This is a genomic window from Pseudomonas sp. GW822-FHT02E03 (assembly GCF_058802325.1).
Genome location: NZ_JBXAOA010000008.1, coordinates 112,061 through 167,889 on the forward strand (window position 1 = coordinate 112,061; position 55,829 = coordinate 167,889).

The 55,829-nt window shown below is 59.5% G+C and carries 55 protein-coding genes and 1 tRNA gene (2 of these 56 running past the window's edge); 34 read left to right on the forward strand and 22 right to left on the reverse strand.

Annotated elements, in window-relative coordinates; all coding sequences use genetic code 11:
• The 8 genes from dapA to AC1RQB_RS09055 all read left to right on the forward strand — a co-directional run.
• On the forward strand, positions 1-792 hold the 3' portion of the coding sequence (gene dapA / locus AC1RQB_RS09020) for a 4-hydroxy-tetrahydrodipicolinate synthase (RefSeq protein ID WP_007898664.1). The gene continues 87 nt to the left of window position 1, outside the view; only the last 792 of its 879 coding nucleotides appear in the window; its start codon lies beyond the left edge, outside the window; the stop codon is at positions 790-792.
• Between the two features lie 17 nt (positions 793-809).
• A complete protein-coding gene (gene bamC / locus AC1RQB_RS09025) occupies positions 810-1,925 on the forward strand; it encodes an NlpB/DapX family lipoprotein (protein WP_008074465.1) in 1,116 nt (371 codons plus the stop codon).
• Positions 1,926-1,929: 4 nt separating this feature from the next.
• Complete coding sequence (locus tag AC1RQB_RS09030) at positions 1,930-2,688, forward strand: MBL fold metallo-hydrolase (protein WP_007898669.1); 759 nt, start codon at positions 1,930-1,932, stop codon at positions 2,686-2,688.
• 28 nt (positions 2,689-2,716) lie between these two features.
• Positions 2,717-3,430 carry a phosphoribosylaminoimidazolesuccinocarboxamide synthase gene (gene purC / locus AC1RQB_RS09035; RefSeq protein WP_007898671.1) on the forward strand — a complete coding sequence of 238 codons (714 nt, stop codon included), beginning with the start codon at positions 2,717-2,719 and terminating at the stop codon, positions 3,428-3,430.
• Positions 3,431-3,513: 83 nt separating this feature from the next.
• Positions 3,514-3,603, forward strand: a tRNA-Ser gene (locus tag AC1RQB_RS09040).
• A 330-nt stretch (positions 3,604-3,933) separates the two neighbouring features.
• Complete coding sequence (locus AC1RQB_RS09045; RefSeq protein ID WP_008074435.1) at positions 3,934-4,125, forward strand: YegP family protein; 192 nt, start codon at positions 3,934-3,936, stop codon at positions 4,123-4,125.
• Between the two features lie 163 nt (positions 4,126-4,288).
• The gene (locus AC1RQB_RS09050) at positions 4,289-5,218 is read left to right on the forward strand and encodes a LysR family transcriptional regulator (RefSeq protein ID WP_063342770.1); all 930 of its coding nucleotides are present in this window, start codon (positions 4,289-4,291) and stop codon (positions 5,216-5,218) included.
• 53 nt (positions 5,219-5,271) lie between these two features.
• Positions 5,272-5,637 carry a 5-carboxymethyl-2-hydroxymuconate Delta-isomerase gene (locus AC1RQB_RS09055; protein ID WP_063342771.1) on the forward strand — a complete coding sequence of 122 codons (366 nt, stop codon included), beginning with the start codon at positions 5,272-5,274 and terminating at the stop codon, positions 5,635-5,637.
• A 3-nt stretch (positions 5,638-5,640) separates the two neighbouring features.
• On the opposite strand, the gene AC1RQB_RS09060 is transcribed toward AC1RQB_RS09055, so the two are convergent.
• The 3 genes from AC1RQB_RS09060 to AC1RQB_RS09070 form a co-directional block, all read right to left on the reverse strand.
• Positions 5,641-6,576, reverse strand: a complete 936-nt coding sequence (locus tag AC1RQB_RS09060) for a LysR family transcriptional regulator (protein WP_063342772.1) — start codon at positions 6,574-6,576, stop codon at positions 5,641-5,643.
• Positions 6,577-6,723: 147 nt separating this feature from the next.
• Positions 6,724-7,671, reverse strand: a complete 948-nt coding sequence (locus tag AC1RQB_RS09065; RefSeq protein WP_063342773.1) for a DMT family transporter — start codon at positions 7,669-7,671, stop codon at positions 6,724-6,726.
• A gap of 15 nt (positions 7,672-7,686) precedes the next feature.
• Entirely contained in the window at positions 7,687-8,871 is a 1,185-nt protein-coding gene (locus AC1RQB_RS09070; protein WP_063342774.1) for a cyanate transporter, read from the reverse strand.
• 515 nt (positions 8,872-9,386) lie between these two features.
• Here AC1RQB_RS09070 and AC1RQB_RS09075 point away from each other — a divergent pair.
• From AC1RQB_RS09075 to AC1RQB_RS09100, 6 genes are all read left to right on the forward strand, one after another.
• Positions 9,387-10,769 carry a glutamine synthetase family protein gene (locus AC1RQB_RS09075; RefSeq protein ID WP_063342775.1) on the forward strand — a complete coding sequence of 461 codons (1,383 nt, stop codon included), beginning with the start codon at positions 9,387-9,389 and terminating at the stop codon, positions 10,767-10,769.
• Positions 10,770-10,935: 166 nt separating this feature from the next.
• Positions 10,936-12,585, forward strand: coding sequence for a phosphoethanolamine transferase (locus AC1RQB_RS09080; RefSeq protein ID WP_063342776.1), 1,650 nt, complete (start codon positions 10,936-10,938; stop codon positions 12,583-12,585).
• A 73-nt stretch (positions 12,586-12,658) separates the two neighbouring features.
• Positions 12,659-13,321 carry a class I SAM-dependent methyltransferase gene (locus AC1RQB_RS09085; RefSeq protein WP_007898692.1) on the forward strand — a complete coding sequence of 221 codons (663 nt, stop codon included), beginning with the start codon at positions 12,659-12,661 and terminating at the stop codon, positions 13,319-13,321.
• A 123-nt stretch (positions 13,322-13,444) separates the two neighbouring features.
• Positions 13,445-14,578 carry a ribonuclease D gene (gene rnd, locus AC1RQB_RS09090; RefSeq protein WP_008074416.1) on the forward strand — a complete coding sequence of 378 codons (1,134 nt, stop codon included), beginning with the start codon at positions 13,445-13,447 and terminating at the stop codon, positions 14,576-14,578.
• The gene (locus AC1RQB_RS09095; RefSeq protein WP_007898694.1) at positions 14,575-14,868 is read left to right on the forward strand and encodes a YcgL domain-containing protein; all 294 of its coding nucleotides are present in this window, start codon (positions 14,575-14,577) and stop codon (positions 14,866-14,868) included. Before rnd ends, AC1RQB_RS09095 begins: the two co-directional genes overlap by 4 nt.
• Before the next feature lie 120 nt (positions 14,869-14,988).
• A complete protein-coding gene (locus tag AC1RQB_RS09100; protein WP_008074415.1) occupies positions 14,989-15,921 on the forward strand; it encodes a D-2-hydroxyacid dehydrogenase in 933 nt (310 codons plus the stop codon).
• A gap of 81 nt (positions 15,922-16,002) precedes the next feature.
• Here the strand turns inward: AC1RQB_RS09100 and AC1RQB_RS09105 are convergent, their stop codons facing one another.
• A complete protein-coding gene (locus AC1RQB_RS09105; RefSeq protein WP_063342777.1) occupies positions 16,003-16,596 on the reverse strand; it encodes a nitroreductase family protein in 594 nt (197 codons plus the stop codon).
• A 277-nt stretch (positions 16,597-16,873) separates the two neighbouring features.
• Between AC1RQB_RS09105 and AC1RQB_RS09110 the strand changes: the two genes are divergently transcribed.
• Entirely contained in the window at positions 16,874-17,323 is a 450-nt protein-coding gene (locus AC1RQB_RS09110; protein ID WP_008073139.1) for a YcgN family cysteine cluster protein, read from the forward strand.
• 136 nt (positions 17,324-17,459) lie between these two features.
• On the forward strand, positions 17,460-18,689 hold the full coding sequence (locus tag AC1RQB_RS09115; protein WP_063342778.1) for a hypothetical protein: 1,230 nt from the start codon (positions 17,460-17,462) through the stop codon (positions 18,687-18,689).
• A gap of 127 nt (positions 18,690-18,816) precedes the next feature.
• Here AC1RQB_RS09115 and AC1RQB_RS09120 read toward each other — a convergent pair whose 3' ends face one another.
• The 4 genes from AC1RQB_RS09120 to AC1RQB_RS09135 form a co-directional block, all read right to left on the reverse strand.
• Positions 18,817-19,194 carry a YgaP family membrane protein gene (locus tag AC1RQB_RS09120; protein WP_008073137.1) on the reverse strand — a complete coding sequence of 126 codons (378 nt, stop codon included), beginning with the start codon at positions 19,192-19,194 and terminating at the stop codon, positions 18,817-18,819.
• A 92-nt stretch (positions 19,195-19,286) separates the two neighbouring features.
• Positions 19,287-19,757, reverse strand: coding sequence for an RNA methyltransferase (locus AC1RQB_RS09125; protein WP_032830521.1), 471 nt, complete (start codon positions 19,755-19,757; stop codon positions 19,287-19,289).
• A gap of 231 nt (positions 19,758-19,988) precedes the next feature.
• Positions 19,989-20,360 (reverse strand): YajD family HNH nuclease, encoded by a 372-nt coding sequence (locus AC1RQB_RS09130; protein WP_007898702.1) that lies wholly within the window; start codon positions 20,358-20,360, stop codon positions 19,989-19,991.
• A 233-nt stretch (positions 20,361-20,593) separates the two neighbouring features.
• Positions 20,594-21,280 carry a spermidine synthase gene (locus AC1RQB_RS09135; protein ID WP_007898703.1) on the reverse strand — a complete coding sequence of 229 codons (687 nt, stop codon included), beginning with the start codon at positions 21,278-21,280 and terminating at the stop codon, positions 20,594-20,596.
• Between the two features lie 96 nt (positions 21,281-21,376).
• Between AC1RQB_RS09135 and AC1RQB_RS09140 the strand changes: the two genes are divergently transcribed.
• The gene (locus AC1RQB_RS09140) at positions 21,377-21,667 is read left to right on the forward strand and encodes a hypothetical protein (protein WP_063342779.1); all 291 of its coding nucleotides are present in this window, start codon (positions 21,377-21,379) and stop codon (positions 21,665-21,667) included.
• On the opposite strand, the gene AC1RQB_RS09145 is transcribed toward AC1RQB_RS09140, so the two are convergent.
• Positions 21,664-22,137, reverse strand: coding sequence for a cyclic nucleotide-binding domain-containing protein (locus tag AC1RQB_RS09145; protein WP_008067546.1), 474 nt, complete (start codon positions 22,135-22,137; stop codon positions 21,664-21,666). The two genes, AC1RQB_RS09140 and AC1RQB_RS09145, sit on opposite strands and share 4 nt — an antisense overlap.
• 216 nt (positions 22,138-22,353) lie before the next feature.
• On the reverse strand, positions 22,354-24,408 hold the full coding sequence (locus AC1RQB_RS09150; RefSeq protein WP_063342780.1) for a S9 family peptidase: 2,055 nt from the start codon (positions 24,406-24,408) through the stop codon (positions 22,354-22,356).
• Between the two features lie 302 nt (positions 24,409-24,710).
• Between AC1RQB_RS09150 and AC1RQB_RS09155 the strand changes: the two genes are divergently transcribed.
• Genes AC1RQB_RS09155 through AC1RQB_RS09165 form a run of 3 tightly spaced genes read left to right on the forward strand, consistent with a single transcriptional unit; the run spans position 24,711 to position 26,573 of the window.
• The gene (locus AC1RQB_RS09155; RefSeq protein WP_063342781.1) at positions 24,711-25,208 is read left to right on the forward strand and encodes a hypothetical protein; all 498 of its coding nucleotides are present in this window, start codon (positions 24,711-24,713) and stop codon (positions 25,206-25,208) included.
• Between the two features lie 32 nt (positions 25,209-25,240).
• Positions 25,241-26,017: a class II glutamine amidotransferase gene (locus tag AC1RQB_RS09160; RefSeq protein WP_007898710.1), complete on the forward strand. Its 777-nt coding sequence runs from the start codon at positions 25,241-25,243 to the stop codon at positions 26,015-26,017.
• Between the two features lie 13 nt (positions 26,018-26,030).
• On the forward strand, positions 26,031-26,573 hold the full coding sequence (locus tag AC1RQB_RS09165) for a DUF2937 family protein (RefSeq protein ID WP_008067554.1): 543 nt from the start codon (positions 26,031-26,033) through the stop codon (positions 26,571-26,573).
• Positions 26,574-26,698: 125 nt separating this feature from the next.
• Here AC1RQB_RS09165 and AC1RQB_RS09170 read toward each other — a convergent pair whose 3' ends face one another.
• The 4 genes from AC1RQB_RS09170 to AC1RQB_RS09185 all read right to left on the reverse strand — a co-directional run bounded on the left by AC1RQB_RS09170 (position 26,699) and on the right by AC1RQB_RS09185 (position 32,988).
• Positions 26,699-28,810, reverse strand: coding sequence for a TonB-dependent receptor (locus tag AC1RQB_RS09170; protein ID WP_063342782.1), 2,112 nt, complete (start codon positions 28,808-28,810; stop codon positions 26,699-26,701).
• A gap of 13 nt (positions 28,811-28,823) precedes the next feature.
• Entirely contained in the window at positions 28,824-30,035 is a 1,212-nt protein-coding gene (locus tag AC1RQB_RS09175; RefSeq protein ID WP_063342783.1) for an MFS transporter, read from the reverse strand.
• On the reverse strand, positions 30,025-31,947 hold the full coding sequence (locus tag AC1RQB_RS09180; protein WP_063342784.1) for an IucA/IucC family protein: 1,923 nt from the start codon (positions 31,945-31,947) through the stop codon (positions 30,025-30,027). The genes AC1RQB_RS09175 and AC1RQB_RS09180 overlap by 11 nt, the downstream gene beginning before the upstream one ends.
• A gap of 123 nt (positions 31,948-32,070) precedes the next feature.
• On the reverse strand, positions 32,071-32,988 hold the full coding sequence (locus tag AC1RQB_RS09185) for a LysR family transcriptional regulator (protein WP_008067561.1): 918 nt from the start codon (positions 32,986-32,988) through the stop codon (positions 32,071-32,073).
• 147 nt (positions 32,989-33,135) lie between these two features.
• On the opposite strand from AC1RQB_RS09185, the gene AC1RQB_RS09190 reads away from it, so the two are divergent.
• The 4 genes from AC1RQB_RS09190 (at position 33,136) to AC1RQB_RS09205 (ending at position 36,874) form a co-directional block, all read left to right on the forward strand.
• A complete protein-coding gene (locus AC1RQB_RS09190; RefSeq protein ID WP_008067563.1) occupies positions 33,136-34,419 on the forward strand; it encodes an MFS transporter in 1,284 nt (427 codons plus the stop codon).
• A gap of 78 nt (positions 34,420-34,497) precedes the next feature.
• Complete coding sequence (locus tag AC1RQB_RS09195) at positions 34,498-35,250, forward strand: 5-oxoprolinase subunit PxpA (protein WP_008067565.1); 753 nt, start codon at positions 34,498-34,500, stop codon at positions 35,248-35,250.
• On the forward strand, positions 35,247-35,951 hold the full coding sequence (pxpB, locus tag AC1RQB_RS09200) for a 5-oxoprolinase subunit PxpB (RefSeq protein ID WP_063342785.1): 705 nt from the start codon (positions 35,247-35,249) through the stop codon (positions 35,949-35,951). The genes AC1RQB_RS09195 and pxpB overlap by 4 nt, the downstream gene beginning before the upstream one ends.
• Complete coding sequence (locus AC1RQB_RS09205) at positions 35,948-36,874, forward strand: 5-oxoprolinase subunit C family protein (RefSeq protein WP_063342786.1); 927 nt, start codon at positions 35,948-35,950, stop codon at positions 36,872-36,874. Before pxpB ends, AC1RQB_RS09205 begins: the two co-directional genes overlap by 4 nt.
• A gap of 116 nt (positions 36,875-36,990) precedes the next feature.
• On the opposite strand, the gene AC1RQB_RS09210 is transcribed toward AC1RQB_RS09205, so the two are convergent.
• Both AC1RQB_RS09210 and AC1RQB_RS09215 read right to left on the reverse strand, forming a co-directional pair.
• Positions 36,991-38,169 carry a vWA domain-containing protein gene (locus AC1RQB_RS09210; protein ID WP_063342787.1) on the reverse strand — a complete coding sequence of 393 codons (1,179 nt, stop codon included), beginning with the start codon at positions 38,167-38,169 and terminating at the stop codon, positions 36,991-36,993.
• An 11-nt stretch (positions 38,170-38,180) separates the two neighbouring features.
• Positions 38,181-39,026 carry an AAA family ATPase gene (locus AC1RQB_RS09215; protein WP_007898718.1) on the reverse strand — a complete coding sequence of 282 codons (846 nt, stop codon included), beginning with the start codon at positions 39,024-39,026 and terminating at the stop codon, positions 38,181-38,183.
• 202 nt (positions 39,027-39,228) lie between these two features.
• Between AC1RQB_RS09215 and AC1RQB_RS09220 the strand changes: the two genes are divergently transcribed.
• Positions 39,229-39,459 carry a DUF4160 domain-containing protein gene (locus AC1RQB_RS09220; protein ID WP_063342788.1) on the forward strand — a complete coding sequence of 77 codons (231 nt, stop codon included), beginning with the start codon at positions 39,229-39,231 and terminating at the stop codon, positions 39,457-39,459.
• On the forward strand, positions 39,447-39,950 hold the full coding sequence (locus tag AC1RQB_RS09225) for a DUF2442 domain-containing protein (RefSeq protein WP_008067578.1): 504 nt from the start codon (positions 39,447-39,449) through the stop codon (positions 39,948-39,950). The genes AC1RQB_RS09220 and AC1RQB_RS09225 overlap by 13 nt, the downstream gene beginning before the upstream one ends.
• Here the strand turns inward: AC1RQB_RS09225 and AC1RQB_RS09230 are convergent.
• A complete protein-coding gene (locus tag AC1RQB_RS09230; RefSeq protein ID WP_063342789.1) occupies positions 39,947-41,023 on the reverse strand; it encodes a DUF748 domain-containing protein in 1,077 nt (358 codons plus the stop codon). The genes AC1RQB_RS09225 and AC1RQB_RS09230 overlap by 4 nt on opposite strands.
• A gap of 126 nt (positions 41,024-41,149) precedes the next feature.
• Here AC1RQB_RS09230 and cysK point away from each other — a divergent pair, with 126 nt between their 5' ends.
• Both cysK and AC1RQB_RS09240 read left to right on the forward strand, forming a co-directional pair.
• Entirely contained in the window at positions 41,150-42,124 is a 975-nt protein-coding gene (cysK, locus tag AC1RQB_RS09235) for a cysteine synthase A (RefSeq protein ID WP_063342790.1), read from the forward strand.
• Positions 42,125-42,428: 304 nt separating this feature from the next.
• Entirely contained in the window at positions 42,429-43,367 is a 939-nt protein-coding gene (locus AC1RQB_RS09240; RefSeq protein WP_008067590.1) for an aspartyl/asparaginyl beta-hydroxylase domain-containing protein, read from the forward strand.
• Positions 43,368-43,478: 111 nt separating this feature from the next.
• Here the strand turns inward: AC1RQB_RS09240 and AC1RQB_RS09245 are convergent, their stop codons facing one another.
• From AC1RQB_RS09245 to AC1RQB_RS09260, 4 genes are all read right to left on the reverse strand, one after another.
• The gene (locus AC1RQB_RS09245; RefSeq protein ID WP_008067592.1) at positions 43,479-44,420 is read right to left on the reverse strand and encodes a LysR family transcriptional regulator; all 942 of its coding nucleotides are present in this window, start codon (positions 44,418-44,420) and stop codon (positions 43,479-43,481) included.
• Between the two features lie 69 nt (positions 44,421-44,489).
• Positions 44,490-46,019: a tripartite tricarboxylate transporter permease gene (locus AC1RQB_RS09250; protein WP_063342791.1), complete on the reverse strand. Its 1,530-nt coding sequence runs from the start codon at positions 46,017-46,019 to the stop codon at positions 44,490-44,492.
• Entirely contained in the window at positions 46,016-46,549 is a 534-nt protein-coding gene (locus tag AC1RQB_RS09255) for a tripartite tricarboxylate transporter TctB family protein (RefSeq protein ID WP_008067597.1), read from the reverse strand. The genes AC1RQB_RS09250 and AC1RQB_RS09255 overlap by 4 nt, the downstream gene beginning before the upstream one ends.
• A gap of 52 nt (positions 46,550-46,601) precedes the next feature.
• Positions 46,602-47,615 (reverse strand): Bug family tripartite tricarboxylate transporter substrate binding protein, encoded by a 1,014-nt coding sequence (locus tag AC1RQB_RS09260; RefSeq protein ID WP_008067598.1) that lies wholly within the window; start codon positions 47,613-47,615, stop codon positions 46,602-46,604.
• A gap of 441 nt (positions 47,616-48,056) precedes the next feature.
• Between AC1RQB_RS09260 and AC1RQB_RS09265 the strand changes: the two genes are divergently transcribed.
• The 6 genes from AC1RQB_RS09265 (at position 48,057) to AC1RQB_RS09290 (ending at position 55,650) form a co-directional block, all read left to right on the forward strand.
• Entirely contained in the window at positions 48,057-49,328 is a 1,272-nt protein-coding gene (locus tag AC1RQB_RS09265) for an MFS transporter (protein ID WP_241824505.1), read from the forward strand.
• Positions 49,321-50,277, forward strand: a complete 957-nt coding sequence (locus AC1RQB_RS09270) for an amidohydrolase family protein (RefSeq protein ID WP_008067601.1) — start codon at positions 49,321-49,323, stop codon at positions 50,275-50,277. The genes AC1RQB_RS09265 and AC1RQB_RS09270 overlap by 8 nt, the downstream gene beginning before the upstream one ends.
• Positions 50,274-51,278, forward strand: a complete 1,005-nt coding sequence (locus AC1RQB_RS09275) for a 4-hydroxythreonine-4-phosphate dehydrogenase PdxA (RefSeq protein WP_063342793.1) — start codon at positions 50,274-50,276, stop codon at positions 51,276-51,278. Before AC1RQB_RS09270 ends, AC1RQB_RS09275 begins: the two co-directional genes overlap by 4 nt.
• A gap of 522 nt (positions 51,279-51,800) precedes the next feature.
• Complete coding sequence (locus AC1RQB_RS09280; RefSeq protein ID WP_008071943.1) at positions 51,801-52,976, forward strand: L-rhamnonate dehydratase; 1,176 nt, start codon at positions 51,801-51,803, stop codon at positions 52,974-52,976.
• 55 nt (positions 52,977-53,031) lie between these two features.
• Positions 53,032-54,027 carry an AraD1 family protein gene (gene araD1, locus AC1RQB_RS09285; RefSeq protein WP_063342794.1) on the forward strand — a complete coding sequence of 332 codons (996 nt, stop codon included), beginning with the start codon at positions 53,032-53,034 and terminating at the stop codon, positions 54,025-54,027.
• Positions 54,028-54,069: 42 nt separating this feature from the next.
• Positions 54,070-55,650, forward strand: coding sequence for an aldehyde dehydrogenase (NADP(+)) (locus tag AC1RQB_RS09290; protein ID WP_063342795.1), 1,581 nt, complete (start codon positions 54,070-54,072; stop codon positions 55,648-55,650).
• A gap of 133 nt (positions 55,651-55,783) precedes the next feature.
• Here AC1RQB_RS09290 and AC1RQB_RS09295 read toward each other — a convergent pair whose 3' ends face one another.
• Positions 55,784-55,829, reverse strand: the end of a protein-coding gene (locus tag AC1RQB_RS09295; protein ID WP_063342796.1) for a DMT family transporter. Its footprint extends 863 nt past the window's final position; only the last 46 of its 909 coding nucleotides appear in the window; the start codon falls outside the window, past its right edge; the stop codon is at positions 55,784-55,786.

Genomic DNA, 55,829 nt, shown 5'->3' on the forward strand with positions numbered 1-55,829 from the left:
TTCCACCTGCAAGAGGGCACCAACGCCATCGTGGCGGTCGGCACTACAGGTGAGTCGGCCACGCTTGACGTGAACGAACACATCGAAGTGATTCGTCGCGTGGTTGCCCAGGTTGCAGGGCGTATTCCGGTGATCGCCGGTACGGGCGCCAATTCGACGCGCGAAGCGATCGAACTGACCACCAACGCGAAGAACGCCGGCGCCGACGCGTGCCTGCTGGTAACCCCTTATTACAACAAGCCGACGCAAGAAGGCCTGTACCAGCACTTCAAGGCCATCGCCGAAGCCGTCGACATCCCGCAGATCCTTTACAACGTGCCGGGCCGTACCGCCTGCGACATGCAGGCCGAGACGGTAATCCGCCTGTCGACCGTGAAGAACATCATCGGCATCAAGGAAGCCACGGGCGACCTGCAGCGCGCCAAGGACATCCTGGCCGGCGTGAGCAGCGACTTCCTGGTGTATTCCGGTGACGACGCGACCGCGGTCGAGCTGATGCTGCTCGGCGGCAAGGGCAATATTTCGGTGACCGCCAACGTTGCACCGCGCGCCATGAGCGAGTTGTGTGCCGCGGCCATGGCTGGTGATGCCGTCAAAGCCCGGGCGATCCACGAAAAACTGATGCCGCTCAATAAAACCCTGTTTATCGAATCCAACCCTATCCCCGTGAAATGGGCTCTGCATGAAATGGGCTTGATGCCGGACGGTATCCGTCTGCCGCTCACCTGGCTCAGTGCTGCCTGTCACGAACCGCTGCGGCAGGCCATGCGCCAGTCCGGCGTCCTGGTTTAATTGAGGAAGTACTACGCATGAAGCGATTGGCCGGACTTTCCGCACTTGCCTTGATTATCTCCAGCACCAGTGGCTGCGGATGGATCTGGGGCCCGGAAGGTTATTTCCGTGACCGTGGTAGCGACTACCTGGAAGCGCAACAGACTGCACCGATGCAACTGCCACCGGACGTCAGCACCGCCAAGCGTCTGGATCCGCTGTTGCCGATCCCGCGCAACGTGGCTGACGACACCGCCAAGGGCGAATACATTGTGCCTCGTCCGCAGCCGCTGTCGGCCGCGGCTGATGCCAGCGACTACACCCTGCAGAAGAGCGGCGATTCGCGTTGGGTCATGGCCCAGCATCCACCGGCCGAAGTATGGCCCGTGGCCGTGCAGTTCTTCCAGGACAACGGTTTCCGTCTGGACGAGCAACGCCCACAAACTGGCGAATTCACCACCACCTGGCAGCGTTCCGATGAACTGTCCGCAGCAATGGCCAAGCGCCTGAGCGCAGCCGGTGTCGGCGCCGACAGTGAAAGCCGTGTGCGGGTGCGTATCGAACCAGGCGTGCAGCGCAACACCAGTGAAGTTTACGTGGTCAGCGCCGAGCGTCCTGCCGGCAGCACCGCCAATGTGGATTTCACCAATCGTTCGGTTAACACCGGCCTGGACGCAGCACTGGTCGACGACATGCTGGCAAGCATGAGCCGCACCTCGGAGAAGGGCGGTTCGGTCTCCATGCTGGCCTCTCGTGATTTCGATACGCCAAGTCGTGTCAGCCTGACCGAAGATGGTAGCGGCAACCCGGTGCTCAACGTCGGTTCCGATCTGGATCGTGCCTGGTCGAGTGTCGGTCGTGCGCTGGAACAGGGCGAATGGCGTGTTGAAGACATCAACCGCAGCCTGGGCCTGTACTACATCAACCTCGCCGAAAAAGCCGAGAAAAAGGACGAGAAGCCAGGTTTCTTCAGCGGTCTGTTCGGCAGCAAGCCGGACAAGGAAGAAGTTGAAGCCCGCGCCGAGCGTTATCAGGTTCGCCTGAGCAAGGTTGGCGAGAACGTGCAAGTCACCGTCGAGAAAAACATCAACACCGTGGCGCCAGCAGACGTGGCGCGCAAAGTGTTGAGCGTGATTCAGGACAACCTGGGCTGATCACATGCGTTTTGCCGTTCTCGGCAGCGGTAGCCAAGGGAACGGCACGCTGATAGCCAGCGATGACACGTATGTACTGGTGGATTGTGGTTTCTCCCTGCGGGAAACCGAAAAACGCCTGCTGCGACTGGGTGTGAACCCTTCGCAGCTGAGCGCGATACTCGTGACCCACGAACATGCCGACCACGTGCATGGCGTGGGTTTGCTGTCTCGGCGTTACAATCTGCCTGTCTACCTCAGTCGCGGGACCCTGCGCGGGATGCGCAAACCGATTGAACCCGCAGGCTTTCTGGCTGGCGGCGAGCAACTGCAAATCGGTAACCTGAGCATCGGCGTCATTGCCGTGGCCCATGATGCACAGGAGCCGACGCAGTATGTCTTCAGCGACGGTCAGCGGCGTTTCGGCCTGTTGACCGACCTGGGCTCATATTGCAACAAGGTGCTGGACGGCTACCGGGACCTCGATGCATTGATGATCGAGTCCAATCATTGCCGTGACATGCTGGCTCGCGGTCACTACCCGTACTTTCTCAAGCAACGGGTGGGCGGTGAATTGGGACATTTGAACAACCATCAGGCGGCATTCCTGGTGGCCGAGTTGGGCTGGCAAGGCCTGCAACACCTGGTCCTGGCCCATCTGAGCAGCAAGAACAACCTGCCGCAGCTGGCCCGGCAATGTTTTGTCGACACCCTCGGGTGCGACCCGGACTGGCTGCAACTGGCCGATCAAGATTCAGGGCTCGACTGGCGACACATCGCCTAGCCCACCTACTTAGCAAGCGGAGCCCATCATGGAAAAACGTGAAGAACTCTACCGCGGCAAAGCCAAATCGGTTTACAAGACCGACGACGCTGACCGCTTGATCCTGCTGTTTCGCAACGACACTTCGGCGTTCGACGGCAAGCGCATCGAGCAGCTCGACCGCAAAGGCATGGTGAACAACAAGTTCAACGCCTTCATCATGCAGAAACTCGAAGCAGCCGGCGTGCCGACTCAATTCGACAAACTGCTGGGCGACAACGAATGCCTGGTGAAGAAGCTCGACATGATCCCGGTCGAGTGCGTCGTGCGTAACTACGCCGCCGGCAGCCTGGTCAAACGCCTGGGCGTTGAAGAGGGCATGAAGCTCAACCCTTACACCTTCGAACTGTTCCTGAAGGACGACGCCAAGGGCGACCCGTTCATCAACGAATCCCACGTCGTGGCATTCGGTTGGGGCACTGCCGAGCAACTGGTTCGCATGAAAGAACTGTCGCTCAAGGTCAACGAAGTCCTGAGCAAACTGTTCGACGACGCCGGCCTGCTGCTGGTCGACTTCAAGCTTGAGTTCGGCGTTTTCTCCGACGGCTCCATCGTCCTGGGCGACGAGTTCAGCCCGGACGGCTGCCGTCTGTGGGACAAGGCCACCGGCAAGAAAATGGACAAGGACCGCTTCCGTCAGGGCCTCGGTGACGTCATCGAAGCCTACGAAGAAGTTGCCAATCGTCTGGGTGTACCGCTGTAATCGACGCAAGCATCTGATAGCACGGAAAAATTTCGCTTAGGGGGTTCGCTTCCGGCAAAAGTGTTGTTATGATGCGCGCCGTTGGAGAGATGCCAGAGTGGCCGAATGGGACGGATTCGAAATCCGTTGTACCTTCACCGGTACCTAGGGTTCGAATCCCTATCTCTCCGCCATATATAGAAAGCCCCGTAGATGAAAATCTACGGGGCTTTTTTGTTTACGCGGATTTTTCCGACTGGCCACTTTCACTGCATTTGCCTCAGGTTTTCAGCGTCGGATAAATCAGCTCAACAGCGTAAGAAAAATATGCCTGTTCCCAAGAAAAGTACCTCCACTGAGTCGCTTTAATTACCACCCCCTGTATTTGTTGATCGCTTCGTGAATCAAGAAGTTATCTTCGAAATATCCCCTCACATTGAAAGACATTGCCGCAAAAATTCCTCATCTACTCTGGTTCTGCAGGTCACTGACCTGTCGTAATCAGCAGTCGCAAGGAGCGATCAATGTATTTTGAGATTTACAGGCAAACCCGTGGTATCGCACAAACTGGCAAGGGCCAATGGCGCTGGCGTTTGCGGGCGGGGAACCATGAAACGATTGCCAGTGGGGAGGCTTACGTCAACAAGTCTGATTGCGTGCATGCCATCAGTTTGATCAAAGGGACTCATGATCAGACCCCGGTCAAGGAGATATAGACTCCTGGGCGGTGAAGCTGCTCAGTCAGAGCAGCTTCTTTTTTTTCCGAACGCTCGTATAAGTGCCCTGGATTTTTAGGGATCGGGTCATTTGCCAACCTGCATAGACGCCGATCGCAAGACCTCCCTAAACTGTCCGCCGTCTGGGATCGGGGGACAATGGATGAATCGCAACGAACTGCGCAAGGCCGACATCAATCTGATGGTGGTGTTCGAGACATTGATGCTCGAACGCAACGTCACGCGGGTGGCGGAAAAGCTGTTCCTCGGTCAGCCGACCATCAGTGCGGCGCTGAACCGCTTGCGGACGATGTTCAACGATCCGCTGTTCATTCGGGTCGGCCATCGCATGGAGCCGACGGCGCGGGCCGAGGAAATTATTCTGCACCTGTCACCGGCGTTGGACTCGCTGTCGGTGGCCTTGAGCCTGACCCATGATTTTGATCCGCTCAGCAGCACCATGACGTTTCGCATCGGGCTGTCGGACGATGTCGAGTTCGGCCTGTTACCGCCGCTGCTGCGTGCTTTGCGCCAGGAAGCGCCGAAGGTGGTGTTCGTGGTCCAGCATGTCGACTACTGGCGCATTCCCGACCTGCTGGCGTCTGGTGATATCACCGTTGGTATCAGCCAGACCCGCGGCCTGCCGGCCAACGCCAAGCGCAAATTGTTGCGGCACATCCAGCCCAGTATTTTGCGCGCAGACGCCTCGGACACACCGCTGACCCTTGATGAGTATTGCTCGCGGCCGCACGTGCTGGTGTCCCATACCGCGAATGTCAGTGGCTACGCTGATGAATGGCTGGCGGAGATCGGTCGTACACGCCAGGTAGTGCTGTCCGTTCCGCAGTACAGCTCATTGCCGGCCTTGCTTGCCGGCACCGATCTGATCGCCAGCCTGCCGGATTACACGGCCGAGGCGATGGCCGCGTCCGGCCAACTGTTCAAGGAGCCGTTTCCGTTCAAGACGCCGACACTGGACCTGTCCATGGTCTGGCTCAGTCATGTCGACAGCGATCCGGCCGAACGCTGGCTGCGCTCGCGTCTGGAGGCGTTCATGAGTGAGCGTGCGACTCTTGCGCCTCCCAGTGAGTAGGGCGGCTCTGTGTTATATGTACGACCTTTCTGCCAATCTTCAGGAGCCCCGTTATGCCCCACCTGCACATGGAATACACCGCCAACTTGCCCGAGTTGAATGCCGATCTGGCGTTGATGCGGCTCAACAACGCGTTGGTCGCGTCCGGCCAGTTTGGTGCTGAATTCGATATCAAGTCTCGTGCAGTGAAGGTCGAGACTTTCAGGGTGGGCACTGCACTGGGCGAGCGGGCGTTCGTGCATGTGAAGCTGGCGCTGTTGAGCGGTCGCTCGCCGCAGATCAAAAAGCAGTTGTCTGACAGCCTGCTGGCCGTGGTGCAGGATGTGTGTGAGTGGCCGGCAGAAGTTCAGGTCCAGCTGTGTGTTGAAATCCTCGACATCGATCGAGAGTCCTACACCAAGACCGCCATCGGCCACTGAGTTTCAGGCCATTTCCTGTTCGGCGCAGGCTTTGATCACTTGCTCGCGTAGCCAGGTGTTGGCGCTGTCCTGATCGACGCTTTGACTCCACTGCATGTCCAGGGTGAAGCCCGGCAAGCCGTTGGGCGCTTCGCAGTGATTGAAGATTGCCTCGTTGGCCAGCAATTGCTGGATGCGTCGGGGCAAGGTCAGGATGAAATCGGTGCCGGTGATCATCTTCAGCGCCGCGCTATAACTGTTGGATCGCGCGACTATCTGTCGTTTGTGGGCCTGTTGAGCAAGCCAACCGTCGACCATATTGGTGGTCGATGTCCAAGGCGTCGGGAACACATGCCGGCGTTGAGTGAATGCTTGCAGGCTCAAGCGCGGTTCCAGCGGCGTGGCGCGTTTGTCGAAGACGCACACCAGATCATCTTCCAGCAGCCTCCTGGAGTTGAAATCGGTGTGGCTGCGATGAAAGTTCGGGCCGAAACAGATCACCAGGTCGAGGCTGCCGTCGCGCAGTTCTTCGGCCGGGATGTCGGTTTCGAACTTGTGCATGTTGACCATCACTGGCAGGTCGGCGAAATCGAAGCTCTTCAACAGGCGCGGCAGGATCAACTGCTCGAAGTACTCCGGCGCGCAGATATTGAAGGTGACCGGTTGCAAGGTCGGGTCGAAGGTCGGTGTCCCGGCGTGACACAGGTTGATGCTTTCGAGGATTTTCAGCACATGGGTATGCATGGTGCTGGCTTTGTAGGTGGGGCGCATACCCATGCGGGTATTGATGAATAGCTCGTCTTCGAAACTGGTGCGCAGTTTTTTCAGGCAGTAACTCACGGTGGACTGACTGACGCAGAGCGCCTCCGACACACCGGTGACGCTGCTTTGCTCATACACGGCGACAAACACCATGAGGTCCTGCATATCGAGCTTTCTAAGCAAGTTACTGTTCAGCATCCGTTCTGTCTCGCTGTGCTCCTTGCGCTGACTGTGCGCAAACGTGTGCGAATGATCCTAACGGAACGATGGTGCCAAGAGAATGCCTTGTAGGATTTTTCATGGTCAGTTGTGGGACAGAAAATGTTGCGAACACGACCTGTGAATTCAATCTCTTGAAAGCTGGCCAGAGGCCTTTAACGCTGATGGCTGCGCGGGGATCGCGTCGCGGCTGGATATTAGCAGCGCCAACATGCCGATGCCCACCAGTAATGCGCCGATGATTTCCTGGGTTAGTGGTGACTCGTGTAGCCAGAACCAGTGGAACAGCGTGATGAACAGAGTGCTCAGGTAGATGTAGGAAATGACTGAGGAGGGGGCGATGACGCCAATGGCTCGATGCAGTAGCCAGAAGGTCGCCAGCGTGGCGAACAGTGCCAGGTACATCAACCACCAAAGATCGCTCGCGGTCAGCAACGAAGCCGATCGCCAGCCGCCGCTGAACCCACAGAACGCCAATAGAAACAGCGCACCAAACAGCATATTCCAGAAGGTCATGCCCACCGGGCCGCGACCCTTGAGGCTATTGGTCTTGAGCCGTTGACTCAGGGGCGAGTAGAGCGCCATCGCCAAACAACCGATCCCGTACACCGATAGCGCATACAGCGACGGCAGTTCGTCGGGGCCAGCACCTTTCAACACCAGCAGCACGGCACCCGCTGCGGCAGTCAGCATGGGCAATACGCGCTTTTTCAGGCTGCTGTCGGGCATCAGGAAGGCTTCGAACAGCAGCGTCAGCAACGGCACCAGAGTGAACATCGTCCCGGTGTTGATCGCCGAGGTGTAGCGCAGTGCTTCGAACAATGAGCCGAAATACAGCGCCAGCAGCATACCGAGCACAGCGTGGCTGAGCAGTCCCTGGATGTTCATGGCGGTATCGCCCTTGAACACTAGCAGGGGCAAAAATACCAGGGCGCAAAACAGCAAGCGCAAACCGGTCAGCAGAATCGGGTCGATGGCCTGGCTGACCTGGGCTGCCGCGGAAAACGAGACGGCAATCAACAGTGCCCAGAGCAGCATGCCGACGTGAGCCGCAGCAAAACCTGTGCGTTTCATGATGGGGTTTCCGGGTCAGTGAATGTGTTTGGCGTAATGCCGCGGATCGAAGCGCAGAGCCATCAGAATCATCAACGCCATGACGCCGGTCAGTGACCACCAGGCCCATTCGAAACTGCCCAGCTGATCGCGAATTATCCCGGCCATCAGCGGCGAGAGGCCGGCAATCAGATAACCGATGCCCTGCACGAAGGCAGTCAGCCCGCCTGCGCGTTGGGGATTGTCCAGATGATCCAGCGACACGATCAGGCTCATCGGGAACAGCCCGCCGATGCCCAATCCGAGCAGGCAGGGCCACAGCAGGCTCAGGTATTGCGGACTCAGAATCAGCCCGCAGAAACCGGCCATGATCAGCGTCAGTAACACCACCAGCACCAGGCGCCGGTCTCGGCTGCGGTTGGCGATGGCGGGAACCAATAGCCCCGACAACACTTCCATGGCCGTCAAAAAGCCCAGCAACAAACCGGCCTGTTGTTCGCTCCAGCCTTTTTCCACGTAGTACGGCGCCAGCCAGGCCAGCACACAGGTGTAGGACGCGGTGCCGAGGCCGAAGAAGATTGCGAGTAACCAGGCGCGGGAATGGGTGAAAAAGGATTCTTTGCCTGATGATTTGGCATCCCGCGCAGGCATTCCCGAGCGTTGAGCGCACCAGAACAGCAATGCCAACAGCGCCAGCGCCGCCCAGATCGCCAAACCCACTCGCCAACTGTCGGTGCGGGTCATCACCAGCGGCGCAAACGACGCGGCGATTGCCGCGCCGCCCATGATCGACGTCACGTAGAGGCCCATGCACACGGAAACGTTGTCGCTGAAACGGGACTTGATCAGGGTGGGCATTATCGCCTGGATCAACGCAATGCCGATGCCAGCCAACACGGCACTCAAGATGAGTTCCGCCGCAGAATCGAGGAACAGCCGCGACACCGTGGCCAAACCGATGATCAGCAGCGACAGCACCACGGTGCGTTGCTCGCCCAGCCGCTGACTGACACCGATACCGAAGAACATCGCCAGTCCCATGGCCATGACTGGCAACATTGTCAGGAGCGAGGCCAGGCTGAAACTCAGCGGGATATCACCGCGGATGGCTGATAACAGAGGACCGACAGCGGCCATGGATGGACGCAGGTTCAGGGCGACAAGAATGATGCCGAACATCAGCCAGAAGGCAGGGCGGGAGGTTGCGCGAACGTTTTCCATAATCGGACCTTCAAAAACAAGGAGCCGATTAGGCGCGCGAGCCCCGGAGGCGGCAAATCAGAAAGTCTGGAGTGATATTTAAAAATTAAATAGCTGTATCGCACCCCCAAAATTCCTGTGGGAGCGGGCTTGCCCGCGATAGCGGTAGATCGGTCAACATCTTAGTTAAATGTAAATCCGTCATCGCGGGCAAGCCCGCTCCCACAGGGATGGAGGGCGTTTGGGAAATTGATTGTTTAGTCTGTCCACACCCAAAGTTCTTCAAATCCCGATTTAACGACTTAACCACCCGTGTGACGCTGCTGGTCATCTGTTTACTGCGGTCTTCTCTATGGACGGTTGTCCGGTCGCACTCCCTTCCGAACTGGCCTTCTGGGCACTGTGGCACTGCCGCCACGCCCGCCCGCCGGATTCTTGCCTGTCCCGCTGATTGTTCTGACAGGTCCCGCGCCGTGCGCCGGGATCAAACCGGCGGCGCCTGTGCGTTTGCCTGACGCGGATAGACGAGAATTCCCATGAGCTGTGCCACGACATCCTTCGCCACGAAAGAAGAAGCCCTGTCCTTCCTGGAACACAATCCGGATATCGAGATGTTCGAGCTGTTCATCCTCGACAACAACGGTGTGCCACGGGGCAAGTTGCTGCATCGCGATGAACTGCTGGCGGTGTACGAGAGCGGGCGGCCGCTGCCGAGTACCATTCTGGGCCTGACCATCAATGGCGATGACGTGGAAAATTCCGGGCTGGTCTGGGATGTCGGTGATATCGATTGCCGGGCCTACCCGATCAGCGGCAGTTTGCAGCGTATGCCGTGGCGATTGATTCCCACGGCGGCGGTGCAAGTCAGCATGCATCCAAAAGAGGGCATGCCCGCGACCATCGCCGACCCACGGCACCTGCTGGCCAAGGTCATCGAAGGTTTGCAGGCCGACGGTTATTACCCGGTGATGGCGGCGGAGCTGGAGTTCTATTTGCTGGATCAGCAGCGCGACAGCAACGGTCGGCCGCAGCCGGCGCGGGATGTTGATGGCGGGCGACCACGCGCCACGCAGGTCTATGGCTTACGTGAACTGGAGCAAATCGAGCCGTTTCTGGCCGATCTCTATAGCGCCTGCAAATTGCAGGGCATTCCGGCGCGCACGGCGATTTCCGAATACGCGCCGGGGCAGGTGGAAATCACCCTCGAACACCGCACCGATGCTTTGCAGGCGATGGATGAAGCGGTGCGCTACAAACGGCTGGTCAAGGGCGTGGCCCACAAACACGGGATGACTGCCTGTTTCATGGCCAAGCCTTTCGATGATCTGGCCGGCACTGGCATGCACATGCACGTCAGCCTGGCGGACAAGGAGGGCAATAACCTGTTCGCCAGCGAAGCCCCGGACGGCACGCCGCTGCTTAAACAAGCGGTCGGCGGAATGCTCAGTACGTTGCTCGATTCGTTGCTGCTGTTCTGTCCGAACGCCAACTCGTACCGTCGTTTCCAGACCAACAGCTACGCACCATTAGCGGCCACCTGGGGCGTGGACAACCGAACCGTGAGTTTGCGGGTGCCCGGCGGGCCGGCATTCTCCCGGCATATCGAGCACCGCATCTGTGGTGCCGACGCCAACCCGTACCTGGCGGCTGCGGCGATTCTGGCCGGGATTCATCGCGGCATTCGCGAGCAGATGGATCCTGGTGCACCGGTCAAGGGCAATGGGTACGCCCAGGCCACGGAGTTGTTGCCGACCGACTGGTTGACCACGTTGCGAGCACTGGAGGCATCGAGCTGGGCGCGGGAAGCATTTGGCAGTGAGTTTCTTGGTGTGTATCTGGCGGTGAAACGTGCCGAATACCGGCAGTTCATGGGCGAAGTCGGTGAGCAGGATTGGCGCTGGTATCTGCATCAGGCCTGAAACTAGTATCCATTGTTGAAAGTTCGGGCCTAATGCCATGAGCCAACTAATTGTTGGCTTCTTTTTCACGAAAAATTGATGGTTGGCTGCTTAAGATTTGTGTTGTCGCGGTAAATGAAATTTTCACATTTGCCTCGGGCACTTCTTTCAGGAACAACCAATCATCATGTTGAAGTTCAAAGCCGTGCGCCCCGAGTGGGTGACGTTGATTGCCAGTGCCTTTTTATTGGCAGGGTTCAATTCAGTACTCTGGCAACACTTGTTTGTTATCACCGTGGCAGACGGTCAAGGCATCGCCATGCGTGTTGCATTCGGGGTAATGATCCTGGCGGCCTTCAACATTGTGCTGACCTTGCTGGCGTTTCAATCTGTGATGAAACCCGTGTTGACGCTGATCTTTTTGGTCAGTGCCGGCGTGGCCTATTTTATGAGCCAATACGGTGTATTGATCGACGCCGGTATGTTTCGTAACTTCGCAGAAACTAATGCCACAGAAGTGCGTGACTTACTGTCTGTGAAGTTGTTTGTTTTTATTATGTTTCTCGGAGTTTTACCGTCGTGGTTGTTGTGGAAGACGCCGGTTAATTATCGTCGTTGGCACCGTGAGTTATTAAGTAAAGTGCTGGTGAGTGTCGCATCGGTTGCGGTGATCGGCGGTGTCGCCCTGGTCAACTATCAAGGCTTGTCGTCGTTGTTTCGCAATCACCATGAATTGCGCCTGATGGTGGTGCCAAGCAACTACATCGGTGCCTCGCTCGGTTATCTGCGCGAGCAAGTCGTTTCTGCCCGGCAACCCTTTGTCAAACTCGGTGAAGATGCCGAGAAAAACCCGGTCTGGCAAACCCACGGCCGTAAATCCCTGACGGTACTGGTGGTGGGCGAAAGTGCCCGGGCCGAGAACTTCGGCATCCTGGGTTATAACCGCGACACCACCCCCCAACTGGATAAGGAAGCCGGCCTGATTGCCTTCACCGATGTGCATTCTTGCGGCACGGAAACGGCCGTGTCGGTGCCCTGCATGTTCTCCAACATGGGCCGCAAGGATTACGACGCCAGCAAGGCAAAGAATGAGGAAGGTCTGTTGGACGTGCTCAAGCATGCCGGTCTCGAGGTGATCTGGCGGGATAATCAGTCGGGCTGCAAAGGTACTTGCGATCGGGTCACTGTCGACGACGTGAGTAACCTGAAAGACCCGGCGTTGTGTGCCAATAGCGAGTGCCGCGATGAAATTCTCCTGCAAGGTTTGCAGCACTTCATCGACACGCTGGATAAAGACACCGTGCTGGTACTGCACCAAATGGGCAGTCACGGTCCGGAGTACTTCAAGCGCTACCCGAAAGAATACGAACACTTCACCCCGGTGTGTGAAAGCAATGCACTGAACAATTGCAGCCGCGAAAGTATCGTCAATGGCTACGACAACACGTTGGTGTATACCGACCATGTGCTGTCGACCCTGATCGACCTGTTGCGCAGTAATCAGGACAAAGTCGATACCGCCATGCTTTATCTGTCGGACCACGGCGAATCCCTGGGCGAATACAACCTGTTCCTTCATGGCACGCCTTACATGCTGGCGCCGGAACAACAGAAGCATGTAGCGATGCTGGCGTGGTTCTCCGACAGCTATCAAAAATCGTTCTCGGTGGACACTCATTGCCTGCAATTGAGTCGCGAAATGCCCTTGAGCCAGGACAACCTGTTCCATTCCATGCTTGGCCTGCTGGAGGTCAACAGCAAGGTCTATGACCCGGGACTGGACATGTTTGCCGGCTGCCGCGGCGCAGTGATTGACGGTGTGCTGGCCAAAAAATGAGTCCGTCGACCTTTTTTTCACGCGCCAGTGGTTAACCTGCCGCCAGTCGATATTCCAACAAGAGCCCTTGCACATGTCCGCGCTGCCCCCATCCGCCATCGAACTGGAGTTCGCCCGGCGCTACGATCAGGAACATGCCCGCGTCTGCCTTCAGTCGCGACCGCGTGGGCTGGCGGGGCGTTTGACGTTCTGGCGCGACGAGCAACTGGTGCGTAATGCGCTTCAGGTCGCTGGCGAACCGGGATTGATTCTTGATGTTGCCTGCGGTGTAGGGCGCTTCTGGTCGATTCTGGCCGAACATGCGAATCGGGTGATTCTTGCGAGCGATCCGTCTCAGGACATGCTCGATCATGCCCGCACCCACCATCCGCAGCACCTGCTGGAGCGGATCAAGACCTTTCAGAGTTCAGCCTTCACCATCGGTTTGTCGGCGAACGCGGTGGACTGCATTTTTTGCATGCAACTGTTTCAACACATCACCAGTCCTGAGCATCGGTTGGCCCTGCTGGGCGAGTTCCATCGGGTCAGTCGCGACACAGTGATTGTGGCGGTGCGGGTTGATGCGCATTTCAAACTGCGCCAATCGGGTGTGAACGGTGCACAGTCCCAGCCACAGGCGAGCAAGGCCGAGCTTGAGGCCGAGTTCAGGCAGGCGGGTTTCCGCTTGCTCAGCCATCAAGACTTCCTGCCGGGTTGTGCGCGGATGCGGGTCTACGTGCTGCGTAAGGGCAGCTAGTCTCCTCCTGTCAGACTATTCTTGCGATCCAGCAGGTATTTTCGCTAAAGCTCTTGTTCAGTGGAGGCGCGGAAATTGCCGGGGGCGATATATACTGCGCGCCATTCTTCAAGGGAGAGCCGTGTGGCCATCGATATTCACTGGATTCGCGACAACGATAGCCTCGGTCAGTTTTGCGCCGAGTGGCAGCAACTGCCATTCGTTGCCCTCGACACCGAATTCATGCGGGTCGACACCTTTTACCCGATCGCAGGCCTGCTGCAGATCGGCGATGGCGTACGCGCTTACCTGATTGACCCACTGACCATCGACAATTGGCAGCCGTTGGCCGCGTTGCTGGAAAATCCGGCCGTGGTCAAAGTCCTGCATGCGTGCAGCGAAGATCTCGAAGTGCTACTGCGTCTGACCGGCAGCCTGCCGGCGCCGTTGTTCGACACCCAACTGGCCGCCGCTTACCTGAACCTGGGTTTTTCCATGGGCTATTCGCGGCTGGTGCAGGAAGTGCTCGGCATTGACCTGCCCAAGGGCGAAACCCGTTCCGACTGGCTGCAACGTCCACTGTCCGACACCCAGATCAGCTACGCCGCCGAGGATGCCTTGCATCTGGCGGAAGTTTTCGTACAGCTGCGTCCGAAGCTTTCTGACGATAAATACGCCTGGGTCCTGGAAGACGGTGCAGAGCTGGTGGCCAATCTGCGTCGCGAGGTCGACCCGTATGAGGTCTATCGCGACGCCAAACTGGCCTGGAAGCTGTCCCGCGCCCAACTCGCCGTATTGCGTGAGCTCTGTGCCTGGCGCGAGCGCGAAGCCCGCGCCCGTGATCTGCCGCGCAACCGCATCATCCGTGAACATTCCCTGTGGCCGTTGGCGCGCACGCAGCCGGACAACCTCGGCGCGCTGGCGAAAATAGAAGACATGCACCCGCGTACCGTGCGTCAGGACGGCGAATTTCTGCTTGATCTGATCAAGCGCTCTGGCAGTGTGTCGCCTGATCAATGGCCGCCAGCAGTGCCGGAGCCGTTGCCGGTGGACGCCGCCGCGCTGGTCAAACAGCTGCGCGCGATCGGCCAGGCCGAAGCCGAGCGACTGAACATCGCCCCAGAACTGATGCTGCGCAAGAAAACCCTGGAAGCGCTGCTCAAGAGCGGTTTCCCCAATGGTCCTTACCAATTGCCTGATTCGCTGCGTGGCTGGCGCCGCGAATTGATGGGCCAAGCGCTGCTCGACAGCCTGGCCACCGCCGGAGAACAGCCTTGAAACGTATTTGCTCCATCTATCGAAGCCTGAAGAAAAACGAGATGTACCTCTATGTGCTCAAAAGCGATGCACTGGAGCGCGTTCCGGAAAGTCTGATGGCGGCCTTCGGCAAACCGCATCACGCTTTCGATCTGGTGCTGACGCCCGAGCGCAAGCTGTCACGCGAAGACATCACTGTGGTGCTGGAAAACCTCGAAAAACAAGGCTATCACCTGCAAATGCCGCCGGCCGAAGACGAATACATCGAGCATCTGCCGGAAGAATTGCTACGACGCAACGACCCGATGTAATCGTCAGACAGGCTCTGTTCAGAGCCTTTGTGAAACACTGGAATGATTTTGGCGATGGCCAGGGCGATGGAGTGATACTCCGTCGGCGGCCGTCTGCACTGTTTTTGAAAGGTTTGAACCATGCGCGTTCTGATTGCTGAACACGACCACCCTGTGTATGCCCAACTGTTGCGTCAGGCAGCGCCTGATCTGGAAGTACTGACCAGCGGCGACTCCGCCGAACTGGCCCGTCAGGCCGCCGAGTGCCAAGTCTGGCTCGGCCAGCCGGACCTGCTGGCGACGCTGTTGCGTCAGGGCCACACGCCGGCATGGCTGCAGTCGACCTGGGCCGGCATCACGCCGTTGCTGGCCGACGGCCTGCCACGGCACTATCGCCTGACTCGCGCGGTAGGGATTTTCGGTCAGGTCATGGCCGAATACGTACTGACTTACATGCTAGGCCACGAGCGCGAAGTACTGCCGCGGTTGGTGAGCCAGGTCGAGCGAAAGTGGGACAGTCGCCAGGGGCAAAGCCTGGCTGGACGCAAGGTGTTGATCGTCGGCACCGGTGACATCGGCCAGACCGTGGCGCAGTTCCTTGTGCCATTTGGTGTCGAGTTGTACGGCATCGCCAGCGAAGCCCGCGAGCAGGCGCCCTTTGTCGAAGTCGGCACGCTGAGCGACTTGCCGCGACTGGTCGGCGAAGTGGATTACGTGATCAATCTGCTGCCGAACACCCCGAATACTCACGACCTGTACGACGCCGCGCTGTTCAAGCAGTTCAAGCCGACCGGGTTGTTCATCAACGTCGGGCGCGGCGTGGCGGTGGTCGATGCGGATCTGGTGGAAGCCTTGAAGGAAGGGCATCTGGCCGGGGCCGTGATCGACGTCTGCCGTCAGGAACCGCTGCCGCAACGCCATCCGTTCTGGACCGCGTGGGGCCTGCTGCTGACGGGGCACAGTTCGGCACCGACTTCGCCACCGATGATGGTGAAGTTGTTCGTCGAAAACCTGCGGGCGTATCAGGCGGGTGAAGCGTTGCGTGGGGAAGTGGATTTTTCACGCGGGTATTGAATTCACCCAGCTGATCATTCCCACGCTCCGCGTGGGAATGTCGCCAGGGACGCTCCGCGTTCCGCTTCGGATCCGGCGCGTTTAGAGGGTGAAATCACCTTCAGTCGCCAACTCGCTCAGCGGCCGACGCGGGCTTGGCTCTTCGCGCGCTTGCAGGTACTCGGCCAGCGTCGCCTTGTCGCCCAGCTTGCCGATCGCCACCGCCGCGTGCAGCGCATAGCCCTCAGGAATATTCAGCTCTTTGCGGGTCAGCTCCTGATCGAAACCGGCCATGCCGTGGGTGTGCCAGCCACTGATGCTCGCTTGCAGCGCCAAGTGGCCCCAGGCCGAACCGGTGTCGAAGGTGTGCCATAGCGCCGGTGTTTCTTCAGTGGCGCCAGGTACCGCGAAGGTGGTTTTCGAGACGACGATCACCAGCGCCGAGGCGTGCTGCGCCCAGCTGCGGTTGAACTCGTTCAGCAGACCCAGATAACGCTCCCAGTTCGGCGTGTCGCGACGCGCATACAGAAACCGCCAAGGCTGCGAGTTGTACGCCGATGGCGCCCAGCGCGCGGCTTCGAAGAAGCTCAGCAGGGTCTCGACGGGAATGGTTTCGCCGGTGAACGCGCGGGGCGACCAGCGATCAGTGAACTGAGGGTGAATGGCGTAGTCGGCAACGCGTGGATTAGCACTCATCAAGAGATTCCTTTACGTTTGAAAGTGAGGGTCGTCTGAAACCTGCGGGCGCAGTTGAGCTGAGCGATGAGGTTTTTCGAGAGCCTGGGTAGTTCACCTGAATGCAACGCGGTTGAGCGTTAATGGCATTTGAGCATGGCTCCTTGCGACGGCAAAGCTACTTGGGGGCGCTATAACTGACAAGTTCCGTTGTACCGGCAGTCGCCAATGCTTGGCCCGCCGGTGCCTTGGTACTAGACTGGCGGCCTTTTCACCACCTGATGTTGATGCTTGAGCCATGGCCGCCAAAGTCGAACCGTTCTGGATACGCAAAACCCTCGATCAACTCGATCAAGAGGAATGGGAATCGCTGTGCGATGGCTGTGGCCTGTGCTGCCTGCAAAAACTCGAGGACGAAGACGACAACTCCGTGTACTACACGCGTATCGCCTGCAAATTGCTCGACCTCAAAACCTGTCAGTGTACCGATTACCCCAACCGTCGCGACTCGGTGCCCGATTGCATTCAGCTCACGCCAGGCAAGGCCGATGAGTTCAAATGGCTGCCGCCGACCTGCGGTTATCGACTGGTCAGCGAAGGCAAGGATTTGCCGCTCTGGCATCATCTGGTGTGCGGTGATCGCGAGGCGGTGCATCACGAACGTATTTCCCAGTCCGGACGTATGCTCGCCGAGGGCAGCGTGGCTGAAGAGGATTGGGAAGACCATCTGATTTTTCGCGCGGGTTAATTCCCACTGCTTTGTGGCGAGGGCGCTTGCTCCCGCTTGAGTGCGTAGCACTCACAAAATCAGCAGTGATTAGAAGAATTTGGGGCTGCTATGCAGCCCGGCGCGAGCAAGCTCGCTCGCCACACTAGGAGTGTGTATGGCTGTGGGAGTGCGGCTGGCGTTGACTGTCGGGCTGCTGGCCCTGAGTTTGCCGGTGTGGGCGGCGAAGAAAGTCGATCTGGATTATCACGTGCGCCTGCTGCCGCAAAGCGATCAGGCCGAAGTGCGCCTGACCCTGGCCCAGGGCTCGGCGGTGCGCAGTCTGGATTTCGACTTGGGCGATGGCGGTCACTACAGCGATTTCAAGGCTGATGGCCAATGGCAACTCACCCCCGGCAAACAGGCCCGTGGTCTCTGGCGCCCGGCCGCCGACAAGGCCAGCCTGACCTACCGCGTGAGCATCAGCCATGGGCACAAGAGCGGCAGCTTCGATACCCGCATGACGCCGAACTGGGCGCTGATGCGTGGCGATGACCTGGTGCCTGCGGCCAAACTCGATCAGCAGGACGGTGTCGAGCTGGTTTCACGCCTTGAGTTCGAATTACCCACCGGTTGGAAAAGCGTCGAAACCGCTTGGCCGCGGATCGGCAAGAACAGGTTCCGGATCGACAATGGCTCGCGTCTGTTCGACCGTCCCACTGGCTGGATGCTCGCCGGCCATCTCGGCAGTCGTCGTGCGCGGCTGGGGGAAACCGAAGTCACCGTCGCCTCGCCTCAAGGTCAGGGCATGCATCGCATGGATGTGCTGACGCTGCTGACCTTTGTCTGGCCGCAAGTGCAGGCAGTTTTTCCGCGTCACCCCAGCAAACTGCTGATTGTCGGCGCCAACGACCCGATGTGGCGCGGTAGCTTGGGCGCCCATGAATCGATCTACCTCAATAGCCGTCTGCCGCTGGTCAGCGAAAGCGGCACCAGTGCCTTGGTGCGCGAATTGGCTCAGGTGTTCGGGCGGATCAACGACAGCCAGCGCAGCGACTGGATCAGCGAAGGGTTTGCTGAGTATTACGCCATCGAACTGGTGCGCCGCGCAGGCGGGATGAGTGATGAGCGGTATGAGAGCCTGCAAAGCAAATTGACCAAAGCCAGCCAAAAAGTCACGACGTTGCGCGGTGAACAGATCAACCCGGCGCAGGTGGCCAGAGCGGTGGTGTTGCTACAGGAACTGGACCGCGAGATTCGTCTGAAAACCCGCAACAAGCGCTCGCTCGATGATGTGCTGCGTGGGGCGATGCATTTGGAAAGTGTGGATACCAAGGAATTCGTCCAGCTCGCGCAAAGCGTTATTGGCGAGTCTTCCAAGGTGCTCGATACCGGGTTGCTTCAGTAGCATCGCCATCGCGGGCAAGCCCGCTCCCACAGTAATTGGCGGTGTTCACACATGTTGTGTACGCCAAAAATCCTGTGGGAGCGGGCTTGCCCGCGAAGAGGTACTGAGCCTCTGCATCGATTCCGGATCAGACCCCAGCCTTCGGCGAGTTCAACGAATCATTTCCCGTCACGGTCGCCGTGCTGGTCGCTGCTTCTGCATTGGCTTTCATGCGTGCCAGCTCATCCCCGGCACGCTCGATCCTCGCGCGTGCGTTTTCCATGTCCTGACGGTTCTTTTCCAACAGTCTTTTCGCCGAGCAATGCCCGGTGATTCCCCGGGCCAGGGCCATGCCGCCAATGGCTATTTCAATCAATCCGAACACGCCGCCGCGTCGCAGACCTTTGCTTAGCATGACCACACCACCCGCCAGGGAGCCGGCGCGTTCCCAACCATGAACGTTCTGTTCGGAAGGGCTCTGGAACGGGGTGGTTTCGATACGTTCTACAGGATTGAACTCGCGCATGATCGGTCTCCAGGCAGGGAAGGGTTGCTTCAGCAATAGATATTTAGCTGACTGCCTGGGCGAGCGGCTTGTTCCATCGAATTTGCGGCAATTCAGCGGAATTTCGGCCCGGAGCGGGTGTTGTTGCCCTTGGCCATGCGGTCGTACAGCACAACGTTGACGGTGGCCGCCAGGTTCATGCAGCCGGTGGTCGGGATGTAGACCACGTCTTCGCACCAGTCGCGGATTTCTTTATCCAGCGAACCGTCTTCGGGGCCGAAGATGTAGAGGGCGCGATCCGGGTGCGTGTATTCCGGCAGCGAGCGGGCGCCGTCGACCAGTTCCACGGCGACCGGGACACAGCCCAAGGGCAGGATTTTCTTCAGGTCGTCGATGCCGATCAGCGGGATATCGTAGTGGACTCGCTTGGTGTCGGTGACGAAATCGGCGGCGCGTTCATAGCGCTTGCCGGTGTAAAAAACCGACGCCACGCCATAGCAGCCGGCGGCGCGCATGACCGAACCGACGTTCTCCGGTGATTTGGGGTTATACAAACCAATGCAGCTGTACCGTTTGTCTGCCACGAGCGGGGTGCCTTCGGGGAAAAAACGGCGATTATACGGGGATTGGGGGAGGGGTGTTCAGTGATCGTTCCCACGCTCTGCGTGGGAATGCCGCCAGGGACGCTCCGCGTTCCGCTTCCGAATGTGACGCAGAGCGTCACGGGATGCATTCCCACGCAGAGCGTGGGAACGATCAATCCCCTGTGGGAGCGGGCTTGCTCGCGAAGGGGCCAGCGCAGGCACCGAAGATCTTTAATCTTCTTTCTTCATCAACCCCGCCAACGCCGCAAACGGGTTGTGCGTCGCCTTGGCAATCTTCGGCGTACTCAGCGAGCCTTCGTCGAAATACTGCTGATCGGTATAACGCGAGTGTTCGTTGTCATGGCAATACAGGCACAACAGTTCCCAGTTCGAACCATCCTGAGGGTTGTTGTCGTGGTTGTGGTCGCGGTGATGCACGGTCAGTTCGCTCAGGCGTTTGCCGGAGAATTCACGGGCGCAGCGGCCGCACACGTGCGGGTACATCTTCAGGGCCTTGTCGCGGTAACCCATTTCCTTGTCGCGCTGGTTATCGGCGAGGATGCGGTCCAGCTTCGATGTGTTGGTTGGGGTGGACGAACTCATGGGTTCACCTTTGTAAAAAGACTAATGACGGTTATGACGTGAGTGTAGGGCCTGTCATCACGTATTTACTAGGCCGCGCCACAGCAGACCGGCCCTTCGGGTTGTGCCTGAAAACGAGCCAGGCTGCGTTGCAGTCCTTGGCAAGGGAGCGACCATTACCAGCGGACTGCGCCTTGCCTGGCTCGTTTTCAGGCGCAACGCGGCCTAGTAAATAAGTGATGACAGGCCCACGCTCAGCCCTTGAGCTTCTCGGCAATCCAGATGGTGTGGCGGGTGCCCTTGTTGCCATGGGCGAAGACTTGCACTTCCTCGGCCTTGAAACCGGCCTTTTTCAGCTTGTCGGAAAACTGCCGGTCGGCGCTGGCCGACCACACCGCCAGCACGCCTTTTGGCCGCAAGGCCTTGGCACACGCGCTCAGGCCGCCGGCGGAATAGAGCCAGCTGTTGGCCTTCTGGGTCAGACCTTCGGGGCCGTTGTCGACGTCGAGCATGATCGCATCGAAACCTTGTGGCTCGGCTTGCAGCACCTTGGCCACGTCTTCCATACGGATCACCGTGCGCGGGTCGAGCAGCGGGTTGCCGGCTTTTTCGCCCAGCGGCCCGCGATTCCACTCCACCACGCCGGGCACCAATTCGGCGACCACCACTTCAGCCGTTTTGCCCAAATGCTTGAGCGCCGAGGCGAGGGTGAAGCCCATGCCCAGGCCACCGATCAATACTCGCGAATTCGGCCGGCCGGCGACCTTGCGGCAGGGGATTTCGGCCAGGGCATCTTCGGAGCCGTGCATGCGGGTATTCATCAACTGCCCGCCGTCACCACCCTGAATCTTGATAACGAAGTCCTCGCCGTATTCGAACAGGCACAGGGCACCGCCGTTTTCAGGGATGGGGGTGGTGTCGAGCAGAACGAAACGTTTCATGGGGCGCTCTTGAGGAGAAATTGACATACGGAGGAAGGCAAACACGCGCAGTTGGGAGTAGCCTGCAAAAAGACCACAAGGCCAACGGAGCCATTGATGAAGCGCACCATTCTAACGGTCATTGCCCTGGCCGCGCTCTCGATAACTGCAGTGCAGGCCCAAGAGCTGCAAACCATCCCCACCAGTCCCGCGCCGATACCCGGTTCACCCGGCACCGCCACTCCGACACCGTATCCGCAGATCACCCCGACCAGCGTGCCCAAGGCCGGTACCGGCAGTGGCGGGCCACCGCTGTTGCCGCCGATCGAAATGCCCAATCCACCCAAGGACCAGACCTTGCCGGGCCTTGAACCGAACACGACGAAAATCAAAACACCGGGAGGCTAGACCTGTTGCGAGAGCAGTTGCCCATCGGCCATGCGCAAGCGTTTGGAAAGGGATACGGCGAGGGCGCGGATGATCTTGGCGGCGATTTTCGGCGCGTCGTTGAGCATCTTTTCCAGGGAGTCCTTGCCCAGGTTGAGCAACTGGCAATTGCTCGCGGCCACGCAACTGGCTGAGCGTCGTTCACCGTCGAGCACAGCCATTTCGCCGAACGCCCGACCGCTGCGCAAGGTGGCCATGGTCACTCGTTGCCCGTCGCTGTTGGTCTTCTGCACCGCGACCTGGCCGGTGTGGATGATGCACATGAAACTGCCGGCATCGCCCTCATGGAAAATCTCTTCACCTTCGGCGATGGTGCTGATGCTGAAGTAACCCGAAGCCGCCACGAAGTCTGCCGGCAGCAGTTGATCGAACAGGCCGCAGTCCATCAGCCAGTCGCGAATTTCGTTGTTCAGTAAGGTCGGTTCTGACATGTCGTCACGGTCTTTTTCTTGTGTCTGTGTCTGTTCCAGGCCTTCAGTCACCCATCATCCCCTGTGGGAGCGGGCTTGCCCGCGATGACGATGTCACAGCCAATGTTGATATTGAATGTGATGACCTCATCGCGGGCAAGCCCGCTCCCACAGGAGATGAGTGTTGTCTCGGGCCTCGGTGTCTGGTGTTAAGACCGGTACGCCGGGCCAAGTTCCTCAGGCGATGCCCAAAACCTTGAAAACAAATGCGTATTCGAGGGCTACGTCACGTAATCCCTGATAACGACCGCTCATGCCGCCATGCCCGGCACCCAATTCGGTCTTGAGCAGCAGGGGATTGGTGTCAGTTTTGGTCGCGCGCAATTTCGCCACCCACTTGGCCGCTTCCCAGTACTGCACGCGACTGTCGTTGTAACCGGCGATCACCAGCGTTGCCGGATAGGCTTGCGCGGTGACGTTTTCGTACGGGGCGTAGGCCTTGATCCGATCATAGACGTCCGGCTCTTGCGGGTTGCCCCACTCGTCGTATTCCGTGACGGTCAGCGGCAGCTCCGGGTCGAGCATGGTGTTGAGCACGTCGACGAACGGCACTTCGGCAATCGCTGCACCGAACAGCTCCGGCCGTTGATTGAGTACCGCGCCGATCAGCAAACCACCGGCGCTGCCACCGCTGATCGCCAACTGCGATGGGGTGGTGAAACCGTTGGCGATCAGGTGTTCGGCGCAAGCGATGAAATCGCTGAAAGTGTTGTGTTTGTGTTCCTGTTTGCCGGCGCGGTACCAGGCTTCGCCCAGTTCACCGCCACCGCGTACGTGGGCGATGGCAAACGCCATGCCGCGATCCAGCAGGCTCAGGCGCGCGTGGGAGAACCACGGGTCGAGGCTTTCGCCGTAGGCGCCGTAGCCGTACAGATAAAGCGGCGTCGGCTTGCCGAGGAACTCGCGTTTGACCACAAGGCTGATCGGCACTTGCGTACCGTCCGGTGCCGTCGCCCAAAGCCGCTGGCTGACGTACGCATCGGCGTCGAACGGGCCGAGCACCGGGGTTTCCTTGAGGACTTTCTGCTCGCCGGTGGTCAGAATCAGTTGGCGGATCTGCGCCGGACGGTTCAAGGCTTCGTAGCGCAGACGGATCCGGTCGCTGACAAATTCCAGGCTGTTCTGCACATGCAGGCTGTAGGCCGCGTCCGGCAATTGCACGCGATAGGGCACTAAATCCCGTGGGCGGACTTCGATGATCGGCAGGCCACCTTCGCGCAGGCTCAGGGTCATGGCCTCGGCGTTCAGGCTCATGCCGTCGAGCATCACCGTGTCGCTGTGGGGAATCAGGATCTGCCAGTCGGCTTCGGTCGGCGCGACGCCAGTATCGGCGGCCTGGTACAGGGCGAAGTTGATGCCGTCGCGGTTGGTGCGGATCAGCCACGTCCACTCGCCATCGAGTTTGCCGTGGTCGACATCGTACTCATGATCTTCGACCCTCGGCGCCAGGCAGGTAAAGGCCTGATGCGGCAGCGAGGCGTCGAGCACCCAGACTTCGCTGGTGGTCTTGCTGCCCAGTGATAACAGCAGTTGCCGTTCGGAGCTCGAGCGATAGCAATGCAGGAAGAATCGGCCATCCGGCTCATGGAACACTTCTTCGGCCGCGGTGCCGTCCAGCCGATAGCGCAACAGTTTGTGCGGGCGATGGGTGTCGTCGAGCTCACCGAAGAACAGCGTCAGGCTGTCGTTAGCCCAGGTCATGCTGCCGTCGCAGTTCTGGAACTCCAGCTCGCTGACACGGCCGCTGGATAATTCCTTCACGAACAGCGTGTAAATCTCTTCGCCGCTGGAGTCGATGCTATAGGCCAGACGCTGGTGGTCCGGGCTGATGCTGAATGCACCCAGGGAAAAGAAGCCACCCTTGGCCAGCACGTTCGGATCAAGCAGCAGTAGTTCCTGGCTTTCGTCGATCTGCAGGCTACCATCGGCCGGACGCGGGCAGCGGTAGTGACGGGCGTATTCGTCGCCAGCGGTGGTGCGGGTGTAATACAGGTAGGGGCCCCAGGGCGAGGGCAGCGACAGGTCGGTTTCGAGAATCCGCCCCTTGATCTCTTCGAACAGGGTTTCACGCAGGCCGGTCTGATCGGCGGTTTGTGCCTCTTGATAGCGGTTTTCAGCTTTCAGGTAATCGAGCACCGCGTCGGTGTCGCGCTCCTGCAGCCAGGCATACGGGTCGCAACCGTCGGCCTTGTGGGCAATTGGAGCGCTGGTGACGTTGGCGGATAGGGGCATGAATGGCTCTCGAACAATGTACGGAATAGGGGCTTCGCAACCTGTGGGTGCGGGTTTGTGGTGAGGGGGCTTTTCTGTGGCGAGGGAGCTTGCTCCCGCTGAACTGCGTAGCAGTTCCTTTTTTGGGGCCGCTTCGTAGCCCAACGGGAGCAAGCTCCCTCGCCACAAAAGCTCCCGCGCCACAACAGCCCCTTCACCACAAAAGCCCGCTCTCACAGGGTCTGTGTCTTGCCCGACTGGTATTGGGACAAGCCTGACGTGCGAAAAGTCGTTACTATAAGCGCCTCTTTGCCTGCCTTGCCATGGACACCATGACCGAGAACGACTATCTGATCGCTTGGGGCCTCTACGCCTTCGCCGCTTTAGGCTGCCTGTTGGTGTGGATGCGCATCACCCGCTGGATGTGGCGTTGGCTGCGTGAGCCGCTGCGGCTGCTGGTGGCGGTGTTGCTGTTCAGCCCGACCATCATCGACCCGGTGAAAGAAAAGGTCGCCCCGGCCATCGCCATTACTGCCCTCGACTTGCTGTTCAAGGTCGGCAACAACGCCTGGCGGGCGGTTTCTGATCTGTTCATGTACGGCATGATTGTCTTCGGCATTTACCTGGTGTTCGTGGCCATCCGTTTTCCCATCGAGCGCGCCTCCAACGCTCGCAAGGAACAGGCGGCTGCCGCCAAGGCAGCGGCGCGGGCCGACGAGCCTGATGACGAACAGCCTTTCGGCGGTGCCGGCGATGATCGTTACGGCCGGCCACCGGTGCCGAGCAATCCTCAGCGTTCGCGGGTCGAACCGCGCCTGTAACCGCGCCCCTGTACTGAATCGAGAGTCCGAGCATGTGTGAGTTATTGGGCATGAGCGCCAATGTCCCGACCGATATCGTGTTCAGCTTCACCGGGCTGATGCAGCGTGGCGGCCGCACCGGGCCGCACCGTGACGGCTGGGGCATCGCTTTTTATGAGGGCCGTGGCCTGCGGCTGTTCCAGGACCCGGCGGCGAGCAGCGAGTCGGAAGTGGCGAACCTGGTACAGCGCTATCCGATCAAAAGCGAAGTGGTGATCGGGCACATCCGCCAGGCCAATGTCGGCAAGGTCTGCCTGTCCAACACCCACCCGTTCGTGCGCGAGTTGTGGGGGCGCAACTGGTGTTTCGCCCACAACGGCCAATTGGCCGATTTCAACCCGACCGCCAGTTTTTACCGCCCCGTTGGCGACACCGACAGCGAAGCGGCGTTTTGTGATTTGCTCAATCGGGTACGCGCTGCGTTCCCCGAGCCGGTAGAGATCGAAGCACTGTTGCCGGACCTGGTGGCCGCCTGCGCCGAGTACCGCAGCAAAGGCGTGTTCAACTGCTTGCTCAGCGATGGCGACTGGCTGTTCTGCTACTGCTCGAGCAAATTGGCGCAGATCACCCGCCGAGCACCGTTCGGCCCGGCGCGGTTGAAGGACGTTGATGTGATCGTCGACTTCCAGGCTGAAACCACGCCCAACGACGTGGTCACGGTGATCGCCACCGAACCCTTGACCGAAAACGAAACCTGGACCCGCTACGAACCGGGCCAATGGAGCCTCTGGCGACGCGGTGAATGCGTCAGCCAAGGCAAGACCGAATAAGGATCTCTCCCCCATGTTGCTCAGTTATCTTCGGCTGGTGTTGTTCGCGGCAGGCCTGTTGATCGGTGTCCAGGTGCCTGGGTTCATCAGTGATTATGCCAAGCGGGTCGAGGCGCATCTGATCGAGGCGCAGACCGGTCTGAGCGGTTTTCAGGGCACCGCCAATCAGTTTTTCAAGGGTGATATGCAGGCGCTCGTGGCCCATTATCGGGCCAGCGAAGACCCGATCTTTCGCAGCGATGCCGACAGCCTGAGCACCTTGCTCACCCGTCAACTGGCCCTCGACAAGCAATTCCAGGCCATGCAGGGCCCGTGGTACATCCGCGTCCTGCAAGTTGCACTGGCCGCCGATCCGGATATTCGCAAGGAAACCTGGAATGGCTACAGCTACCAGATCCTGCTGACGCCGGAAGCGATGATCTGGGGCATGAGCGGTGCGTTGCTGCTGTCGTTCGGCATCGAATGCCTGTTCCGGCTGATCGACTGGGTGGTGCTGGGCGGCAAGCGTTTGCGCCAGAGCCGGCCGATTGAAGACCGGGATGTGCGCGGGTTGTAAGAAAAAGATCAAAAGATCGTCCGAACGCGGCCCGAACCTTCGGCAGCTCCTACAGCCAACTTGCCGGCGATTGCCGCGACACGTATGCCCGGCAGATCGCATCGCTGGCAAGCCGGCTCCTGTTTTTACCAATCCACCGAGTAGCTCATGCTCAGCGTGCGGCCTTCGGCGTTGGCGTACGGCGCTCTGGCGTTGGCTTGGGTGAACAGGTTCTGGTACGTGCGGTTGGTCAGGTTGTACACGCCGCCTTCAAGACGACCGACCGGCAGTTGCACGGAGCCGAGCAGGTCCACCAGCGTATAACCTTCGATCTCGCGTCCGTTGTTGTCCTTGGCGGCGGCGTCGTAACTGGACAAATGCATGCCTTGCAGGCGCAGGGTGTAGTCGTCTTCGGTGTAGCCGACGAACAGTGTGGTCTTGGCCGGTGAGATGCGCGTAGCCGGCAGATCGATCCATTTGCCGTTCTGCTCGGTCTCGCCTTTGGCCCAGGCATAAGTGCCACCCACCGACCAGTGATCGGTCGCGCGGTAGGTCAGGCTGTTTTCGATGCCGCGAACTCGCTCTTTCTGGTTGATCAGGCGCAATACGCGATCATTGGCATCGTAGAACTGGGTCACGTCCGAGGTGTTTTCGTACACGGTGACATCGGCCTGCCACTGATCCCAGTTACCGCGCCAGCCCAGTTCGTAACTGTCGACCTTGATGGCTTGGGCGTTGAGGGTCTGAATGTCGAAGGTGCTGCTGACATCACGCATGAAGCGCTGGATATCCGGTAGCGAAAACCCCTGGCTGTAATTGGCGAAGACGTCCTGGTTTTCACTCAGGTGGTAGACCGCCCCCAGGTTGTACAGGGTGGCATCGTATTTGAGGGTGTCGCCAGGCAGCGTTGCGCGTATGCCGGTCTGGACGATCTGACCATAAGCGATGCTGTCGGAGACGTCGCTTTCGATCCATTCACGGCGCACACCGCCACGCAACGTCCAGTCACCGATGTCCCAGGACATCTGCCCGAATAGCGACTTGGTGGTGGTTTCGATGTCCGGGCCCAGCTCGTAGGTGGTGCCGGTCTTGGAGTAGGTCAGGCCGTTGAGCCTGTATTGATCACCTCGTTGGCGGGAGCGCTCATTATCATAGTCGGCGCCCCAGACCAGATTACCCGTGGCACTCCCGATCGCCGGCAGCGGCGTGTCGATGGCCGCGCGCAGGCCGTAGACATCTTGCACACTGTTGTTGTCGGAGATCCCGGCCCTGCCTCGCGACAGGTCTGGAAAGAACAGTGCATCGGCGCGGCGCCAGTAGCTTTCCAGTTGCAGGCCCTGACCGTAGAAGTCCTTGTCGGTGTAGTTGAGGTTGACCGCCTGGTTATGGGTATAGGGCTGGTCGTCGAGTTTCAGCCCTTTGACTGCCACGGCTTCCTGCCGGTTTGTCGGGTCTTTTGTGTAGCCAGTGTCCTGCTGGTCCTTGTAGTCCTGCAGCGACAGGCTGAGTTTTTTGTCGGCATCCAGTTCGTAACCGAAACGACCTTGCAGGTCATAGGTTTCGGTATCCATGTTGCTGCCCTGGGAAGTGTCCTGAGGGATGCGGTTGCCGTTGCCATCGTACTGATCGTTACGCTGAGTCAGGTCGGCGGAGACGTACCAGTCAAGAGCATCCTTGCGCCCCGTCGCACTCTGAAAGGCTTCGTAGGCGAAGCCTTTGCGGTTGAGGTTGTTGCCGCTGGTCAGGCCCAGTTTGCTGCTGTAGGCAATGTCCTGGCCCTGATTACGCTTGGTGATGATGTTGATGATGCCGCCTGAAGCGCCGGCACCGTAGATGCTGCTGGCGCCGGAGATCACTTCGATGCGTTCGATGCTGGCCGGGGCGATGCTGTTGAGCTGGCGGTAGTTGTCGCGCGTGGCGTTCTGCGATACGCCGTCGATCAACACCAGCATGTTGCGCCCGCGCAGGGTCTGACCGAAGTTGCTCATCCCGCCGCTGGACGGCGCAAGACCGGGGACCAATTGTCCGAGAATGTCGGAGACCCGGCGACCCGCGCCGCTCTGCTCACGGACCTGCTGTTCGTCGATAACCTGGACCGAGCCCGGAATCGACGCAATGCTCGCTTCACTGCGAGTAGCGGAGACGACGGTGGGTTGCATGTTCAAGGTGCCGGGTTGCTGTTCAGTATCCTCGGCCCAGGCCTGGGCGCTGAAGGTACCGAGCAGCGGGATCAGCAGAGAGAGTTTGGTTCGGATCATGACGTGGTCTTTTTTAGTTGTGATAAGTGTGGGGCGATAAGGTCGAGCGGTCGGGCGCGGAGTTTAACGAGCGCACCCAGCGGATCCCGATGGCGGCTATGGCGTAGGTCAGCGCCACCAGCCAGAAACTGTGAGCCAGGCCAACCAGGCCCATGCCGATCCCGCCAAGGACGACACCGAGCAGAGCGCCAGCCTTTGCCGCGCTATTGCCGAGGCCGAGCGCGAAGCCCTGCTGGGTGATGGAAATGGAGTTGGCGATCAGGGCATAGGCGACGGGCAGCAGGGCGCCTTGCCAGATGCCCCAGACGAGTCGACTGACGAGAAACCCCAGCCATTCGTTGGCCAATGCCGTGGCCGACAGCGTCAGCGCACACAGCCAGGCCACGCCTTCGATGACGCGCAACGTGTAGGCCGGCTGCCAGCGGTCGAACAGGCGTCCCCACAGCGGTGCTGAAATGGCCAGGGTCGCGGCGCTCGCCGCGTAGGTGGCGCCGATCAGCCAGCTTGGGGCATGCAGAATGTTCGCGACATACAGCGCGTAAAACGACTGCGGCATCATCTTCGCGGCCTGAATCAACACGATCACCAACAGGATTCCACCGAGCCAGCCTTTGGGCAGGGCGACCGCTTCAACGGCTTTTTTCTTCGAAGTCCTAGCCTTGTCGGCCGGCAGGAAAAAACTCCCCAGTGCACACAGCAGGCAAATCGCCGTCGCGCCATAACAGAGCAGGGCAAACCCCGAGACGTCCATCAGCCAGCCACCCAGCACTGGGCCGATCAATGAGCCGACGGCGGTGGCCGACTGCAGGCGCGCCAAGGTGTGACCACGGCTGGAACTGTCGCAGCAGGCCAGGGCATAGGCTTGCGCGGCAGCGAGAAAACCGGCCAATGCGCCTTGCATCACGCGAATACCCACCAGCAACCACGGATCGAGAGTGATGGCCGCCAACCCTTGGCACAGCGCGAGGGCCAGCAACGCCCGGACAATCATCGGTTTATGTCCGGTGCGATCCCCCAACCGGCCCCACATGGGCGTCAGGAGCATGGCCGCCAGCATCGGACCGGCATAGACCATCGCCGATAACAGCGCGGTGTAGCCGGCGCCCTCCGGCCCGAGCAGATGCTGGATCTGCAAGGGCCAGAACGGGCCGCTCATTTCCATCGCGCCCATGGAGACAAACTGGATGACGATCAGCAGTCGCAAGGTGCGACCGTCAGCGAGCATGGGTGTTGGGTCGTAGCGGGTTACTCAGGCGTCCGACGATGTCGGCATGACTGTCGAGCAAGCGCATGCGCATGAACGATTTGGCGGGCCAATCCTGTTCCAGCAAGGCCCGGCGCTCGCTTTCCCAACGTGCCGGCTCAACGCGCTCGCGCAAGGTCTCGAAGCACTGTGCAACGTGCGATGCCAACCGCTCCCAAAGGCTACTTTCCGGCACATTCCAGTGACGGGCACAAAGCAACGTCAGCTCACCGAGGTGGCACATGAAGGTGGTGTGCAGGAGTTTGTCACGGACAAAGCCTGCGTCGTCATACAGGGTCATTTTCGGATCGTGCAACTGGATATCCAGGCCCTTGGCGTGCAGGGTTTTGCGATCGATACGAACGTCGCCGAAATCACGCAATAGCAGCCGATTCAACTGCCCGTCAGCGCCCATCACCATGAAACTGTTTTGCTGATGCGCTTCGAACGCCACGCCGTACATCAGGTAAATGCCCAGCAGGCTCGGTACGGCAATCGACAGGTAATCCTCGAAGAACGCCAACATGGCCTCGCTGTCGTCACTGCCCTGAGCCAGCCTTACCCAATCACGCAGCAACGGTTGTTCGAATTCGTTGACGGCGAACAGACTGCCGACCGGCACCGCCAACTCGCCTTCTTGCAGGAGGGTAAGCGGGTTGTCGCGATACAGCACGCCAGCATGCCGGGAGCGCTCGTCATCGGACGGTAGTGGTGCGTAGTGCACGCCGATGCGCTCTGGAACGATGTTCAGCAGACGCTGAATCTGCGGCTCCCGATCGAGAATATCCAATACCAGTTGGCTGATGCGCGGCCCCATCCGGGCGGAGCGCGGCGACACGGTGCGCTGCACGCTGGTCAGTCGCAGAGCCACCGGCAGTTTGACCATCGGTGCCGTGCGACTGGCCTGCGGCAGGACCGTGCGGAAGGACATGGTCGGGTGGCCGGTAAAAGCAACAATGTCAGTGACGATCAGCAGGTTGTCGGCGATCTCGTTGGCGAACGAATGTGGCAGTTCTTCATGGGCTTGCCATGGGTGCGACGGGAGCGGGAGGTAGTCCTTTGCGTCCAGGCCCAGTTGCTGCAAGTGGCGTTGCAATTGTTCGGCGGCCTGTGGGAAGTGACCTTGCCACCAGTCCCAGTAATCGGTGGTGCCGGCCAGCGCTTCAACGTGTGCGTACTGGCGGTGCAGGGCGCACAGGACAATCGGAAAGCTCGCTTCGAATTCTGGCGAGAAAGCGATGACCTGAGCGGCGCTCAAGCCCAGTTTGGTCTTGTAGTTCGGGTGCCACGGATGGCCGAGAGTGCCCCACTGTTCAAGCAATGACGTAGGGTTTTGGTGGCTGGAGCCGGCTTTGAGCCACGCGAGCAGATTGTCGTCGTACCCGGTATCGATCTGCTCTCTCAGGCGCTCGGTCCATCCATGATGAAACGCCAGGCAAAGGGTGTCGTTGCTGAAGCTGTCATCCAGCTCCCGGGCCAGACGCTCCAGTACCTGCGGGGAGGCTGGCGGGTTGAGCTGAGTGCTGAGATGAGCGAGCAGTTCGCTGGGCAACTGGATTTTGTGGGGCAGTCTGTCGGGGGTGTGCAGGACGATGCTACCGCGTACGTCCCAGCTGTTCATTCTGCCGCCGGACAAGTGCTCGAAGCAAAGATGCGCGCCATCGCCAAGTGGCAGCCAGCAACGGCTAGAGTCGTCGTATTCGCAGGTGGTGGGGTTGATCAGATCTTCACGAAATAGCGCCTGGATCAGGCGTTGGAAACAGCGTTGAGCGGCGGGCTCCAGCGCATTGCTCAAATGATCGAGAGTGATGCGATGGGACTGGAAGGCCTGAGTGCCAAGCGCTTCGCTCCAGTGAGCGAGCAATTGTTGCTGTTTTTGCGTGTAGCCGCGCATCAGGTCCGACTCCTTCTGGACAATTGATTAGCTGAAAGCGCGCAGAGAATACCGTCTTGAAAAAATAATGCAAATGATAGTGGTTCATATTTAGAGTTTGGGGAATGTCCTTCAGATTCGGGCCTATGGTTTGCTCAAGATTATGTACTGCTCGCCCACTTTATGCGCATAGCGCTCCACGACTTGCTGACACAACGCCACGATTTCTTCGACCCATTCCACGCCCACCCGCCACGACACCACCACCTGCAAATTTGGCGGTCGTTGATCGATGGCCAGCAAGGTCAATTCCCCCCGCGCCAGTTCCTCGGCGACCAACACCGGTGGTAACGCGCCGATGCCAAATCCATCGCGCAGTAAACGGGTAATTGCCGAGACCGAGTTCACGCAGTTGAGCCGCGGCGCCATGACGCCATTGGCCTGCATCAGGGCAAGAATCTCTTGGTGTGGCTGGGAATTTTTCGAATAGGTAATGATCCGCTCCCGCGCCAGATCGGCGACACCCGAATATTCGCGGTTGTAGATGGAATTGCTGGCGACGATCCAGCCCATCGGATGACTGGCCAGCTCCAGGCTGCGCACACTCTCCTGGCGCAACAGGTCGGTTTGCAGGATCAGGTCGAGAAAGCCTTTTTGCAGCTGATCGCAGAGGTTGAGCGCGGTATCGGCCACCAACTCGATTTCCACCAGCGGGTAGTGATCCATCATCTGCGCCACCAACGGGCTGAGCCAGGTGTGGATCACGGTGTCCATGACACCGATCCGGACCCGTCCGACCTTGCTCGAACGCGTCTCGATCGAGTGTTTGAGCGCCTGCATCGTGTCCATCATCTGCTCGGCATATTCGAGCACTTTCAAGCCTTCGGGCGTCAGGCTCACGCCGCGAGAATCGCGCAGGAACAGCTTCACCCCGAGCTCGCCTTCGAGCACGGCGATACGGCTGGAAATCGACGCCTGGGTGGTGAAGAGTTTGTCTGCCGTCAGGCGAAAACTCTTGAGTCGGGCGACCCAGACAAAGGTCTCGAGAAACTTCAGATTCATGGGATCAACTTTTTCTTATGCCTTGGCCGGGTTTTTATTAGTTGGACGCAGCAGGGCCAAGCGTCCAAAAATCGACGCATCCGGTTCCCACGATAGGCGTCGTCGGGGCTCAGAACAATACCAATAAAATTTGCACGGAGACTTGCCATGAGTGCGCCCGACACCCTCGTTCCCAAAGCCACGGCTCGCCCGGGACCCTTCGATTGGTACCACAACATCAACAAGCAGGAACGTCGTACGTTCTGGAGCTGCAAGATCGGCTATGGCCTGGACGGCATGGACACCCAAATGCTCAGCTTCGTGGTGCCGACCCTGATTGCCATGTGGGGCATTACCACTGGCGAAGCCGGGCTGATTCACACCAGCACCCTGATCGCCTCGGCCATTGGTGGTTGGGTGGCGGGGATTCTTTCTGACCGCATCGGTCGGGTGCGCACCCTGCAACTGACGGTGCTCTGGTTCGCCTTCTTCACCTTCCTCTGCGGCTTTGCCCAGAACTACGAACAACTGTTGATCAGCCGCACGTTGATGGGCTTCGGTTTCGGCGGTGAATGGACCGCCGGCGCGGTGCTGATTGGCGAAGTGATTCGCGCCAAGGACCGTGGCAAGGCTGTGGGCATGGTGCAATCGGGCTGGGCGTTGGGTTGGGGACTGACGGCGATTCTGTATGCGCTGCTGTTCTCGGTGCTCCCACCGGAAGACGCCTGGCGCGCTCTGTTCCTCCTTGGCATCGTGCCGGCGATCTTCGTGATTTTCGTCCGTCGCTTGGTCAAGGATCCGGAAATCTATCGCGAAGCCAAAGCTAAACAAGAGCCAAGCAACCCGGCCAAGTTCTACGAGATCTTCGCCCCGGGCATCCTTTTCACCACTATCCGCGCTTCGATCCTGACCACCGGCGCCCTCGGCGGTTACTACGCGATCACTTCCTGGTTGCCGACGTTTCTGAAAAACGAACGGGGCTTGAGCGTACTCGGCACCGGTGGCTATCTGGCGATGGTGATCGTCGGGTCCTACGTCGGGTATGTGATCAGCGCGTATTTGACTGACATCCTCGGTCGTAAAAAGAACTTCATTCTGTTCGCGGTCGGCTCGTTCACCATTGTTCTGCTGTACACCCAATTGCCGGTCAGCAACGGTGTGATGCTCTGGCTGGGTTTCCCCTTGGGCTTCTTCGCTTCGGGGATCTTCAGCGGCATGGGTGCGTTTTTGACTGAGCTGTTTCCGACGAGGATTCGCGGCTCGGGCCAGGGTTTTTGCTACAACATCGGTCGGGCATTGGCGGCGCTGTTCCCACTGCTGATCGGCTTGCTCAGCCAGAAGGTGCCGCTGAGTGTGGGAATCGGGGCTTTCGCTGCGGTGTCCTACGGGGTGGTGATCCTGGCGGCCCTGAGCCTGCCGGAAACCCGTGGCAAGCAACTCGACGCTCAATAACCGAATATCCGGTAACTGATAATCTGAGGGGCATATGTCCTTCAGCTAAGAAGATAAAAGCCTACAGGAGTGTTCACCGTGAACCGCCTGCTATTGAACTGCGACATCGGCGAAAGTTTTGGCCACTGGACCATGGGTCTGGACGCCGAGGTTATGCCCTTCATCGACTGCGCCAACATTGCTTGTGGCTTCCACGCCGGCGACCCGAGCATCATGCGCAAGACCGTCAGCCTGGCCCTGAGCCACGGGGTGCAGATTGGCGCTCATCCGGCCTATCAGGATCTGGTGGGGTTCGGTCGCCGATCCATGGCTTACACCGCCCAGGAACTGCAGGACCTGTTGCATTACCAGATCGGCGCCCTCGATGGCATCTGCCGGGCGCAGGGCGGGCGGGTGAGTTACGTCAAACCCCACGGCGCGATGTACAACGACATGATGGCCAACCCGGCGCAACTGCGCGCGGTGATTCAGGCCGTGGCGGCCTACGACCGGACGCTGCCATTGATGTTGATGGCGACCCGCGACAACAGTGCCGCGCAGCAACTCGGCGATGAATACGGCGTGACACTGTGGTTCGAAGCCTTCGCCGATCGCGCTTACGACAGCGCCGGCAGACTGGTCTCGCGGCAACTGCCGGGAGCCGTGCATCACGATCCCGAGAAGATCATTGAACAGGCGCTGATCATTGCCCGCGGTGGCATGCTCACGGCCAGCGATGGCAGCGCCTTGCACTTGCAGGCCAATACCTTGTGCGTACACGGCGACAACGCCAGTTCGGTGGCCGCCGTGCAGCGCATTCGTGAAGCCTTGAATCAGCAGAGTGCATCATGAAGCCACGGGTAGAAGTGGTGGCGCTGGATTGCCTGATGGTGCGTCTGTTCGATGAAATCAGCGAAGCCAATATGCCGTGGATGCTCGCGGCCAGCGAGCGTCTGAGAGAAGCGTTCGCCAGCCATTTGATCGATCTGGTGCCGTCCTACACGACACTGATGGTGCATTACGATTTGATGGCGCTGAACCCGGCTCAGGCGCGAGAGTTGATCGCTGAAGCCTTGATTGATCTGTCGCCCAACGCTCGGGCCAGCGGTAAATGCCATGTGTTGCCGGTCTGGTATGACCTGAGCGTCGGCCCGGAACTGAGCTTGCTGTCTCAACGCAGCGGATTAGCGGTGGAAGAGGTCATCCGTCGTCACAGCGAGCGCGAGTATCAAGTGTTCGCATTGGGCTTCGCGCCGGGGTTTGCCTTTATGGGATTGGTGGAGGAAGTGTTGGCTGCACCGCGTATGAATACCCCGCGCAAAAAAGTGGCTGCCGGCAGTGTTGGTATCGCCGAACGCCAGACGGCGGCTTATCCGGTGGTGTCCCCTGGCGGCTGGAACCTTATCGGCCGTACCCCGGCCAAATTGTTCGACCGCGAGCGCGAGGGTTACAGCCTGATGCAACCGGGCGACACCGTGCGCTTCGAAGCGGTCAGCCATGCCGAGTTCATCAACCTTGGCGGTGATGACACGCCGTTGGAGGCCCTGGCATGAGCCGACTGACGATTGAAGCAAGTACACCGCTGTGCCTGTTGCAGGACGCCGGGCGATTTGGCGTGCGGCATCTGGGCGTGACCCAGGGCGGGGCAGCGGATTGGCGATCGATGTCGTGGGCCAATTGGCTGCTGGGCAATGGGCTGGATGCGTCGGTGATCGAAATCACCCTCGGCGGGTTTACGGTCGTTGCTCAGGAAGATTGCGTGCTGGCATTGGCCGGGGCGGATCTGGGGGCGCAAATCGATGGCGAGGCATTGGCGCCGTGGCGCAGTTTCAGGCTGAACAAAGGTCAGCAATTGCAATTCACTCAGCCACTGCTTGGCGCTCGGGCTTATTTGGCGGCCCCGGGCGGATTTGATGCGCCAAAGGTGTTGGGCAGTAGCGCAACGGTGGTCCGTGAGGAGCTCGGTGGGCTGGATGGCATGGGTCGGGCGTTGGCCAAAGAGGCGCAGTTGAGCTACTCGGGGAGCTCGCTGCTACTGCTGCGAGAGTTGGCAACCGAACAGGTGCCGGATTTCAAACTCGATGCGCCGCTGGACCTGGTGCTCGGTGCACAGATCGGCGAGTTCAGTGGACAGAGTTCGTTTGACGCGTTCAACAGCGTCTGGACCCTCGACAGCCGCGCCGATCGCATGGGTATTCGCCTGTTGGGAACGGCGTTGCAGTATCAGGGCAAGCCGATGATTTCCGAAGGCATCCCGCTGGGCGCGGTCCAGGTGCCGCCGGACGGGCAGCCGATAGTGCTGCTCAATGATCGGCAGACCATTGGTGGTTATCCGCGACTGGGGGCGTTGACGCCGTTGGCCTTGGCGCGATTGGCGCAGTGTTTGCCGGGGTCGAAGGTGCAGTTGAGGCCGGTGGTGCAGGATGTGGCTCATCGTGAACACGTCGAGTATTTGCGGCGGTTTTTAGGCCGCTAAAGCATCGCGGGCAAGCCCGCTCCCACAGGGTAGATGGTGCTCACAAAATGTGTGAGCAACGCTAATCCTTGTGGGAGCGGGCTTGCCCGCGATGGCGTCAGTCCAGACAAACGAGATTACTTGGACAAAAACCGCATCCCTTCCTCCAACCCCCGCAATGTCAGCGGGAACATCTGGTCATCAATCAAATCCCGCACGATGTTGGTCGATGAGGTATAGCCCCAGGTGTCTTTCGGATATGGGTTGATCCAGATGAGCTTCTTGTACTTTTCCTTGAAGCGCTGCATCCACACGTACCCGGCTTCTTCATTCCAGTGCTCGACGCTGCCGCCGGCCTGAGTGATTTCATAGGGCGCCATGGCGGCATCGCCGATGAAGATCACTTTGTAGTCGGCGCCGTACTTGTGCAGCAGGTCCTGGGTGGCGGTGCGCTCAGAGGTGCGACGCATGTTGTTCTTCCACACCGATTCATAAATGAAGTTGTGGAAGTAGAAGTACTCCAAGTGCTTGAACTCGGTCTTGCAGGCCGAGAACAGTTCTTCGCAGATCTTCACGTGGGCATCCATCGAACCGCCGATGTCGAACAGCAGCAGCAACTTGACGGTGTTGCGGCGTTCCGGACGCATCTGGATGTTCAGCAACCCGGCATCGCGTGCGGTGTGGTCGATGGTGCCATCGATGTCCAGTTCTTCCGCCGCACCCTGACGGGCGAATTTACGCAGGCGCCGCAGGGCGACCTTGATATTGCGCGTGCCCAGTTCGACCGAATCGTCGAGGTTCTTGTACTCGCGCTGATCCCAGACTTTGACCGCTTTGCCTTGACGCTTGCCGGCATCGCCGACCCGAATGCCTTCCGGGTTGAAGCCACCGGAGCCAAACGGGCTGGTGCCGCCGGTGCCGATCCACTTGTTGCCGCCGGCATGGCGCTCTTTCTGTTCTTCCAGGCGCTTCTTGAATTCTTCGATCAACTTGTCCAGGCCACCCAGGGACTGGATCGCGGCCCGCTCTTCATCGGTCAGGGAACGTTCGAATTCCTTGCGCAGCCAGTCTTCGGGGATCAAGGCCTGAAGATGATCGTCGAGCTTTTCCAGCCCTTTGAAATAGGCACCGAAGGCCCGGTCGAACTTGTCGAAATGCTTTTCGTCCTTCACCAGGATCGCCCGGGACAAGTAATAGAACTCGTCCATGTCGGCGAAGGTCACGCGCTGTTTCAGCGCGTTGATCAGGTCCAGCAGCTCACGCACCGAGACCGGCACCTTGGCTGCGCGCATTTCATTGAACAGGTTGAGCAACATGGCGTTGACCCTTATCGAGTGCCGCGACGGCTCATGAACGCCAGACGCTCAAGCAATTGCACGTCTTGTTCGTTCTTCACCAAGGCGCCGGCCAGTGGCGGAATGGCCTTGGTCGGATCGCGCTCACGCAGCACCGCTTCACCGATGTTGTCGGCCATCAGCAGTTTCAGCCAGTCCACCAGTTCGGAGGTCGATGGCTTTTTCTTCAAGCCCGGCACCTTGCGTACGTCGAAGAACACGTCCAGCGCTTCGCTGACCAGGTCTTTCTTGATGTTCGGGTAATGCACGTCGACGATCCGCTGCATCGTGACGCGATCCGGAAAGGCGATGTAATGGAAGAAGCAGCGGCGCAGGAAGGCGTCCGGCAGCTCTTTCTCGTTGTTGGAGGTAATGATGATGATCGGGCGCTTCTTGGCCTTGATGGTCTCGTCGATCTCGTAAACGTAGAACTCCATCTTGTCGAGTTCTTGCAGCAAGTCGTTGGGGAACTCGATGTCGGCTTTGTCGATTTCATCGATCAGCAGAATCACCCGCTCTTCGGACTCGAAAGCCTCCCAGAGCTTGCCCTTCTTCAGGTAGTTGCGGACGTCGTGAACCTTTTCCGTGCCCAGCTGCGAATCTCGCAGGCGGCTGACCGCGTCGTACTCGTACAGGCCTTGATGCGCCTTGGTGGTGGACTTGATGTGCCAGGTAATCAACTTGGCGCCGAAGGACTCGGCCAGTTGCTCGGCGAGCATGGTCTTGCCGGTGCCTGGCTCGCCCTTGACCAGCAGTGGCCGTTCCAGAGTGATGGCGGCGTTGACCGCCAGCTTCAGGTCATCGGTGGCGACGTAGGCCTGGGTGCCTTCGAACTTCATCTGCTAATCCTCGAACGGTAACGCCGACCTGAACGAGGCAGGGCGGGGCGCAATAATTGTAGTACCCGACTATAACGCGGTGCCCGGTCGACTGTGAACGCAGACGGCTTATTCAGTCTCTGAATGGGGCGTCACATCTTGACTCAGTCTCGGCCGCTAGCCAGTATTGAGCTATCGCCATTTTGGCGATAGCTTGCGGGGCATGTCTACTAAGTACCGATTTCGCGATACGTACCGCATTCAGTTGCGCGAGAAGGATCATCCGCCGCCCCATGTCCACCTGACCGGTGGCGGCCTGGACGTGATGCTCAGCCTGCAAACCCTCGAAGTGATGATGGGCAAGGCACCGCCGCTGATTATCAAGGAAGCGCTGGAGTGGGTCAGGGCCCATCAGGTGCAATTGCTGGAGGATTGGAAACGATGTTACCCATGAAACGACCACGGCTGTCGGTCGTGCAGGCGTTGCCGGATTACAGGCTGGCGCTGACTTTTATCGATGGGCAGCAACTGAGCCTCGATCTAACTCGCGACCTGCGTTCATACCCGGGGTTGCAGCCATTGCTGGAGGGCCGTGCTTTTGAAGGTGCAGCCTTGGGTGACGATGGCTGGAGCGTGGAGTGGCCCGAACTGGATATCCAGATTGGCGCAGACACGCTCTATCTGGATGCTCTTGCGCAAAATGCGGTAGATGAAAATACCCGTATTTTCATCGATTGGCGTGCTCGCACCGGGTTGCCGCTGAATCAGGCGGCCGAGGCGCTGGGCGTCAGTGCCCGCAGTATCAGTCGCTACAGCAGTGGTCGTGAAGCTGTGCCGCGGTCGTTGGCCCTGGCTTGCCTGGGCTGGGACTTCTTGCAGCAGCAAACAAACCCGGCGCGGGCAGCGGAAGAAACCGGTCGTTACACCGTCACACGCAAGTCCTAACCGGCATCCGGTTTCGGTCGTTCGTACTGGGCATTGAACGCCTCGATGAAACCATTACGCAAAATCTGCAAAAAAGCCTCGAATGCGCTGATATCTCGTTGATGCACGCTGCCTCTGAGCTGGACGCGAGTGGCGAACTGATTTTTCGGTTGGTTCTTCAGCACGTTCTCGGTGCCACCGACGAGTGCTTCCCAGATGGAACGGAATATCCCTTTGTCCTTGTTTTCCACGTCCTGCTGCCAATTGAACACATCGACGTCGCGCAACAGCGGCTTGATGTAGCCGGTGAGTTGGCCCTTGTTGGCTTCGGCTTCGATGACCACGTCGCCATGGCCGGCATTGAAGTCGAACTTGCCGTAGGCCGAGGCGAAGTCGTTCATGCGTTTGAGTTCAAGGTTCCTGGCGCGCAGGCGAAATTCGAAGTCCTGGAAGTCGCTCAGCGGATCGAAGGTCGCCGTGGTTTCCAGCGGTGCATGCCCCAGCAACAGAGCCTTGCCGTCGAATCGGGCATCGCGTTTGCCTTTGGTGTCGACCACGTTGGTCAGGTTGTAAATGCTGGCATTGACCTGGGTCGCATTCATGTTCACGGGCGGTTTTGAATTGAAGTTTCGGAAGGTGACCCGCCCGTCGTTGATCCGCACTTCGTTCAGGGTAATCGGCAGCAATTTTTCCAATTGTGCCCGCCAGTCAGTGCCCTCACCGGTCTGGGAGTTTTTCTTGTTGGCACCGCCGTCGACGAAGTTCACCTCGGGTTTGTCGAACTGCGCCTCGGCCACCACCGCGTGGTCATACCAGAGCGAGTGCCAGCTGACGGAGAGGTCAATCAATGGCGCGTTGACGAAAGGCACGGGAACCTTGCCATTGACCTTGACGATTTTCAGTCCATTGATTTTGTAGGCGCCGCGCCACAGGGCCAGATCTACGTCGGTAATCTGCCCGCGGTAGTCACCCATGTTCGCCAATCTTTCGTTGAGGTAATCGCGCACCACGTAGGGCAGGGCAATGTGCAGGGCAACCAGCAGCAGAACGAGGCCGGCGAGGGTCCACAGGGGCCAACTGTATCGACGCTTCATGGCGGCAAATCTCTGGCGGTATAAAGCGATTGACTGCGGGGGTAAGCGGACGTTCGACTGACTGGACGACCACGGGTAACAGGCATACCTTGGACAGCTAATTCAACGCTGTACAAGGACCCAGCCATGAGCCGTATTTATGCTGACAACGCCCATTCCATTGGCAATACGCCGCTGGTTCAGATCAACCGTATCGCCCCGCGTGGTGTCACCATCCTGGCCAAGATCGAAGGGCGCAACCCCGGCTATTCGGTCAAGTGCCGGATCGGCGCGAACATGATCTGGGACGCCGAAAGCACCGGTAAACTCAAGCCTGGCATGACCATCATCGAACCGACTTCGGGCAATACCGGCATCGGCCTGGCGTTCGTTGCCGCTGCCCGCGGTTACCGACTGGTATTGACCATGCCCGCGTCCATGAGCATCGAACGGCGCAAGGTGCTCAAAGCCCTTGGCGCCGAACTGGTGTTGACGGAACCGGCCAAAGGCATGAAAGGCGCGATCGAGAAAGCCGCCGAAATCCTCGCCAGTGATCCATCGACCTACTTCATGCCGGGGCAGTTCGAAAACCCGGCCAACCCGGCCATCCACGAAAAAACCACCGGGCCGGAAATCTGGAGCGACACCGACGGTGCGGTCGACGTACTGGTGGCGGGTGTCGGGACAGGTGGAACCATTACCGGGGTTTCGCGGTATATCAAGAATACCCAGGGCAAACCGATTATCTCGGTGGCGGTGGAGCCGGTGGTGTCTCCAGTGATCACCCAGGCGATGGCGGGTGAAGAGATCAAGCCGAGCCCTCACAAAATTCAGGGCATCGGCGCTGGTTTTGTGCCGAAGAACCTGGACCTGTCGATGGTCGACCGGGTCGAACTGGTCAGCGACGATGAGTCCAAGGCAATGGCCCTGCGCCTGATGCAGGAAGAAGGGATTTTGAGCGGTATCTCGTGCGGCGCCGCCATGGCGGTGGCTGTGCGGCTGGCCGAAACCCCGGAAATGCAGGGCAAGACCATCGTGGTGATTCTGCCCGACTCTGGCGAGCGCTACCTGTCGAGCATGCTGTTCAGTGATCTGTTTACCGAACAGGAGAATCAGCAATAACATTTTGCGAGCTTCGCAGCCAAACGGGTAGGAGCGAGGCTTGCCCGCGAAGAACGATGACGCGTAATACTTGAAAAAAAGCGGTGCATTCTTCGCGGGCAAGCCTCGCTCCTACAGGTTCTGCGGGTGATTCAGGTCAGCCCCCGTTCAGGAACCTTGTGTTAACAAGTGTTTGTTGCGTAATCCTTAACACTGAATGTTGAGTGATGCGGGTATTTCCCGAGGCCGGTAGTGTTTATCATGGCCGATTGCCACGTCGGGTAAATGGCGTTGTGCAAAGTTACCTACTATCAAGGAGTTGTAGATGAACTTTTCCTTTGTCGCGAAGGCGTCGGTGTTGTTGCTGTTTCTCGGCAGCACGCTCTATGTGCACTTGCGTGGCAAGGCGCGTTTGCCGGTTCTGCGTCAGTTCGTCAATCACTCGGCCCTGTTCGCACCTTATAACGCCCTGATGTACCTGTTCTCCAGCGTGCCATCCAAACCCTACCTGGACCGCAGCAAGTTCCCCGAACTGGATGTGCTGAGGGACAATTGGGAAGTTATTCGCGACGAAGCGATGCATTTGTTTGACGAGGGCTACATCCGCGCCGCCGAAAGGAACAACGACGCCGGGTTCGGTTCGTTCTTCAAGAAAGGCTGGAAGCGCTTTTACCTCAAGTGGTACGACAAACCACTGCCATCAGCCGAAGCCCTGTGCCCGAAAACCGTGGCACTGCTCAGCAAAATTCCCAACGTCAAAGGCGCCATGTTTGCGCTGTTGCCCGGCGGCAGTCACCTCAACCCGCATCGCGATCCGTTCGGCGGCTCCCTGCGTTATCACTTGGGGCTGTCGACGCCGAACTCCGACGATTGCCGGATCTTCGTCGACGGTCAGGTCTACGCCTGGCGTGATGGCGAAGACGTGATGTTCGACGAGACCTACGTGCATTGGGTCAAGAATGAAACCGAGCAAACTCGAGTCATTCTGTTCTGCGACATCGAACGACCGCTGAGCAACCGTCTGATGACCCGCATCAACCGCTCGATCAGCGGCTGGCTGGGGCGCGCCACGGCACCCCAGAACCTTGATGATGAACGCGTTGGCGGGATCAACCAGGCCTACGCCAGGAGCAAGAATTTCAGCGACAAATTCAGCGGTCTGGTCAAACAGTGGAAGCGTCGTAACCCCAAGGCCTACCGCGTACTGCGGCCGGTGGTGGCGGTGGTGGTGTTGACGTTGTTGGGGTATTGGCTGCTTGGCTGAGGCTTCTACAAAACTGTAGCGCGATCTGTAGCAGCCGAACGTAGCACCGCTGGGGCTCGACACCTGCTACAGCCCTTTGTCCAAGTCATTACATTTCATGCCGCGCTGTTTCTATTTCGCCAGAGCATGCTCGGCCCGCACCGAATTCATGAACGCCTGCATCGCCGACGACTGAATACGATGACGCCGGGTGATCAGCCCATAGGGTGGCAGCCGTGCTTCGAACTTGATCGGCAACACGGCCAGCAGATCACGGCCGGGATAATCCTCGACCACCGACACGGGTGTAACACCGAGCATGTCGGTCTGCTGGATCAATGAGAGCAGGGTCATGATCGACGTGGTTTCGACGATGCTGCTGGGGATGTCGACCCGTGCGTTGTGAAATACCTGATTGATGATCGCGCGCATCGGGCTTGGATGTTGTTGCAGCACCCAGGTCATGTTCTGCAATTCTGCCCAGCTCAGCTGCTTCTCCTTCGCCAGTGGATTTTGCGCGCCGGCAATCACGCACAAGGCCTCTTCGCCAAGGCTGTCGAACAGCAACTCTTCGGCTCGCGCACCGGCCGGAATCCGCCCCAATACAATATCCAGCTGATCCTGCAACAGGGCCTGTACCAGCACGTCGCTGGTATCGACCTGAATGCTCATCGACAACCGTGGATGGCTTTGCTTCAAGGTGGCGATGGTGCGGGTCAAGAGCCCGGAGGCCAGCGCCGGGATCGCGCCAACCGCGACCCGCCCAAGGTTGCCAGACTCGAGCGCCACCAGTTCTTCGCGCATGCCACTGAGTTCGGCAAACACCATGCGCGCATAGTAGATGACAGTTTCCCCGAAGGGTGTAGAGCGCATACCCCGAGGCAGGCGCTCGAACAGTTCCACACCCAGCAAATCCTCGGCTTCGTGCAGCATCTTGGTCGCCGCGGGCTGGGTCATGCCGATGTGGTCGGCAGCGCGACGCAATGAGCCGAATTCCTGCAACGCCAGCATCAGCCGCAGTTGGCGCAGACGCAGTCGACTGTGGATCACATTGGCAGCAGGAATTCGGGTCATGGGCCGTGCTCGCAAAAAGGACTGCGGCAAGCCTGACAACAAATGTCAGGCGTTGCCAGCATTGCTGTGTCACAGCACCGATTTTGGCTTGGCGACGTGGGGTTTGCGCAGGCCCAACAGGGTTTGCAGCACCTTGGAAATCAGCGGCCAGAACAGCATCAGCAGCGCCGTCGTGGTCAGGCCACCCACCAATGGGTTCGACCAGAAGATCCCGATGTGACCGTCGGAGAACAGCATCGACTGCCGGAACGCATCTTCAGCCTTGTCCCCCAACACCGCCGCCAGCACTAGCGGCGCGATCGGGTAACCGAGTTTCTTGAACAGATAACCCAGCGCGCCGAAGCCGAGCATCAGCACCACGTCGAAGAACGAGTTATGCACCGAGTACGCACCGATAGCGCAGACCATGATGATGATCGGCGCAATGATCGAGAACGGAATGCGCAGGATCGAAGCGAACAGCGGCACGGTGGCCAACACCACAATCAAGCTGACGACGTTGCCCAGGTACATGCTGGCGATCAGGCCCCAGACGAAGTCATGTTGCTCGACGAACAGCGTCGGGCCCGGGTGCAGGCCCCAGATCATCAAGCCTCCGAGCATCACTGCTGCCGTTGCCGAACCGGGAATGCCCAGCGTCAGCATCGGCAGCAGGGCGCTGGTGCCGGCCGCGTGGTCGGCGGTTTCCGGGGCGATCACGCCTTCGAGTTCACCCTTGCCGAAGTTCTCGCGATTCTTCGAAAAGCGCCGCGCCAGGCTGTAACTCATGAACGATGCCGCCGTCGGACCGCCCGGCGTGATGCCCATCCAGCAACCGACCAGGGTGCTGCGCACAATCGTCCACCAGTAGCGCGGCAACTTGGCCCACGTGCGCAGGATGATCATCGGCGTGATGCGCGCATGCTCACCGCGAAACACCAGGCCTTCCTCCACCGTGCAGAGGATTTCGCCAATGCCGAACAGGCCGATGACCGCCACTTCGAAGCTGATCCCGGTCATCAGGATCGGCTGGTCGAACGTCAAGCGCAGGTTGCCGGACACGGTGTCCATGCCGACCGCAGCCATGGCGAAACCTATCATCATCGCGACCACGGTTTTCAGCGGCGGGTTCTTGCTCATGCCGATGAACGTGCAGAATGCCAGCAGGTATACCGCGAAGAACTCCGGCGAGCTGAAAGACATGGCGAACGCAGCAATTTTTGTCGACAGGAACGTCAGCAACAACACCCCGGCCAACGCGCCGATCAACGCCGAGCTGAACGCAGCGGTCAGGGCTTCGGCGGCGCGACCTTCGCGGGCCATCGGGTAGCCGTCGAAGGTGGTCGCCACCGATGAGGGCTCGCCGGGGATGTTGAACAGAATCGAGGTGATCGAGCCGCCGAACAGCGCGCCCCAATACATGCACGACAGCAAAATGATCGCCGACACTGGCGACATGGTGAACGTCAGCGGCAGCAACAACGCCACGCCATTCGGGGCGCCGAGGCCGGGCAACACGCCGACCAGAATGCCCAGCAGCACACCGATCACCATCAGGCCGATATGGCCCGGGGTCAGGATCAGGTTCATGCCTTGCAGCAGAGAATCGAACTCGCTCATTTGAAGGTTCTCCCGGCCAGAGCAATCCAGTCGCCCATCGGGCCGGCATCCAGCGGGACCTTGAACCACAGCGCGAAAATCAGGTAGCTGGCGAGCACCGCGCCGAGGGACACGCCGCTGATCGCCAACTTGCCATACGGTTTGACGCGGACCTTGTCACGCCACATGAACCAGGCGATGAAACAGGCCGATGCCACGTAGATGCCAGTGAACGGCATGGCGCCGACGAACAGCGCAATCGGGATAAACACCGATAACACCTGTTTGAATGCACTGCGGCTGACGAATGAAAGGCTCAGGGCTTGCCAGCGCACCAGGGTCAACACACCGTTGCCCACGCTTGCGGCGCTCAGCAACAGGCCAATGTAGAAGGGAAAGTAACCCGGCTCGGGGCCGGAATCGCCCCAGCCGATACCTTGTTCGACGCTGCCGTACATCACCACCGCGCCGATCAGCGTGGTGAAGAGTGTCAGGCCGAGTTCGACCCAGCGGGTACCGACCAGCGCCGGTGAATCCGAAGAATGGGACATGAAAGCACCTCCAGAGGTGACGGCCGTGCGCAGGCGAACGGCCGCAAACAACTCAGTTTTTCAGCCAGCCGGCTTCTTTGAACACCGGCGTAACGCGAGCGGTGTCTTTCTCGATGTAAGCAGTCAGTGGCTCGCCTTCGAGGAAGGTCGGCACCAGTGCGTTCTGCTTGACGTAGGCCTTGAACTCCGGCGTCTCGGTGACTTTGCGCATCAACTCGACATAGAACGCCCGCTGTTCGGCGGTGACTTCGCCGGGCATGAACACGGTGCGTGGGAAGCGATACTGATCGATGCCCAGGCCTTGCTCGTGACAGGTCGGAACGTCGGCCCAGGATTTTTCGCCGGCGACTTTCTCGGTGTAGCTCATGCGTTGCTTACTGAACACGCAGAGCGGTTCGACCTGATCGCCGCGCCACTGGCTGATGCTTTCGCTGGGGTTGTTGACGTTGGCGGCGATGTGTTTGCCGGCCAGTTGGGTCGCGGCTTCACTGCCGCTCTTGAAGGGGATGTACACCAGCTTACTGTTGTTGGTCTGGTTCAGCAGCAGGGTCAATGTCTGGTCGACATCCTTGGACTGGCTGCCACCCATGCGCAGTTTCGACGGGTCGGCCTTGGCCGCTTCGTAGAAGCTTTTCGCATCCTTCCACGGCGCACCTTTGTAGCTCCAGAGGATGAAGTCGTCCTCGGCCACTGCCGCGATGGGGGTCAGTTCCTGCCATTGATAACCGAGCTTGGACACCAGTGGCAACAGATAGATGTTGTTGGTGCCGATCACCAGTTTTTCCGGATCACCCTTATTCATTTTCAGGTCGAGAAAGGCTTCGGCGCCGTTGCCGCCGCCCTTGTTGAGGACGATGGTATTCACGTCGAGGAACTTGTGTGTGGTGATGATTGACTGGATCAGTCGACCGAGTTGATCGGTGCCGCCACCTGGACCGCCAGCGACAACGATTTCGACGTTCTTGTCCGGTTGCCAGGCGTGAGCCAGAGCGGGAAGGGCGCCGGCGGCGACCAGCGTGCAGCCAAGAAACAGACGGGAAGTGCGACGGACGAATGCATTTCGCATGGAAGGGCCTCGTTTTTGTAGTTGTTATGAGTGACTTGGGAAAGCCGCAAGCCTGGCCTGAGTGTGGGAAGCCTGCGGTCCGGCGTCTAGTCAAAACAATACATACACCGATAGCCTGGGGTTATAGGTGATGACCGAGAAAAGCGCATTTTGTCGCTGATCCCTGTGCGCCAGAGCCGTTCAAGCGCAAAGTCGACCCCTGCGCCAAGCGTTGAAAGCCTCCCGAAAGCAGGGTATGCCATAACCCGAGGCTATCGCCTTATTTCAAGTTTTGATTAGACGGTTATCACTGAGCCTTCGATAGTGCTCACCAGCGCCGCCATGAAGCGGCAAAGTTGCAATTCACAACAATAATAAAACGAGGTATGCACCATGGCTCGTCCCAGTGCTTCCCTGCATCTGCCCGGCGCAGATGTCCAGCCAACGGCAGCGTCGACTTTGATGGCCGATACCAGTCAAGCCAGCAGCGTGCGCTGGCGGATCTTTGCGATCATCTTTGCCTTGACCATGGTTAACCTGATCGATCGGGTGTCGCTGTCCATTGCAATGCCGACCATCGCCCATGAGTTTTCCCTGTCACCGAGCATGCAAGGGCTGATTCTCAGCAGCTTCTTCTGGGCCTATGCGCTGCTGCAGATTCCCGGCGGCTGGATGATTGATCGCTTCGGGCCGCACCGAGTCATCAGTTGGTCCACCGGATTATGGGGAATGTTTCAGGTACTGGCGGCCTTTGCCACCGGCGGCTTGTCGTTGCTCTTCGCGCGGGTGGCCCTGGGGGCTGCGGAAGCACCGTTGTTCCCTTCGGGCGGCAAGCTGATTTCCCTGTGGCTGGCACCGAGCGAGCGCAGTCGCGGCGCGGTGCTGATGGACAGCGGCAGCCCGTTGGGCGTGGCACTTGGCGGTTTGATCATTGCTTATCTGATTGCTTCGCTGGACTCATGGCGCCTGGCGTTCGTGATCGCCGGCATCGCGACCCTGGTCCTGGCCTGGCTGGCGTGGCGGTATCTGCGCGATGACCCTGCCAGTCACCCGCAAGTGAATGCGGCGGAACTGGAGAAAATCAACGCCGGACGCGCCACTCCTGCCGCCGAAGCTGCGCGCATTCCGGTCAAGGGCCTGGGCATTGCCGCACGATCCCTGAGTGGTTTGCTGATTGGTCGTGCCTGCTGGGCGATGGTGTATTTCGGTCTGCTGACCTGGGGGCCGAGTTATCTGGCCCAGGCTCGCGGCTTCGATATCAAAGGCATTGGCGCTGCGACGTTCGTGATCTTCGTGTGCGGCGCGTTGGGTTCGTTGACCGGTGGTTTCCTCTGCGACGGGTTGATCCGCAAGGGCGTCAGCCGCGGTGTGGCGGTCAAGAGTCTGCTGGCGTTTTCCGGCCTGGTGGCCCTCGGTGCGTTCCTGCTGCTGCCGACCCTGAGCAATCCTTTTGCGGCCGTGGCGTTGTTGGCCATGACCGCGTTTTTCTTGATGTGGGGCAGCCTCTACTGGAGCTTCCCGGCGCTGTTGGCGGCACCGGCGCGGGTCGGCCTGATCGGCGGCGTGATGAACATGGCCGGCAGCACGGGCGGGATTGCGGTGCCGATCCTGGTGGGAATCATTGTGCAAATGACCGGTGGTTTTGCGCCGGTGCTGGGCTTCTTTGCGGTGTGCTCGGCGGTGTTCGTGCTGGCAACTTTATTCATCAGTCTTGAGGAGGTGCGTCATGGGTGAGTTGTGGAACGGTCCCATCATCGATGCCCATCATCACTTCTGGGATCCGTCGATCAATGACCATCCGTGGCTGGCGCCCGAAGCCAACATTCCTTTTCGCTACGGTGATTACAGCGCGATCAAACGTCGCTACTTTCCCGAAGACTATTTCGCTGACGCTGGCCAGCATCGCGTGGTGCAAACGGTATACGTCGAGACTGAATGGGACCCGCAAGACCCGATTGGCGAAACCCTTTTCATCGAGGGGCTGGCCGTCCGATACGGCGTCCCGAACGCGGTCGTGGCGCAAGCCTGGCTCGATCATCCGGACGCCATTGCAGTGCTCGCCGAACAAGCCAGTTTCAAGTGTGTACGCAGCGTGCGCCACAAACCCGGCGGCCCGACCACGCCTGCGCAAGTTGGCCATGTTCGCAGCCTGATGAGCGACGAACACTGGCGGCGCAGTTTTGCCGCCCTCGAAGGGCTGGACTTGCATTTCGATTTGCAGACCCCGTGGTGGAACCTGCACGAGGCCGAACGGCTGGCTCGGGACTTTCCCGGTACCACGCTGATTCTCAATCACGCCGGGTTGCCCAATGACCGCAGTGCCGAAGGCCTGGCAGGTTGGCGTCTGGCGATGGCGCGGCTAGCCGAATGGCCGAACGTGCAGGTGAAGATTTCCGGTCTTGGGCAGGGTGGCCAGGCATGGCGCGCCAAAGACAACGCCTGGATCGTGCGTGAAGTGATCGCCATGTTCGGCACTGATCGGGCGATGTTCGCCAGCAACTTTCCGGTGGACAGCCTGTGCGGCTCGTTTGATGACATTTACAGCGGTTTCAAATCCATCGTTGCAGATCTGCCAGGTGCCGATCAGGAACGGCTTTTCTACAGCAACGCGCAGCGGGTTTATCGCTGTGAACCTTGTGCCATTGACCGAACATGGCCTGAAACCTTGAGGAGTGAAGCATGAACAAGACGACCATCGCCATGGTCCTGGGTGACCCGGCCGGCATCGGCCCGGAACTGATCGCACGCCTGCTCGCAGAGCCTCAAGTGCGTAGCCAGGCGAATGTGATCCTGATTGCCGATGAAGCGGAAATGCGTCGCGGCATGCGCATCGCCGGGACAGAGTTTCCTTACCGTCGCATCGAATCTCTGGATCAATTGGATTTTCGCGATGACACGCCGCTGTTCTATGACTTCCGTGGCGACACCATTGGCGAGTTCCCGCGCAGCGAAGCCAGTGTCATCGGCGGCCGCTACAGCCTCGACACCCTGGAAAAAGCCCTGCGCCTGACCGAGACCGGGACTACCGACGCGGTGCTGTTCGGGCCGTTGAACAAGACCTCGCTGCACATGGCCGGTATGGCCCACAGCGACGAGCTGCACTGGTTCGCCGAGCTACTGGATTTCCACGGGCCGTTCTGCGAGTTCAACGTGCTCGACAACCTGTGGACGTCGCGCGTGACATCCCATGTGGCGCTGGCCGATGTGCCGGGCATGCTCAGCCAGACGCGGGTGGTCGAAGCGATCCAGCTGATCGACACAGCCCTCAAGCGCAACGGCCTGGCCAAACCGCGTATCGGCGTGTGCGGGCTGAACCCGCACAACGGTGACAACGGCTCGTTCGGTCGCGAAGAATTGGACATTATTGGCCCGGCTGTTCGTTCGGCTCAGGCGCTGGGTGTTGCGGCCGAGGGGCCATACCCCGCCGACACGATTTTCCTCAAGGTGCAGGGCGATGCCAGTGCCTTTGATGCGGTGGTGACCATGTATCACGACCAAGGGCAGATCGCGATCAAGTTGATGGGCTTCTCCCGTGGGGTGACGGTGCAAGGCGGGTTGCCGATACCGATTACCACACCGGCCCATGGCACCGCGTTTGATATTGCGGGGCAGGGCAAGGCGAATGTCGGGGCGATCCGCCAGGCGTTCGAGATTGCGTGCCGGATGGGCGCCAACAACTACTGACACAACGCAGGTCCCCTGTGGGAGCCTGCTCGCGATAGCGGCCCGACAGTCACTGCAAGAGTGTCTGTACTGCCACCATCGCGGAGGCACCTCCTGACCGTATTTCATACCTGTAAACGATGTCTGCGGTTTAAAACGTAAAGGATGTCTCCGGTTTCTACCCGGGCAAGCCGCTCCCACAGGGTTTTGCATTGATCAAAAAATCGAGCAACACCACCAGTCACTGTGGGAGCGGGCTTGCCCGCGATAGCAGTCTGCCGGTCACTACAAAGGTTACTGGCGGGACCGCTTTCGCGAGCAGGCTGCTCCCACATTTGTTTGGTGTGTACCCATAACCTCATTCACTCAATATCCGCTTTTTGCGATCACCCCAGGTTATCGCCGGATACGCATAAGTGATTATCCCCACCCCCCGAGCGCTGGCTAAAGTCGCTCCATCGAATGCCCGAAGCCGGCCACAGGAACGGCTCTGTGCAGCGACTCAACAACTACAAAAAGCCGGCAGCGCAAGGAACTGTATTCATGAAAATCAAAGCAATCCGTACCCGCGTTTTCGAGTGGAAAGGCAAAGTCGTTCCCCCTCAAGCGCACTTCTGCACCAACGCCAGTGACATCCTGTTCGAGCGCGGCGACGCGATGGGGTCGTTCCGTTTCCATGGCTGGCTGGTGGTGGAGGTCGAGACCGATACCGGTCTTGTTGGCATCGGTAACTGCGCTTTGGCGCCGCGTGTGGCCAAGGAAATCATCGACACCTACCTGGCACCCATCGCCATTGGCGAAGACCCGTTCGACAACGAATACATCTGGCAGAAGATGTACCGCCAGAGCCACGCCTGGGGCCGCAAAGGCATCGGTATGGCGGCGATCTCGGCGATCGACATCGCCATCTGGGACATCATGGGCAAAGCAGTGAACAAGCCGGTGTTCAAACTGCTCGGCGGTCGGACCAAGGAAAAAATCTGGACCTACGCCTCCAAACTCTACGCCAACGACAACCTCGACCTGTTCCTCGAAGAAGCTCAGGGTTATCTGAACCAAGGCTTCACCGCGCTGAAAATGCGTTTCGGCTACGGTCCGAAAGATGGCCCGGCCGGCATGCGCAAGAACATCGAGCAAGTGCGCGCCCTGCGTGAACTGGCCGGCCCGGACATCGACATCATGCTCGAATGCTACATGGGCTGGACCCTGGAATACGCCCGGCGCATGTTGCCTAAACTCGCCGAGTTCGAACCACGCTGGCTTGAAGAACCGGTAATTGCCGACGACATCGAAGGCTACATCGAGCTGAAAAAAATGGGGATCATGCCGATCTCCGGCGGCGAGCATGAGTTCACTTCCTACGGCTTCAAGGACCTGCTGGAGCGCCGCGCCATCGATGTGATCCAGTACGACACCAACCGCGTCGGCGGCATCACCGCTGCGCGCAAGATCAACGCCCTGGCCGAAGCCTGGTCGGTGCCGGTTATTCCGCACGCCGGGCAAATGCACAACTATCACCTGACCATGTCCACCACCGCTTCGCCAATGGCTGAGTTCTTTCCGGTGTTCGACGTCGAGGTCGGCAATGAACTCTTCTACTACGTGTTCAAGGGCGAGCCACAACCGGTCAAAGGCTACATCCAGCTCGATGACAACAAGCCGGGCCTGGGACTGGAAATCTCCGATGAATACCTCGGCGACTTCAACATTATCGAATGACCTTGGCGCGTCGCCCGAAAGGCGGCGCCATCCAGAATTTTCCGGAGAACAGGACATGCGCCTGATTCAATTTGAAAACATCACCGGGCAACGCCAGGTCGGCCTCGTCGAGGGCGGTCAGGTTCAGGTGCTGCGCGATACCCGCAACACTCGCGAACTGGCGCTGGCGGCGATCCGCGGCAAACGTAGTCTGCAAGATGAAGTCGCCAGCCGAGGCACCGAAGCCGGCCCGGACTACCAGCAACTGTTGCAAGAGGGGCGGGTGCTGCCGCCGCTGGACCACGAAGATCCGGCCCATTGCCTGATCAGTGGCACTGGCCTGACTCACCTGGGCAGCGCTTCGGCGCGGGACAAGATGCACCAGCAGGACGGTGCGGTCGAAGCCGGCATGACCGACACCATGCGCATTTTCAAGTGGGGCCTTGAGGGCGGTAAACCGCAAGCCGGGCAAGTCGGTGCGCAGCCGGAATGGTTCTACAAGGGGGACGGCAGCATCGTCGTGCGCCCCGGCGCCGACTTCCCGGTGCCACCGTTTGCCGAAGACGCCGGCGAAGAACCGGAGTTGACCGGGCTCTATGTGATCGGCGACGACGGCCTGCCGTATCGCGTCGGTTATGCCTTGGGCAACGAGTTCTCCGACCATGTGATGGAACGTCGTAATTATCTGTACCTGGCTCATTCGAAACTGCGCTACTGCGCCTATGGTCCGGAGTTGCGAGTCGGTGAGTTACCCAAGCATCTGGCGGGCAGCAGTCGCATCACCCGCAACGGCGAAACGCTCTGGGAAAAAGAGTTTCTCAGCGGCGAAGACAACATGTGTCACAGCCTCGCCAACCTCGAATTCCACCACTTCAAATACGCACAGTTTTTGCGTCCGGGCGATGTCCACGTGCATTACTTAGGCACCGCCACGTTGTCGTTTGCCGACGGGGTGAAAACCCGGCCGGGGGATCGCTTCCAGATCAGTCTGGATGAGTTTGGTGCGCCGCTGGAGAACGGCATCGGTGAAAGTGCTCCGCCGTTGGCCATCGGTCAGGTCCGCGCGCTTTAAGCCTTCAACCTCCGGTGAGCTTTGCCGGTCAAGGAATCTGTCATGACAACCCTGCTTGGACACAACTACATTGGTGGCGGCCGCAGCGCCAACGGCACGCTGCAACTGCAAAGTCTGGATGCAAGTACCGGTGACGCGTTGCCCGGTACTTTCTTCCAGGCCACCGAAGCCGAAGTGGATGCGGCCGCCAAAGCGGCTGCCGCGGCCTATCCGGTGTATCGCAACCTGAGCGCGGAGAAGCGCGCCCGGTTCCTTGACGCCATTGCCGATGAAATCGATGCGCTGGGGGAGGATTTCATCGCCACGGTATGCCGTGAAACCGCATTGCCGGCCGGACGTATTCAAGGCGAGCGCGCACGCACCAGCGGCCAGATGCGCCTGTTCGCCAAGGTTCTGCGTCGTGGTGACTTCTACGGTGCGCGGATTGATCGGGCGCTGCCGGATCGTCAACCATTGCCGCGTCCCGATCTGCGCCAGTACCGCATCGCTTTAGGGCCGGTCGCGGTGTTTGGCGCGAGTAATTTCCCGCTGGCGTTTTCCACGGCCGGCGGCGACACCGCCTCGGCGCTGGCCGCCGGTTGCCCGGTGGTGTTCAAGGCTCACAGCGGACATATGGCAACCGCCGAATGGGTCGCGGACGCGATCATCCGCGCAGCGGAAAAAACCGAAATGCCGGCGGGCGTATACAACATGATTTATGGCGGTGGCGTCGGTGAATGGCTGGTCAAGCACCCGGCGATTCAAGCGGTCGGCTTCACTGGTTCACTCAAGGGCGGCAATGCGCTGAGTCATATGGCTGCGACCCGGCCGCAGCCGATCCCGGTGTTTGCCGAGATGTCGAGCATCAACCCGGTATTCCTGCTGCCTGAAGCCCTTGCGGTGCGGTGCGAACAGATCGGCGCGCAACTGGCGGGTTCGGTGACGCTGGGTTGCGGGCAGTTCTGTACCAATCCGGGCCTGGTGATCGGCCTGCGTTCGCCGCAGTTCAGCACCTTTCTGGAAATGTTTTGCGCCAGCATGAACCAGCAACCGCCGCAGACCATGCTCAACGCCGGCGCGCTGGCCAGCTACAGCAAAGGCCTGGTCGAGTTGCACGAGCATCCTGGGCTGACGCATCTGGCGGGCAAGCCGCAGCAGGGCAATCAAGCTCAACCGCAGGTGTTCCAGGCGGACGTCAGTCTGTTGCTCAAGGGCGATGAACTGCTTCAGGAAGAGGTCTTCGGACCGACCACCATCGTCATTGAAGTCGAGGATCGCGCGCAGTTGACGGCAGCGCTGCATGGCCTGCGCGGACAACTGACGGCGACACTGATTGGCGAGGCGGATGAATTGCTGGAATACCGCTGGCTGGCTGAGTTGCTTCAGGAAAAGGTCGGGCGGATTCTGCTCAATGGCTATCCGACCGGGGTCGAGGTGTGTGAGGCGATGGTGCATGGCGGGCCGTACCCGGCGACGTCCGATTCGCGCGGGACATCCGTCGGGACGCTGGCGATCGACCGTTTCCTGCGGCCGGTGTGCTTCCAGAATTATCCGGATGCGTTGTTGCCCCAGGCGTTGCAGAACGCTAATCCGCTGGGGATTCGGCGGTTGGTGGATGGGGAGGTGAGTCAGTTAGCTTTGTAGTCGTCTGAGCCGACGCCATCGCGGGCAAGCCCGTTCCCACAGTGATTTGTGTCGTACACAGATTCTGTGGGCAATCCCTAAATCCTGTGGGAGCGGGCTTGCCCGCGAAGGCGTCATCAGCAACACCACATCACTACCTGGCAACCACCTCAGGCGCCTTCACCACCGCCCGCTTCAAC

Excerpts from the sequence above, each read along its gene's own strand:
- bamC (WP_008074465.1), top strand. The coding sequence starts at position 810 with ATGAAGCGATTGGCCGGACTTTCCGCACTTGCCTTGATTATCTCCAGC.
- AC1RQB_RS09030 (WP_007898669.1), top strand. The coding sequence starts at position 1,930 with ATGCGTTTTGCCGTTCTCGGCAGCGGTAGCCAAGGGAACGGCACGCTG.
- purC (WP_007898671.1), top strand. The coding sequence starts at position 2,717 with ATGGAAAAACGTGAAGAACTCTACCGCGGCAAAGCCAAATCGGTTTAC.
- AC1RQB_RS09045 (WP_008074435.1), top strand. The coding sequence starts at position 3,934 with ATGTATTTTGAGATTTACAGGCAAACCCGTGGTATCGCACAAACTGGC.
- AC1RQB_RS09050 (WP_063342770.1), top strand. The coding sequence starts at position 4,289 with ATGAATCGCAACGAACTGCGCAAGGCCGACATCAATCTGATGGTGGTG.
- AC1RQB_RS09055 (WP_063342771.1), top strand. The coding sequence starts at position 5,272 with ATGCCCCACCTGCACATGGAATACACCGCCAACTTGCCCGAGTTGAAT.
- AC1RQB_RS09060 (WP_063342772.1), bottom strand. The coding sequence starts at position 6,576 with ATGCTGAACAGTAACTTGCTTAGAAAGCTCGATATGCAGGACCTCATG.
- AC1RQB_RS09065 (WP_063342773.1), bottom strand. The coding sequence starts at position 7,671 with ATGAAACGCACAGGTTTTGCTGCGGCTCACGTCGGCATGCTGCTCTGG.
- AC1RQB_RS09070 (WP_063342774.1), bottom strand. The coding sequence starts at position 8,871 with ATGGAAAACGTTCGCGCAACCTCCCGCCCTGCCTTCTGGCTGATGTTC.
- AC1RQB_RS09075 (WP_063342775.1), top strand. The coding sequence starts at position 9,387 with ATGAGCTGTGCCACGACATCCTTCGCCACGAAAGAAGAAGCCCTGTCC.
- AC1RQB_RS09080 (WP_063342776.1), top strand. The coding sequence starts at position 10,936 with ATGTTGAAGTTCAAAGCCGTGCGCCCCGAGTGGGTGACGTTGATTGCC.
- AC1RQB_RS09085 (WP_007898692.1), top strand. The coding sequence starts at position 12,659 with ATGTCCGCGCTGCCCCCATCCGCCATCGAACTGGAGTTCGCCCGGCGC.
- AC1RQB_RS09100 (WP_008074415.1), top strand. The coding sequence starts at position 14,989 with ATGCGCGTTCTGATTGCTGAACACGACCACCCTGTGTATGCCCAACTG.
- AC1RQB_RS09105 (WP_063342777.1), bottom strand. The coding sequence starts at position 16,596 with ATGAGTGCTAATCCACGCGTTGCCGACTACGCCATTCACCCTCAGTTC.
- AC1RQB_RS09110 (WP_008073139.1), top strand. The coding sequence starts at position 16,874 with ATGGCCGCCAAAGTCGAACCGTTCTGGATACGCAAAACCCTCGATCAA.
- AC1RQB_RS09115 (WP_063342778.1), top strand. The coding sequence starts at position 17,460 with ATGGCTGTGGGAGTGCGGCTGGCGTTGACTGTCGGGCTGCTGGCCCTG.
- AC1RQB_RS09120 (WP_008073137.1), bottom strand. The coding sequence starts at position 19,194 with ATGCGCGAGTTCAATCCTGTAGAACGTATCGAAACCACCCCGTTCCAG.
- AC1RQB_RS09130 (WP_007898702.1), bottom strand. The coding sequence starts at position 20,360 with ATGAGTTCGTCCACCCCAACCAACACATCGAAGCTGGACCGCATCCTC.
- AC1RQB_RS09135 (WP_007898703.1), bottom strand. The coding sequence starts at position 21,280 with ATGAAACGTTTCGTTCTGCTCGACACCACCCCCATCCCTGAAAACGGC.
- AC1RQB_RS09140 (WP_063342779.1), top strand. The coding sequence starts at position 21,377 with ATGAAGCGCACCATTCTAACGGTCATTGCCCTGGCCGCGCTCTCGATA.
- AC1RQB_RS09145 (WP_008067546.1), bottom strand. The coding sequence starts at position 22,137 with ATGTCAGAACCGACCTTACTGAACAACGAAATTCGCGACTGGCTGATG.
- AC1RQB_RS09150 (WP_063342780.1), bottom strand. The coding sequence starts at position 24,408 with ATGCCCCTATCCGCCAACGTCACCAGCGCTCCAATTGCCCACAAGGCC.
- AC1RQB_RS09155 (WP_063342781.1), top strand. The coding sequence starts at position 24,711 with ATGGACACCATGACCGAGAACGACTATCTGATCGCTTGGGGCCTCTAC.
- AC1RQB_RS09160 (WP_007898710.1), top strand. The coding sequence starts at position 25,241 with ATGTGTGAGTTATTGGGCATGAGCGCCAATGTCCCGACCGATATCGTG.
- AC1RQB_RS09165 (WP_008067554.1), top strand. The coding sequence starts at position 26,031 with ATGTTGCTCAGTTATCTTCGGCTGGTGTTGTTCGCGGCAGGCCTGTTG.
- AC1RQB_RS09170 (WP_063342782.1), bottom strand. The coding sequence starts at position 28,810 with ATGATCCGAACCAAACTCTCTCTGCTGATCCCGCTGCTCGGTACCTTC.
- AC1RQB_RS09175 (WP_063342783.1), bottom strand. The coding sequence starts at position 30,035 with ATGCTCGCTGACGGTCGCACCTTGCGACTGCTGATCGTCATCCAGTTT.
- AC1RQB_RS09180 (WP_063342784.1), bottom strand. The coding sequence starts at position 31,947 with ATGCGCGGCTACACGCAAAAACAGCAACAATTGCTCGCTCACTGGAGC.
- AC1RQB_RS09185 (WP_008067561.1), bottom strand. The coding sequence starts at position 32,988 with ATGAATCTGAAGTTTCTCGAGACCTTTGTCTGGGTCGCCCGACTCAAG.
- AC1RQB_RS09190 (WP_008067563.1), top strand. The coding sequence starts at position 33,136 with ATGAGTGCGCCCGACACCCTCGTTCCCAAAGCCACGGCTCGCCCGGGA.
- pxpB (WP_063342785.1), top strand. The coding sequence starts at position 35,247 with ATGAAGCCACGGGTAGAAGTGGTGGCGCTGGATTGCCTGATGGTGCGT.
- AC1RQB_RS09205 (WP_063342786.1), top strand. The coding sequence starts at position 35,948 with ATGAGCCGACTGACGATTGAAGCAAGTACACCGCTGTGCCTGTTGCAG.
- AC1RQB_RS09210 (WP_063342787.1), bottom strand. The coding sequence starts at position 38,169 with ATGTTGCTCAACCTGTTCAATGAAATGCGCGCAGCCAAGGTGCCGGTC.
- AC1RQB_RS09215 (WP_007898718.1), bottom strand. The coding sequence starts at position 39,026 with ATGAAGTTCGAAGGCACCCAGGCCTACGTCGCCACCGATGACCTGAAG.
- AC1RQB_RS09220 (WP_063342788.1), top strand. The coding sequence starts at position 39,229 with ATGTCTACTAAGTACCGATTTCGCGATACGTACCGCATTCAGTTGCGC.
- AC1RQB_RS09225 (WP_008067578.1), top strand. The coding sequence starts at position 39,447 with ATGTTACCCATGAAACGACCACGGCTGTCGGTCGTGCAGGCGTTGCCG.
- AC1RQB_RS09230 (WP_063342789.1), bottom strand. The coding sequence starts at position 41,023 with ATGAAGCGTCGATACAGTTGGCCCCTGTGGACCCTCGCCGGCCTCGTT.
- cysK (WP_063342790.1), top strand. The coding sequence starts at position 41,150 with ATGAGCCGTATTTATGCTGACAACGCCCATTCCATTGGCAATACGCCG.
- AC1RQB_RS09240 (WP_008067590.1), top strand. The coding sequence starts at position 42,429 with ATGAACTTTTCCTTTGTCGCGAAGGCGTCGGTGTTGTTGCTGTTTCTC.
- AC1RQB_RS09245 (WP_008067592.1), bottom strand. The coding sequence starts at position 44,420 with ATGACCCGAATTCCTGCTGCCAATGTGATCCACAGTCGACTGCGTCTG.
- AC1RQB_RS09250 (WP_063342791.1), bottom strand. The coding sequence starts at position 46,019 with ATGAGCGAGTTCGATTCTCTGCTGCAAGGCATGAACCTGATCCTGACC.
- AC1RQB_RS09255 (WP_008067597.1), bottom strand. The coding sequence starts at position 46,549 with ATGTCCCATTCTTCGGATTCACCGGCGCTGGTCGGTACCCGCTGGGTC.
- AC1RQB_RS09260 (WP_008067598.1), bottom strand. The coding sequence starts at position 47,615 with ATGCGAAATGCATTCGTCCGTCGCACTTCCCGTCTGTTTCTTGGCTGC.
- AC1RQB_RS09265 (WP_241824505.1), top strand. The coding sequence starts at position 48,057 with ATGGCCGATACCAGTCAAGCCAGCAGCGTGCGCTGGCGGATCTTTGCG.
- AC1RQB_RS09270 (WP_008067601.1), top strand. The coding sequence starts at position 49,321 with ATGGGTGAGTTGTGGAACGGTCCCATCATCGATGCCCATCATCACTTC.
- AC1RQB_RS09275 (WP_063342793.1), top strand. The coding sequence starts at position 50,274 with ATGAACAAGACGACCATCGCCATGGTCCTGGGTGACCCGGCCGGCATC.
- AC1RQB_RS09280 (WP_008071943.1), top strand. The coding sequence starts at position 51,801 with ATGAAAATCAAAGCAATCCGTACCCGCGTTTTCGAGTGGAAAGGCAAA.
- araD1 (WP_063342794.1), top strand. The coding sequence starts at position 53,032 with ATGCGCCTGATTCAATTTGAAAACATCACCGGGCAACGCCAGGTCGGC.
- AC1RQB_RS09290 (WP_063342795.1), top strand. The coding sequence starts at position 54,070 with ATGACAACCCTGCTTGGACACAACTACATTGGTGGCGGCCGCAGCGCC.